At 44.6% G+C, this 57,671-nt stretch carries 45 protein-coding genes (2 of these 45 cut by a window edge); 20 read left to right on the top strand and 25 right to left on the bottom strand.

The window, feature by feature from the left end; genetic code table 11:
* The 3 genes in view from GCHA_RS16655 to GCHA_RS16645 are tightly spaced (at most 53 nt apart) and all read right to left on the bottom strand, a layout consistent with a single transcriptional unit that may run on beyond the window.
* Positions 1–1,014: the 5' portion of an adenylate/guanylate cyclase domain-containing protein gene (locus GCHA_RS16655; protein ID WP_007990319.1), read on the bottom strand. The gene continues 81 nt to the left of window position 1, outside the view; the window shows 1,014 of its 1,095 coding nt (coding positions 1–1,014); the start codon lies at positions 1,012–1,014; the stop codon falls past the left edge of the window.
* A gap of 43 nt (positions 1,015–1,057) precedes the next feature.
* Positions 1,058–2,353: a glutamate-1-semialdehyde 2,1-aminomutase gene (gene hemL / locus GCHA_RS16650; protein ID WP_039992692.1), complete on the bottom strand. Its 1,296-nt coding sequence runs from the start codon at positions 2,351–2,353 to the stop codon at positions 1,058–1,060.
* A 53-nt stretch (positions 2,354–2,406) separates the two neighbouring features.
* Entirely contained in the window at positions 2,407–3,411 is a 1,005-nt protein-coding gene (locus GCHA_RS16645; RefSeq protein WP_007990316.1) for an aspartate carbamoyltransferase, read from the bottom strand.
* A 153-nt stretch (positions 3,412–3,564) separates the two neighbouring features.
* On the opposite strand from GCHA_RS16645, the gene GCHA_RS16640 reads away from it, so the two are divergent.
* A complete protein-coding gene (locus GCHA_RS16640; protein ID WP_007990314.1) occupies positions 3,565–4,071 on the top strand; it encodes an AAA family ATPase in 507 nt (168 codons plus the stop codon).
* Positions 4,072–4,130: 59 nt separating this feature from the next.
* Here GCHA_RS16640 and GCHA_RS16635 read toward each other — a convergent pair whose 3' ends face one another.
* The 3 genes from GCHA_RS16635 to GCHA_RS16625 all read right to left on the bottom strand — a co-directional run bounded on the left by GCHA_RS16635 (position 4,131) and on the right by GCHA_RS16625 (position 6,826).
* On the bottom strand, positions 4,131–4,847 hold the full coding sequence (locus GCHA_RS16635; RefSeq protein ID WP_007990312.1) for an SGNH/GDSL hydrolase family protein: 717 nt from the start codon (positions 4,845–4,847) through the stop codon (positions 4,131–4,133).
* A 177-nt stretch (positions 4,848–5,024) separates the two neighbouring features.
* On the bottom strand, positions 5,025–6,086 hold the full coding sequence (locus tag GCHA_RS16630) for a M12 family metallopeptidase (RefSeq protein ID WP_039992671.1): 1,062 nt from the start codon (positions 6,084–6,086) through the stop codon (positions 5,025–5,027).
* A 287-nt stretch (positions 6,087–6,373) separates the two neighbouring features.
* Entirely contained in the window at positions 6,374–6,826 is a 453-nt protein-coding gene (locus tag GCHA_RS16625) for an Lrp/AsnC family transcriptional regulator (RefSeq protein ID WP_007990308.1), read from the bottom strand.
* A 118-nt stretch (positions 6,827–6,944) separates the two neighbouring features.
* Here GCHA_RS16625 and GCHA_RS16620 point away from each other — a divergent pair, with 118 nt between their 5' ends.
* Positions 6,945–7,538 (top strand): LysE family translocator, encoded by a 594-nt coding sequence (locus GCHA_RS16620; RefSeq protein WP_007990306.1) that lies wholly within the window; start codon positions 6,945–6,947, stop codon positions 7,536–7,538.
* A 112-nt stretch (positions 7,539–7,650) separates the two neighbouring features.
* Here the strand turns inward: GCHA_RS16620 and GCHA_RS16615 are convergent, their stop codons facing one another.
* The 4 genes from GCHA_RS16615 to GCHA_RS16600 all read right to left on the bottom strand — a co-directional run bounded on the left by GCHA_RS16615 (position 7,651) and on the right by GCHA_RS16600 (position 12,044).
* Positions 7,651–7,989, bottom strand: coding sequence for an FKBP-type peptidyl-prolyl cis-trans isomerase (locus GCHA_RS16615; RefSeq protein ID WP_007990304.1), 339 nt, complete (start codon positions 7,987–7,989; stop codon positions 7,651–7,653).
* 158 nt (positions 7,990–8,147) lie between these two features.
* Entirely contained in the window at positions 8,148–8,588 is a 441-nt protein-coding gene (locus GCHA_RS16610; protein WP_007990302.1) for a hypothetical protein, read from the bottom strand.
* A gap of 298 nt (positions 8,589–8,886) precedes the next feature.
* Entirely contained in the window at positions 8,887–9,378 is a 492-nt protein-coding gene (locus GCHA_RS16605; protein WP_007990301.1) for a hypothetical protein, read from the bottom strand.
* Entirely contained in the window at positions 9,378–12,044 is a 2,667-nt protein-coding gene (locus GCHA_RS16600) for a reprolysin-like metallopeptidase (protein WP_007990299.1), read from the bottom strand. The genes GCHA_RS16605 and GCHA_RS16600 overlap by 1 nt, the downstream gene beginning before the upstream one ends.
* 465 nt (positions 12,045–12,509) lie before the next feature.
* On the opposite strand from GCHA_RS16600, the gene GCHA_RS16595 reads away from it, so the two are divergent.
* A complete protein-coding gene (locus GCHA_RS16595) occupies positions 12,510–13,190 on the top strand; it encodes a DUF2982 domain-containing protein (protein WP_007990295.1) in 681 nt (226 codons plus the stop codon).
* A 39-nt stretch (positions 13,191–13,229) separates the two neighbouring features.
* On the opposite strand, the gene GCHA_RS16590 is transcribed toward GCHA_RS16595, so the two are convergent.
* Positions 13,230–16,406, bottom strand: a complete 3,177-nt coding sequence (locus tag GCHA_RS16590) for a hybrid sensor histidine kinase/response regulator (RefSeq protein WP_007990293.1) — start codon at positions 16,404–16,406, stop codon at positions 13,230–13,232.
* 117 nt (positions 16,407–16,523) lie between these two features.
* On the opposite strand from GCHA_RS16590, the gene GCHA_RS16585 reads away from it, so the two are divergent.
* The 4 genes from GCHA_RS16585 to GCHA_RS16570 all read left to right on the top strand — a co-directional run bounded on the left by GCHA_RS16585 (position 16,524) and on the right by GCHA_RS16570 (position 23,020).
* Positions 16,524–17,639 carry a PQQ-dependent sugar dehydrogenase gene (locus GCHA_RS16585; protein ID WP_007990291.1) on the top strand — a complete coding sequence of 372 codons (1,116 nt, stop codon included), beginning with the start codon at positions 16,524–16,526 and terminating at the stop codon, positions 17,637–17,639.
* An 83-nt stretch (positions 17,640–17,722) separates the two neighbouring features.
* Positions 17,723–20,035 (top strand): DNA topoisomerase IV subunit A, encoded by a 2,313-nt coding sequence (gene parC, locus GCHA_RS16580; RefSeq protein ID WP_007990289.1) that lies wholly within the window; start codon positions 17,723–17,725, stop codon positions 20,033–20,035.
* Between the two features lie 80 nt (positions 20,036–20,115).
* The gene (locus tag GCHA_RS16575) at positions 20,116–21,795 is read left to right on the top strand and encodes a carboxylesterase/lipase family protein (protein ID WP_007990287.1); all 1,680 of its coding nucleotides are present in this window, start codon (positions 20,116–20,118) and stop codon (positions 21,793–21,795) included.
* Positions 21,796–21,901: 106 nt separating this feature from the next.
* On the top strand, positions 21,902–23,020 hold the full coding sequence (locus GCHA_RS16570) for a succinylglutamate desuccinylase/aspartoacylase family protein (RefSeq protein ID WP_007990286.1): 1,119 nt from the start codon (positions 21,902–21,904) through the stop codon (positions 23,018–23,020).
* A 46-nt stretch (positions 23,021–23,066) separates the two neighbouring features.
* On the opposite strand, the gene GCHA_RS16565 is transcribed toward GCHA_RS16570, so the two are convergent.
* Together GCHA_RS16565 and GCHA_RS16560 are read right to left on the bottom strand one after the other, a co-directional pair.
* Positions 23,067–23,546, bottom strand: coding sequence for an Lrp/AsnC family transcriptional regulator (locus tag GCHA_RS16565; protein WP_007990283.1), 480 nt, complete (start codon positions 23,544–23,546; stop codon positions 23,067–23,069).
* A 123-nt stretch (positions 23,547–23,669) separates the two neighbouring features.
* A complete protein-coding gene (locus tag GCHA_RS16560; protein WP_007990282.1) occupies positions 23,670–24,968 on the bottom strand; it encodes a peptidoglycan DD-metalloendopeptidase family protein in 1,299 nt (432 codons plus the stop codon).
* Between the two features lie 210 nt (positions 24,969–25,178).
* On the opposite strand from GCHA_RS16560, the gene tyrS reads away from it, so the two are divergent.
* Positions 25,179–26,378, top strand: a complete 1,200-nt coding sequence (tyrS, locus tag GCHA_RS16555; protein WP_007990280.1) for a tyrosine--tRNA ligase — start codon at positions 25,179–25,181, stop codon at positions 26,376–26,378.
* A 48-nt stretch (positions 26,379–26,426) separates the two neighbouring features.
* On the opposite strand, the gene GCHA_RS16550 is transcribed toward tyrS, so the two are convergent.
* The 5 genes from GCHA_RS16550 to GCHA_RS16525 form a co-directional block, all read right to left on the bottom strand.
* Positions 26,427–26,843 (bottom strand): DUF2721 domain-containing protein, encoded by a 417-nt coding sequence (locus tag GCHA_RS16550; protein WP_007990278.1) that lies wholly within the window; start codon positions 26,841–26,843, stop codon positions 26,427–26,429.
* A gap of 71 nt (positions 26,844–26,914) precedes the next feature.
* A complete protein-coding gene (locus tag GCHA_RS16545) occupies positions 26,915–27,358 on the bottom strand; it encodes a hypothetical protein (RefSeq protein ID WP_007990277.1) in 444 nt (147 codons plus the stop codon).
* Between the two features lie 489 nt (positions 27,359–27,847).
* Positions 27,848–28,813: a cobalamin biosynthesis protein CobD/CbiB gene (locus tag GCHA_RS16540; protein WP_007990273.1), complete on the bottom strand. Its 966-nt coding sequence runs from the start codon at positions 28,811–28,813 to the stop codon at positions 27,848–27,850.
* A gap of 8 nt (positions 28,814–28,821) precedes the next feature.
* Complete coding sequence (locus GCHA_RS16535) at positions 28,822–29,529, bottom strand: 5'-methylthioadenosine/adenosylhomocysteine nucleosidase (RefSeq protein ID WP_007990271.1); 708 nt, start codon at positions 29,527–29,529, stop codon at positions 28,822–28,824.
* 219 nt (positions 29,530–29,748) lie between these two features.
* Positions 29,749–30,927 (bottom strand): DcaP family trimeric outer membrane transporter, encoded by a 1,179-nt coding sequence (locus tag GCHA_RS16525; protein ID WP_153810719.1) that lies wholly within the window; start codon positions 30,925–30,927, stop codon positions 29,749–29,751.
* A gap of 322 nt (positions 30,928–31,249) precedes the next feature.
* Here GCHA_RS16525 and acs point away from each other — a divergent pair, with 322 nt between their 5' ends.
* Both acs and GCHA_RS16515 read left to right on the top strand, forming a co-directional pair.
* On the top strand, positions 31,250–33,190 hold the full coding sequence (gene acs, locus GCHA_RS16520; RefSeq protein WP_007990265.1) for an acetate--CoA ligase: 1,941 nt from the start codon (positions 31,250–31,252) through the stop codon (positions 33,188–33,190).
* Positions 33,191–33,231: 41 nt separating this feature from the next.
* A complete protein-coding gene (locus GCHA_RS16515; RefSeq protein ID WP_013752836.1) occupies positions 33,232–33,891 on the top strand; it encodes a response regulator transcription factor in 660 nt (219 codons plus the stop codon).
* On the opposite strand, the gene GCHA_RS16510 is transcribed toward GCHA_RS16515, so the two are convergent.
* Positions 33,839–37,276: a PAS domain-containing hybrid sensor histidine kinase/response regulator gene (locus GCHA_RS16510; protein ID WP_007990264.1), complete on the bottom strand. Its 3,438-nt coding sequence runs from the start codon at positions 37,274–37,276 to the stop codon at positions 33,839–33,841. The two genes, GCHA_RS16515 and GCHA_RS16510, sit on opposite strands and share 53 nt — an antisense overlap.
* A 174-nt stretch (positions 37,277–37,450) precedes the next feature.
* Here GCHA_RS16510 and GCHA_RS16505 point away from each other — a divergent pair, with 174 nt between their 5' ends.
* The 7 genes from GCHA_RS16505 to GCHA_RS16475 all read left to right on the top strand — a co-directional run bounded on the left by GCHA_RS16505 (position 37,451) and on the right by GCHA_RS16475 (position 46,668).
* Positions 37,451–37,717: a DUF4212 domain-containing protein gene (locus GCHA_RS16505; protein ID WP_007990262.1), complete on the top strand. Its 267-nt coding sequence runs from the start codon at positions 37,451–37,453 to the stop codon at positions 37,715–37,717.
* A 10-nt stretch (positions 37,718–37,727) separates the two neighbouring features.
* On the top strand, positions 37,728–39,449 hold the full coding sequence (locus GCHA_RS16500) for a sodium:solute symporter family protein (RefSeq protein WP_007990261.1): 1,722 nt from the start codon (positions 37,728–37,730) through the stop codon (positions 39,447–39,449).
* A gap of 204 nt (positions 39,450–39,653) precedes the next feature.
* Positions 39,654–40,796, top strand: coding sequence for an FIST signal transduction protein (locus GCHA_RS16495; protein ID WP_007990259.1), 1,143 nt, complete (start codon positions 39,654–39,656; stop codon positions 40,794–40,796).
* A 32-nt stretch (positions 40,797–40,828) separates the two neighbouring features.
* The gene (locus GCHA_RS16490; RefSeq protein ID WP_007990257.1) at positions 40,829–42,646 is read left to right on the top strand and encodes a putative bifunctional diguanylate cyclase/phosphodiesterase; all 1,818 of its coding nucleotides are present in this window, start codon (positions 40,829–40,831) and stop codon (positions 42,644–42,646) included.
* 178 nt (positions 42,647–42,824) lie between these two features.
* Positions 42,825–44,660, top strand: coding sequence for a DUF294 nucleotidyltransferase-like domain-containing protein (locus GCHA_RS16485; RefSeq protein WP_007990256.1), 1,836 nt, complete (start codon positions 42,825–42,827; stop codon positions 44,658–44,660).
* A gap of 29 nt (positions 44,661–44,689) precedes the next feature.
* The gene (locus GCHA_RS16480; protein ID WP_007990254.1) at positions 44,690–45,364 is read left to right on the top strand and encodes a 3'-5' exonuclease; all 675 of its coding nucleotides are present in this window, start codon (positions 44,690–44,692) and stop codon (positions 45,362–45,364) included.
* A gap of 131 nt (positions 45,365–45,495) precedes the next feature.
* Positions 45,496–46,668, top strand: coding sequence for a tetratricopeptide repeat protein (locus GCHA_RS16475; protein ID WP_007990253.1), 1,173 nt, complete (start codon positions 45,496–45,498; stop codon positions 46,666–46,668).
* A 78-nt stretch (positions 46,669–46,746) separates the two neighbouring features.
* Here GCHA_RS16475 and GCHA_RS16470 read toward each other — a convergent pair whose 3' ends face one another.
* From GCHA_RS16470 to GCHA_RS16450, 5 genes are all read right to left on the bottom strand, one after another.
* Positions 46,747–47,586: a 2OG-Fe(II) oxygenase family protein gene (locus GCHA_RS16470; RefSeq protein WP_007990251.1), complete on the bottom strand. Its 840-nt coding sequence runs from the start codon at positions 47,584–47,586 to the stop codon at positions 46,747–46,749.
* 75 nt (positions 47,587–47,661) lie between these two features.
* Positions 47,662–48,870, bottom strand: a complete 1,209-nt coding sequence (locus GCHA_RS16465; RefSeq protein WP_007990249.1) for a NupC/NupG family nucleoside CNT transporter — start codon at positions 48,868–48,870, stop codon at positions 47,662–47,664.
* Positions 48,871–48,910: 40 nt separating this feature from the next.
* Positions 48,911–49,534, bottom strand: coding sequence for a uridine kinase (gene udk / locus GCHA_RS16460; RefSeq protein WP_007990247.1), 624 nt, complete (start codon positions 49,532–49,534; stop codon positions 48,911–48,913).
* Between the two features lie 321 nt (positions 49,535–49,855).
* Complete coding sequence (locus GCHA_RS16455) at positions 49,856–50,791, bottom strand: hypothetical protein (protein ID WP_007990245.1); 936 nt, start codon at positions 50,789–50,791, stop codon at positions 49,856–49,858.
* Positions 50,781–51,620 carry a PhnD/SsuA/transferrin family substrate-binding protein gene (locus tag GCHA_RS16450; protein WP_039992663.1) on the bottom strand — a complete coding sequence of 280 codons (840 nt, stop codon included), beginning with the start codon at positions 51,618–51,620 and terminating at the stop codon, positions 50,781–50,783. Before GCHA_RS16450 ends, GCHA_RS16455 begins: the two co-directional genes overlap by 11 nt.
* A 446-nt stretch (positions 51,621–52,066) precedes the next feature.
* Between GCHA_RS16450 and GCHA_RS16445 the strand changes: the two genes are divergently transcribed.
* Complete coding sequence (locus tag GCHA_RS16445; RefSeq protein ID WP_007990240.1) at positions 52,067–55,093, top strand: TonB-dependent receptor; 3,027 nt, start codon at positions 52,067–52,069, stop codon at positions 55,091–55,093.
* A gap of 69 nt (positions 55,094–55,162) precedes the next feature.
* Complete coding sequence (locus GCHA_RS16440; RefSeq protein WP_007990238.1) at positions 55,163–56,338, top strand: endonuclease/exonuclease/phosphatase family protein; 1,176 nt, start codon at positions 55,163–55,165, stop codon at positions 56,336–56,338.
* 79 nt (positions 56,339–56,417) lie between these two features.
* Here GCHA_RS16440 and argR read toward each other — a convergent pair whose 3' ends face one another.
* Entirely contained in the window at positions 56,418–56,882 is a 465-nt protein-coding gene (gene argR, locus GCHA_RS16435; protein WP_007990236.1) for a transcriptional regulator ArgR, read from the bottom strand.
* Between the two features lie 165 nt (positions 56,883–57,047).
* Here argR and mdh point away from each other — a divergent pair, with 165 nt between their 5' ends.
* A protein-coding gene (gene mdh / locus GCHA_RS16430; RefSeq protein ID WP_007990234.1) for a malate dehydrogenase crosses the window boundary here: on the top strand, positions 57,048–57,671 show its 5' portion. 312 nt of this gene lie beyond the right edge of the window; only the first 624 of its 936 coding nucleotides appear in the window; its start codon is at positions 57,048–57,050; the stop codon falls past the right edge of the window.

Below are 57,671 nucleotides of genomic sequence, written 5' to 3'. Positions count from 1 at the left end.
CAGGTGATCCTCTGGGCTTAGCTTAGCCGCTTGTTCAAAGCAATTTATTGCCTGAACCCAATTTTGCTTAAAGCGATACCCTAAACCTTGCTTAATTAGCGCACTGTTACTTTGCTTCAGTTGTTGCTGCTCTTGCGGTAAATGGGCGATTACTTCGTGAATCTCTATGGCGTTGCTGCGCCCTTTGACTTTTACCCAATCGAGCAATCTTGATGTGAACCGCTCTGGTTGTGCAGCTTGTTGCAATGCTTGAGCGCTTACAACAATGTCGCATTGGTAAATGGGGGCTAACGCTTCAAGGCGATAGGCAATATTAACACTGTCGCCAATAACGGTGGTGTCCATGCGGTCATCTGAGCCAACAGTACCTAACACCACAGGACCAAAATGAATGCCAATCCCCATATCTATCGATGCATAGCCACTGTTTTGCCTGTGCTGATTGTATATTGTTAAGGCTCGACGTAAGTCGAGCGCGGCACAAAGGGCGTCTTGGGCTTTGTCTTCGTCGCCCCCATCTGGATGGTCAAACAACGCCATAATGGCATCACCAATAAATTTATCAATGAAACCAGAATTGAGATGGATGGGGTCGTTCATCCTCAAGAAATATGAGTTCAAAAAGCGCATTAATTCTTGCGGACTCATTTTCTCTGATAGGCCGGTGAAGCCACGAATATCACAAAACAAAATGGCCACATCGTCTTCCACCGCGTGACCTAACTCTAGGACTGTGGCGCCATGCTTGGCAAAGTGGTCTACAAACTGTTTTGGTACGAATTTTTGAAACGTGTGGCGTAAACGTAGGGCTTCATCCGCTTTTTGTTCGAAGCGATCAGAGGGAACGTCAATCTGCTTTTTTTGATTAACACTGCGCAGCTTTACTGAGGTTTTGTGACTTTTAGAGGTACTGAGTTTGGACAGTTTATATAGTAAAAAAGCAATTATGATGAAGCAAATAATGCACAACGCTAGCAAAGCAAGTGGTAAGGGCTGAGAGACAGTTTCTAACATAGAACTTACATTGCTTCGCTGGCGAGTGACGGATATTGCTACATTAACCGAACTTTTTGGTTACGTCAGCCAGAACCTTCTCAGCAATTTGTAGGGTCTGCTGTATTACTTCTGGATTATGTTGCGCTGAAACAAAGCCTGCTTCATATGACGCGGGTGCTAAATACACACCATTTTCTAACATGCCATGATAGAAGTGATTGAACTGTTCGGTGTTGCAGTTGATCGCTTGTTGGTAGTTAGTCACGCGTTCAACATCAGTAAAGAATAGTCCGAACATGCTACCTGCATAGTTAACACTCATAGGAATATTAAGACTGTCGGCGATGGTTTTAATACCTTCTGCTAACGTTTTGGTCGCTTCGCTAAGCTCATCATATAAGCCTGGGCGCTTGACTTGGTTTAACGCAGCTAAGCCAGCGGCCATAGCCACAGGGTTGCCTGACAAGGTACCTGCTTGATACACAGGACCGGAGGGTGCGATGTGTTGCATGATGTCTCTTTTGCCGCCAAAGGCGCCAACTGGCATACCACCACCAATCACTTTCCCTAGGCAGGTTAAATCTGGCTCAATCTTGTATTTAGCTTGCGCGCCACCTAAGGCCACACGAAAACCCGTCATTACTTCATCAAAAATCAGTACCGCACCGTATTGGTCGCATACATCACGCAGTCCTTGCAGGAAACCATCTACAGGGGGAATACAGTTCATGTTGCCTGCAACAGGTTCAACAATGATACATGCAATATCATCTGGGTATTGTTCAAAAGCTTGAACAACCGAGTCGATATTATTGTATTCCATTGTCAGGGTGTGCTTGGCAAAATCTGCTGGTATACCTGGGGAGCTTGGAACACCAAAGGTTAAGGCGCCAGAGCCTGCTTTAACCAATAAAGCATCGGCATGGCCGTGATAACAGCCTTCGAACTTCAAAATTTTATCGCGTTTAGTATAACCCCTGGCCAGACGAATAGCGCTCATCGTCGCTTCGGTACCTGAGTTAACCATGCGTAGCATTTCCATCGAAGGGACTAACTCGCTGACGAGATCAGCAATGGTCACTTCGGCTTCAGTAGGGGCACCAAAACTCAGACCCTTATGAGCCGCATCAATCACCGCTTGGCGGATTTGTGGATTGTTGTGGCCTAGCACCATCGGTCCCCACGACTGGACGTAATCAATATATTGTTTGCCGTCAGCGTCATATAAATAAGGGCCATCGGCTTTTTCAATAAACGGTGGTGTACCACCAACGGCTTTAAATGCGCGCACGGGAGAGTTGACGCCACCTGGGATGTGCTTTTGAGCACGGCTGAATAATTGTTCTGACTTTTGCATATTGTTCATCTTCTCTTATTACGTTTAGAAATGGCTAAGTGACACAGGCGGTGTTAGTGGCCGCTGTACCAATGCACTTCTTTGTCGAATTTACTGACGATGTCTTCTACCCCTAACGTTAAGGCGAATAAGGCCATACGCACCAATACGCCATTGTCGGTTTGGCGGAAAATAGCGAGATTAGGGTTCATATTCAAATCATTGTCTAGCTCGTTAGCCTCAGTGCGTGAATCTCTGGGCAAAGGGTGCATGATCACCGTTTTTGATTGAAAATGTTTAGTGTAAATTTGCTGGTTTAAGCGGAACTTACCCCGATACAAGTTTGCTTCTTCTTGTGAGCCAAAGCGCTCTTCTTGTACACGTGTTTGATAACAGATATCCGCATCAAAGTTACCTTCAATGGTTTCACTGATGGTGTAGCGGTGACCAGCATCTTCTATTGCGCTTAGAATCGAATCTGGCATGGCCAGTTCTTTTGGAGAAATCAAAGTGAAACGAATATTCTTAAACAAGCAAAGTAACTTGCTAAGAGAATGAACCGTTCTTCCGTATTTCAAATCTCCCATCATAGCGATATGTAGACCATCAATGTTTCCTCCATGATAAAGCAGCTCTTTTTGAATGGTGTACAAATCAAGTAAGGCTTGAGTGGGGTGTTCGTTGGCTCCGTCACCGCCATTTATCACAGGTACGCGACTACCTTGAGAAAATTCAGCCACTGAGCCTGAGTCAGGGTGGCGCATGGTAATAATATCAGAATAACCGCTGAGAACGCGGGCGGTATCGTACAATGACTCACCTTTAGCTAACGCAGAATTACTCATGCCTGTGGTTTCGCGCACTTCGCCACCAAGCAAATTAAAAGCAGTGCCAAAACTGACTCGGGTACGGGTACTGGGCTCAAAAAATAAGTTACCAAGAATGGCCCCTTCTAGCACAGTGGTACGTTTCTGTCGTTTTGCATAGGGCACCATTTGATTGGCAACATCAAACACGCGCTCTATCGATTCACGATCGAATTGGTTAACAGAAAGAATGTGACTACCTTCGAATTTCATATGCCCTGCGCCTATGTTGAGAAAACCGCGGCGATTTTATCAAACTTATGACGAATAAAGCGAAATCTATTGTAATGATTCGTCAATTTGTCATTAACTCATGATAAATTCGTTTTTCAGCATAAGTAACCTTAGACGTAAACAGGGAAGGCTATGACAACACAGGATAATGAACCAACGCGTATCGTTATTTTTGGTAACTCAGGTTCAGGCAAGTCAACCTTGGCTAAGCACTTAGCCAACGGGTTGAAAATAGCGCATCTTGACTTAGACACACTTGCTTGGTTGCCCACAGATGTTCCAGAGCGGGCGCCTGTTGCTGATTCCATGCTGAGTATTAATGCATTTACCCGAACGCAAAAGAACTGGGTTATTGAAGGCTGTTACAGTGATTTGCTGAGCGAACTGGTTGAGCAAGCAACTGAGCTCATTTATATGGATTTACCCTTAGAAGCCTGTGTTAATAATGCGCGAAGTCGGCCGTGGGAATCACATAAGTACGCGTCAAAAGAAGCGCAAGATGCGAACTTGCCCATGCTTATTGATTGGATACGGCAATACGCAGAGCGTAGCGATACGTTTTCACAGGCTGCGCACAATACTTTGTTCGAGGCTTACAAGGGTAAAAAGCAGCGTATTGTTGAGAATGTGAACTATTAGGTTAGCGAAATAATTTACGCAAAATCACATATGTATTTTCGTATGTTTTCTTCGAATATTTAATTGTGTTTTGTTAGTTGCTCCTGTAACACCCTTGCCAGGTATTCCCCCCAAAGTTGATAAGCTAACGCGCCCGGATGAAAGCCATCTGTGGCGATAAAACGTTGATCTATTGGAAAAGGCGCACTGATAAAGTGGCAGTGTGGTTGAGAATGACAGACGTCTTGCGCTAAGGCATTAAAATGCTTTGCTCTTGTGCCCAACCACCAACGTAACGGCTGAGGTAAGGCCGGAAATAAGTGCATAGGTGGCAGGCTTGAAAACAGCACCCGTTTCGCGCCTAATTTCTCCTGAAGGGCAGCGGCGATTAATCCAAGATTGTGTGTCCACTTCGCAGAAGATGTCAGCCCTGTTACGTCATTCACACCGATAGAGATAACAACCGTTTCATAGTGTTGATGGGTGTCTAGCTGTTGAATCTTTTCAAGTAATTGGGTTGATGTATCTCCGGTTTTTGCCATGAGCTCCCACGCAACCTGATAGTGGGACCCCAAGGCATTTAACATACTACCGGCCAGTGCGTATTGCTGCAGTTCAACCCCAACGCCCGCAGCCGAAGAGTCACCCATTATTAACAAAGACGTGGGGGAACCATTGCCGTAAATCCCTTTTCTTAAACCCTCTGGCTCAGGTAGCTTGGGTGTCACGCGCCTGACGTATTTGCCTTGGGCAAAGAACAACACAGCCAGTAGCACGGTGGCAAGGTGGTAGAACATGTTACATCCATGTGAGAAAAAAGTGTGCCTAATCCTATAAAGCATAGTGCTGCGGGGCAAGCGCTTTAGCGAAGAATGTTAATTTTTAGCTACGGGATGTTGCATTTTAGTGAGGGGAGTGATTGAAAGTGAGAAGACTCAAATAAGGCCAGAGTTTTTACATTCTGGCCTAGATTATTACCAGAGCATGATACCACCTTCACCAGACGCCCCTGCACTATATAACCGTAAGCGTAAATAGTATCGGCGGCCGTTGATCAGTCGTAACGATATTTTAGCGTTGTAATCAGTGCCACTATCATCATCTCCAGCTAAATAGATAGGCTCTGCGTTATCATCTTCAAACAGCACTATAACAGTATCTAAACTACCAAATGTTTGTATATTGTAGGTGCGGCTGATGTCAGGCTCAATAATAAAATCTAGCTGTTCACTTGGCATAATATCCAGCTTATGCGATAGAAACGGCGTCAATTGGGGCCATTGAGAGGCACTATTATTTGGGTAGAATTTAAGTGCCTCTTGTATATCCATGTCTGACAGACCGGGAGCTGGAATGAGCGGTGCATTTTGAAATTCAGTAGGGGAGAGAATTAAACCTGCGTCAAATTGATAATGCATGATGGAATCTTTGTCCCAAGGGGAACCTGTTGCATCTTGCGGGGAGATCTTACGAATAATATTATGGTAGGTTGTCGCTTGATCCCAATAATTAGGATAGGCCGCGAAGTTTGCATAAACGGCATCTTCATCCCAAACAATTCCTGCTTTGTGGTTCTGATGTTCATGAGGGAACCCCAAAGCATGGCCAATTTCGTGTAGTGCCGTGTCACGTCCGTATGGCGTGGTGAGGTCCCAGCCAAAATTCATAGTTTGTTCTTGTGGGTTTGGGACCAAGTCAATGCAATCCCTGCCCACATAAGACCAGGAACTCCCAGGAGTAAAGCCTATTCTAAACTCAGCCTCTGAAGCTCGAGCGACTTCTATGAAATCTAATCCTATCCCTAATGCTTTCCATTCTTTGAATGCATCCCTGACTGCTTGTAATTGATTCTCTGCTCCTTTTAGCTGTGGTTGATCTTGCATAAAGTAGAAATGTAGAGAGGTGTGATTGACCCATTTTTTTTCGATGTAACGAACCAATGATTCACGGTTTCTGTCAATATTAGCTGCAAGTTTACGCGGTTCTACTAGGGGGAGAGAGCAAATGCTCGGGGTAACGTGCTCACATGTTTTCATGTTCAAATCCTTCTGGGGGAGACAACCTAAATAGCGAACAAGCAAGATCACGCTGGGCAAAGCGTAATTTCGACTGTAAAAGGTACTGTCTCTTCGTAAATTGAGGCGGGTATATCGAAACTTCGCAAGCGCCGATGAGTACATGCTTGTCTTGCAAGTGTGTACAATAATACCCTAGAACATCGATGGTAATCCTTCCAACACTGTGTGCTATTTTGAGACGACTTTAATGTTTATGGCGTTGTTTGGCAGGTCATCGGCTTGGGATTTAGCCTGCTTTTATGCCGCTACGCTCGTTGATCTTTTGGCGAGTCCATCACGACGTGTGTAGTGATAGTGCTGACTTGCGGAAGTGTTCCGAGTATGTCGGTGTGAAAGGTTTTGTAGGTTTTTAAATTACGCGTTTCAACTCGTAAAATATATTCAAACGACCCCGTCACGTTATGGCACTCTTTGACTTCGTTAGCATCGGCGATAGCTTGTTCGAACGCGTCTTGCGAGGCCTTAGTGTGTTGACCTAGGCCAACAGTGACGTAAGCAATAAAACCGTTGCCAAGTAATTCACTGTCAAGTATTGCCCGGTAACCTTTAATAACCCCGCTATTCTCCAGCTCTTGTACTCTGCGTAAACATGCTGAGGCTGATAAGCCAATTTTTTCCGCGAGTTCGGTATTCGAGATCCGCCCGTGAATACTAAGCTCATGCAATATTCGTTCGGTAACTAGGTCTTTTTTATTCATTTGTTGTGCACTTCGTTTATTTTGCGCTGATTATAGCGCAGTAATTTCACTAATAGCTCTTTATAATTGCATGTATGATTTTTTAGTCAAACCTTGGCTTAAAGGAACTTAAAACCTTATGACATTTGAAATACTCACCGCCCTGATGCTTTTTGCGCTCGTTTCGTCGATTACCCCAGGGCCGAATAACCTTATGTTGATGGCATCAGGGGCAAACTTCGGTATCAAGCGCTCCTTGCCGCACATGTTTGGCGTGTCTCTTGGGTTTACGTTAATGGTGGTGTTAGTCGGGCTTGGTATTATGCAGCTATTTGATGCTTTTCCCATTTCCTACCAAATTTTAAAAGTGCTCAGCGTCGCCTATCTACTTTATTTGGCGTACAAAATAGCGACGTCTGCGAAAGCCACAAAGGGCGTGAAGGGCGATGCTAAGCCAATGACCTTTATTCAAGCCGTGATGTTTCAATGGGTCAACCCGAAAGCATGGACAATGGCGCTAACAGCAATCAGTGTATATGCACCGACCAAGAGCGTGATAGCTGTGGTAATGGTGGCATGTGTGTTTGGTGCGGTGAACTTTCCCTGTATCAGTGGTTGGACAATTTTAGGGCAAAAAATACAGGTCTTTTTAACTCAAGAAAAGCGACTTAAAATCTTTAATTTCACTATGGCCGGGCTTTTGGTGTTGTCTTTATATCCTGTATTTTTATGATATTGGCCGGTCCTTTGTTAACGGCGCACTTTGTGAACGGCCTAGTTTTTAACCCCAAACCTTGCTAACTCAGTGTTTTGTTTACAATAACTGGCCAAACTAAATAACGGGGTTAGTCGCGGGTGAGCACTTCGAGTAGTTCGATCTCGAAAGTTAAATCAGAGTGTGGCGGGATCATGTTACCAATTTGGCGTTCTCCGTAGGCAAGTGATGCTGGTACCCACAATTTACGCTTTCCACCTTCCTTCATGCCTGCTAGTCCTAGTATCCAACCTTGGATCACTCGTTTGTTGCTAAGCACTACCTGAAAAGGTGCATTATTCTTATGGGATGAATCGAATTCAGTCCCATCTTCTAAATAACCGCGATAATGCACGGTTATAAGTGCGCCGCGTTCAATTGCTTTACCACTACCTTCTACTAAATCTTCAATTTTTACGTCTTGTTGCACGCCAATTACTCGCTCTATTTGAATGGTGATTAAATATTAACAGAGTTTATCTCCAAGGGAGCTGGCAATAATAGAAGGAACACCAAGGGAAAAAAGAGATGGCTAGAGAACGTGTAGTGTTTCTCTAGCCAAGAACAGTGGTGCATTTAATCGACGAGTTATTTCAAGTTCAACTCATGATACTGGCTAGAACTAAGGGTTTTGCGCATACTTTCTCTGTCACCAAATTCTTTATCTGCTTGGCGTTCGTTAGTGGATAACATTTCGTCAATTTTCTTTTGAAATGCTTCGTACTCAGCAGTTTTAATATAGTCTTTGTACTCAACCACTAAAATCAAGTCGGGCTCGCCTTCACGGGCATGATTGGTTGCCAATACGTGATAATCCACCACATGACCTTCTTTTTTGGCGAACTCATACACATCCTTCCAACTACCTGCTAAGTGGTCCATGTAGTTTTCAAATTGACCGGGTAGTACCCGAATACCATGTGCTTCCCAAACTGTTCCATAGGTGTAACTAGACTCTTGGGCAAGCGCAATTGTAGATATTGATAATGCTAAGGTGCCAATTAATAATGCCTTTTTTATACTTTTCATGTCGTTTACTCTCCTTGTTATCACCTCACCCTGAGGTGACTTAGTTTTAAGCCTTAACCCTATATTTAGAGGAAAAAGCGAAAATAGATGAACGCAATGGCTGTTAGCTTGATAAAAGTAAAAACGAAAAAATGAAGCCTGAAAAGGATGTGCCTTGAAGCGTGTTGTCGATAAGGCATGCGTTTAAGAAAAGACTACGCCAGTTTTTATTTTCTGGGTTACAAATAAGTCAATTTTGAGGTTTTTTTGAGTTTATTTTGAGGTTACGCAGCGCCGATAGCTCCTACCTGAAGCGATGTTACAGGCAGGAAGCGAGTATCGTTTGGTTGTACACTACGGCGTAATCGTGGGCTAGAGAGCGCAGGCTTGTTTGCTCTCCCACGCGTAAAGTATCGCCAGTACCTTTTAAAGTGCGGTATCCGCAATGTTGCTCTAAGTACTCAATAGGGTGTTCAGCCAAGTTAACCCCAGGAACAGAAATAACCCGCCCAGCGAAGGCCAAAAAACGTAAATCATTGGCCTTGATGGCTTGCTGTGCATCGCTATGCGGGTCTGCGTTCTGAACCCAACTTAATGGATGTTGATGGTTAGCCACTTTGGTCTTTTGTGGCGTTTTTATCGACTTGGATAACTCACCCTGATGATGAGCGGTATTACTTTCTGCCGATTTTTGCGGGGCTACATTGCCTTGTTCGCCTGTCCCAGAAAAAGAGGAACAGGCCGGCAAGTTTAAAAGCCCGATTAACAAAATAGGCGCGAATATGCTGCTAGGTGTAGTCTGCATTACCATTAAGACAGCGGCAAACTACGGCGGCGCGTAAGCGCGGTTAAACTCAGCAACCCTAGCCAAAAATAACCAAGCGAACCACCGCCACCTGAGCTATTGCCACTCGTCGGCGTGTTGTTGGTAGGCGTTGCGGTAACGGTTATGGTTAAGGTCCCGGTATCGGTTGTGCTACCGTCACTCACGGTATACGACAGGCTATCGTTACCAGAAAATCCCGCGGCAGGTTGATAACTAATTTGCTCACCACTGATACTCACAGTCCCTGAGCCTGAATAACTAATATCGCTGATGCTTAACGTATCTCCGTCAATATCCGTGTCATTACTTAACACATTTATGAGTGTAGCCGTACTATCTTGCGCAACCGTTTGGGTGTCATTTGTCGCTTGCGGGGCATCATTCACCGGATTAACGGTCACCACTAAAGGAAAAGCGTTTGAGTCATCAATACCATCATTAACCGTTACAGTGACCGACAGCTCGCCATTGAAGTTGGCGTCTGGTACCACTGTGCTGGTGTTTTCGAGAGTATAATTGTTGCCTGCTTGTAATGCCAAAGTGAAGTTATCAGGATAGGTAGAATCTGGGTCCGTTACTTGTAAGTCGTCTAGGGTGATGGCAATACTGCCTTCTTCGTTAACGCTTAGTACGGCTTGGCTATCGATCACTGGAGCCACATTTGAACTGCCTTGGGTGATTCTAAAGCTGGCCGGGTTGACCGCATAAAACACATTATCCGCACAGCTCACCATGACTCTAGCATCTGTTGTAATCGTATTAGGTGAAAAGACGGTTTGCTCTCCATCATTCGGCGTCTCGCTAATGAGCACGCTGTCAAAGGTGTTATCGCCGTCTAAATCGGCCTTAATATCCACCGATTGGCAATTAATAGGCGCGTTTTGAGTACTGGCGGTATTCCAAGAGATGGTTTGTGCAGTATTGCCTTGCCACACAGTCGTACCTGTCGGTTGAGTGACGGCGAACGCTGAACCAGTGTTTGTGACGTCTAAGGTTACATCTGCCGTGTCAACACCACCTCGGCTGTCTTTTGCTGCTATGCGAAAGGTTAGTTCTCGATCGGTGGTAGGGTAGGCTTCACCAAAACTTACTGTATCGTTTAGCACATCCTCTAATGCGGGGAAGTAACGGTAGCTTTCAGCCACTGCAGCATAGGAGCGAAATAAAGGATTAGCGCCATTGTCACTGCGCATTTCACTGGCGTCCGCGGTGCCACCTGTTACGCCACCGGCATCTATTTGTTCCCAAGTGTAGCTTAAAGTCTCATCATCGCTTGCTTGTGCATCAAGTAAGAAAGGCGTATTGGCTGGAATATTGTAACTAGTCGCGCTTACGCTTACCTCTGGTGCGGCATTGCTCAAGTTAGTTGTAGTGCCGCATAGGCGGCCGCGTCCTGTGTCTACAAAGTCGCGAATTTGTTCTACTGAGCCTGCATGAAAGTAAGGGTCGCTATTAAATTGCAAATTCTGCGACCCACATATCCCTGCGTAAGACATAATGGTAGAGCCACTGCCTGGTTCAAACGCGCTTGAACTGCTGCGCTGCTCTTCATTACAATCATCAAAATCTTGTGCATTAAAAGAGTGGGTAGCATCGAGTTGGTGCCCCAGCTCGTGGATCACTAAATCAATATAAAAGCGTTCGCCTTGAGGGCTGGTATTACCGGTATACCCCCTAGCTTTGTGGGTATTAAGGCATACCACTCCGACAAAGGCGAGGCCACCAGGGTTGGTGGCTAATAAGTGTCCTATATCATAATTTTCAGAGCCGATAGCATCATCGACAACTTGCTGATTCGTATCTATGTCTTCGTTTGCGTCGCTATTGGTATATGGGTCGGTCGCGGCGTCAGTATAAATAATGTCTTCGTTATCGATTAGCTCAAACTGTATGGCAGTACCCACCAGTAAAATCTGATTTACACGGTTCACTAGCGTAATCATTTCGGCCACCGCATCAGCTTTTGACCCTCCCACAGCTTGGGTATATTCGCCCGTTGCACTCAGGGCTAAGCGATATGTGGTCAGCGTATCACCTGTGGTTTTCTGGGCCGTGGCTAGGCTATCGGTACCGTCCTCTTCATGGAGTGAAAGCGTATCGATTGAATCGTCCATGCCTTGGGGGATTAAACTTTCCCCGTCAGAGTCATGGTAGTAATAACTAACATATTGTTCGTCATTTCCTTCATAAAGAGGGCTCAGTAGCGCCCATTGGCCTTGGTGGCGGAAAATCCCCGAGAGACCTTTATGGGTCAGGCTGAAGCGACCAATACTTTGTGGGTTGTTAACTTGCACCGCATCGTATGACATAAACTCGGGGTAACGCGCTGCTAACTCGCTAGACATTATCGAAGAAGGGGTCAACCTAAAGTCGGCTAAGGTGCCATCTGGTAGAGGAATGGCCACGGTGAGTTCGATATTTTTATCGCTAAACTGCTGCTGTAATGATGCGCCGTCCAAAGACTGAAAGTTGCCTTTTGATACTGCTACTTTAGCGTTGGTTTCAGTCGTGTTCGCTTTAGCTTGCGCTGAAGGGACCCACAAAGAGCTGGCAGATACGCTACTAACAAAGAGTGCACTGATTGCAGAGACGGATATGAATAAAATACGTTGGGAAAATTTACTAACAATATGTCTATTTACAGCTTGCATATAACAACCTTGAACTAATGACTGCCTACGGGGGTCGTCCCGATTAAGCTAAGCGGTCAGCTTAAAAAAAAGAACAGTCTAATCCTTGCTTGTTCTACTTCATTTGATACCGACGCGACAAAAATGCCAAGCCTGAACAATTGCATGAGCTTTATTCTAGTGATAAATCGTGAAATTTGTATAACAAATATTGTGCTTTATTTGCTGAACGGAATATGAATTGGTAAATCGCGTATTTTACCTAAGCTGTAATCAGGTAGAATATTGGGATTCAAGCCCTGTCAATATTGTGAGCAATTGAAGGTATGCCAGCAAAAAAACGCGAAAAATCAGCTGATAAACTTACCTTGCTCAGCTTGTTGAAAACGGATTGCCCTCGGTGTTTGCGCATGCGCTATATTATTCTTTGGGGCATATTAATGGGCTTGATGTACTTTTGTTTTTGGGTTTAGTCATAGGAATAACATGCAAGATATAATACAAATTCGCGCCTCGGCTAAACGCAATGTGCTAACAACTAGCCTATTTGGTATCGCAGCACTGCTGGTGGCTGCGGGAATTTTTGCTTGGTTGCCGGACGCGTTCTTTTTGGCCGGTGTATTTGTCACAAGTGCGGGAATTGTGGCGTTACTTATTGCTTGGTTTAAATTTCGTGAACCTATTTTTAGTCTTGAGTTATCCCATGAGTCTATATGCTATCAGCATCGTAAAGGGCAGTGGCATGTTAACTGGAGTAACATTCAACGTATCGATGTTCCGCGAGCCCATCGCGACTTAGCGTTAGAAGATTTAAGCTTAGTGGGGATAAAACTAAAAGATTATCGTCCTTTTTTAACCACCACACCTATTAAATTAATGATCCATCTTTTAATGGAACAGCGTTCTTTGCTACTACTCGGAGACAAAGCCGACAGCGCCTCGGGGCTAAGCTTTAGTGCTAATTTAGTCGAAGATGATAAACACAAACTGCCCGATGGCACTGTGCTTATGGGGGCCCAAGCCATGTTGGCGAACCGGATGACAAAATTGCGCGAGCGTCTAGGTTACGATTTGTACATTAATGTGTCTGAGCTTGACCGCAGTGAACAAGAATTTGTGCAATTATTGCGGGAATGTCAGGAATTTGTCCTAAGCCAACAAAAATAAAACACACTTGGTATTTTTTGTTTATTGGCTACTAACTGGTTAGTCGAGCATGGTGAGTTTAATCTCATTTGCTTGGTGACGTAAGGCTTGTATGTCCTTGATGAGTTTATCTAACAAGGTGGGAACGTGGTTATATTGCTGACGCTTTAACTGGCCTTCTAACTCAGAGCAACTGGCATGCAACGCAACTGCACCTGTATAGCAGCATATACCGTGTAACGCATGCACTAAAGGTTGCAATTCGTCGTGGTTTGGCTGTTGTTGCAGGTGAGACAATTTGCTTTCGAACTCCGGTAGTTGCTCGATGAACTGGGCAAATAAATCACGAGCAGCATCAGCGTTTTGATTTGCGCGTTTTAAGGCTAATGGCCAATTAAATATCTCTGCTTGTGGTTCATCATCCTCACCTTGGTGACACCATCGATTGATTAGGTCTACCAGATCGGATAAATCCAATGGTTTGGGAAGATAGTCATCCATACCGCTATTGAGCAAACGCTGCTGTTCTTCTTTAAATGCATGCGCTGTCACTGCAATGATAGGGGTGCCGAAGTTGAGTTTGGTTTTACGGATTAGCTGAGTCGCTTGCAGGCCATCCATGTTTGGCATTTGCACATCCATTAAAATCAAATCGTATTCATTTTCGTGGCATAGCGCCACAGCGTCTTGGCCGCTAAACGCCAGCTTAAGCGTAAGGCGGGAAGATTTAAGCCATGTGCTTAATAAGCGCAGGTTCATTTCCATATCGTCTACTGCAAGCACAGTCACTGGGGGCAGGCTTTCCAGTCTTTGTTGCAGCTCATTAACCGGCGCTTGCGCTGGCTTGTGCATTACTTCTTTCAGCTTTCCAGGTGTTAGTGGTAAGCGTAGCTGGGGAGAAAACTGCTCAGTAAATTTGGAAAAACGACAGCAAGAATCTTCTCCAGAGCACAGTAAGAGCTTGCGCTTCGCTTCGATGTGTTCAGCACAGGCAAAGGCTTTCTCATTGGCAACGGGATGTTGTGGGTGGATACAATAAATCAAATAGTCAAAAGGTTGCGTACATGTCTGCAAAAACGCAATTGAATCAGCACTGGTTACCTTTGCTCCTAAAGAACGCAAAAGCTTACTGGCAGTGAAGCGCGCGTTGGGATAGGGCTCGTAAAGCAGAACGCTTTGATCCTGCCACTCACTGTTGCCTGAGATGCTGGGCTTGGTGTTAAGAATATTCATGCGTACGGTCACGTTAAATACACTGCCTTGGCCAGGTGAGCTTTGCAGAGAGAGTTGACCATGCATCAATTTCACCAACTCTTTGCAGATGACCAAGCCTAAGCCAGTACCTTGATATGAGCGATTAAGCGCGTCGTCTACCTGTGAAAAGGCGGTAAACAGCTTACGCTTGTCTTCACGACTGATACCAATACCCGTGTCTTCTATCTTAATGTTTAGCTCGAAAATACCGTGCTCTAATAATTTCCCTGATGCGGATAAACCAATATGACCTGTGTCGGTAAACTTGAGTGCGTTACCCAACAAGTTATTCAAAATCTGCCGTATTCGGTAACTGTCACCAATTAACTTAAGTGGCAGTGGCTCAATGTCGTACACAAATTCAAGGCCTTTTAAATGGGCAGATTTAGCCATGACACCGATCATTTCTTCAAGTAACTCATTAATCGAAAACGGGTGGCTGTTAATTTGTAATTTGCCAGCTTCAATTTTAGACACATCGAGTACATCGTTGACTATGGTCATTAAGTTGTCAGCGGCAGCATTGATAATATTAATCTGGTCGCGTTTATCGGCGGAAAAATCAGCTTGTTGTAGCTCTTTACTGAACCCTAAAATAGCGTTTAATGGTGTTCTAATCTCATGACTCATGTTGGCTAAAAACTGTGATTTAACATTACTTGCCGCCACCGCTTCTTTCCGAGCGATGTCTAGGCGCACATTTTGTTCTTCAACCAATTCAATGTTATTACGCAAATCATTCGTGGCCTGTTGTACTTCGAGCTGCAATTGATGGCGGCTCTTATCCATTAAGGCGAGCGAAAATAACGCCGACTCTAAGAACACGCCAAACTGGAAGCAATAGGTCGTAATAAAGTTTGAAGGCAACATATCCACCAAGCTAAACATGCCGATTAGCGCGCAGGTGGCTAAAATGCTCCAAGCGAATATAAAGTAGCGGGCCGCGTAAAACTGATTCGAATAACTCTCAAAGCCAGCGTAGGCGTAGCAACTAATGGCCAGCATACTGACCACATACACAGCAGCATTTTGCCAAATGGGTGGGAATAAATTAATCATAGAGCACAGCCCCATGACCGCTAAAAGGCCAATACTGACTTTTATAAAAGGTAAGGTTTTTGGTGCCGTATGCTTGGCTTCTAAAAATACAAGTGTGAAGACCCCAGAACCGATGCCAATCAACACGAATATAATGTCAGTATGCATATCAAACCAATGAGATAGCCCCTGGGGAAGGATCATATTAGCGTGACCACCCCAAACAAATTGCCAAACGAGTACAGTGCAAATATACCCTACATAGGCTAATAAACTGACCTCACGTAGTGCGAAATACACCACTAAATTGTAGATAGCCAGTATGATCAACCCTCCATAAAACAACCCCCACAAAAGACTGTCGTAGAAGTTCTGCATTTCATGTGAGCTGCTTGACATGATACTAATGGGCGCCACTAAACTGCTGTGCTGACTTTGCAGACGAACAAACAATTCAACCGTCTGCGCGTAGGGTAACTCTGCTTTCATAACGGGTAAGCGATAGTGGGATTGCATTCCCAGTTTGCCTTGAAAGCTTGATGCGATAATTTGCCCGTCTTGCAGCAAATACATATCAACATTATCGAGTTGAGAAAATGCGACACTGACTACCCATTTATCTGTGGTAGTGACGTTGCTAAGGGTGGTGTAAAGCCATACCCCGTGCTCTGAAAACCCATAATTAGGGTTGCCGCCAGAATGCCAGACAAACTGAGACAATTGATCTCGCACCTGAGTAACACTTAGTTCCACACCGGACTCATGCATAATACTGATAGAGGAAGACAGACTGACTTCCTGATTTTTCGATATCAGCTGTACTAGACTTTCGGTTTGTTGGGCACTTGCTGAAAAGGGCATGACCAAGGCCATCAAGCAAATCAGCAAGGACTGCCAAATTCGAAACGGGAGTTTTGCAAGGTAGTGCCTCAAGGTGTTTTCCACAGCGCTAGATCTTCCTATTATAAAAACGGTAACTATTTTTCTTATTGGCGACAATCTTTGTAGTTAAGGCAGAACTCTTTATAATCGTTATGATCTTACCCTATCAGGAAATAATCTATGATACTTCGCCGATTGATTCTACTTTCTTTTGTCAGCTTTACTGGGTTAGCTGAGTCTTTACCGTTAGAAAAACTCACTTTACCTAAGGGATACAACATTGAAGTGTACGCCTCGGATGTAAAAAACGCCCGACAAATGGCATTGAGTGAAAACGGCATATTGTTTGTTGGCAGTCGTGGCGGTGGTGTCTTAACCGCTGTTGTGGACCAAGACCAAGACGGCAAGGTGGATGAGGTATTGCAAATTGCTAAAGATTTGACCATGCCATCAGGCATCACCATAAAAGACGGCGACTTATATGTAGCGGAGGTTAGCCGTATCTTAAAGTACGCTGATATTGAGAAGAACTTCCGTGAATTACCTGCTCCTGAAGTGGTTATCGACGGCCTACCAGATAAAAAACACCACGGCTGGAAATACATCGACTTTGGCCCAGATGATTGGTTGTACCTTCCTGTAGGCGCGCCCTGTAACATCTGTGAAACCAACAACGGCGAAAGCTTTGATAACCCAGAGTTTGCCTCGATTTTAAAATATAACCTTCAGACCAAAGAGCGTCAGTGGGTAGCAAAGGGCGTGCGCAATAGCGTCGGGTTTGATTGGCATCCGCAAACGCAACAAATGTGGTTCAGTGATAACGGCCGCGATATGATGGGTGACGATATTCCACCTTGTGAAATAAACAGAGTAGACGAAGTAGGTGCTCACTATGGTTATCCGTATTATCACGGAGGAACGATTGCTGATCCTGAGTTTGGCGCGAATAAAAAAGCCGAAGACTATGTGGCGCCCGCGTTGAATCTTGGAGCGCATGTTGCCCCACTGGGTATTCATTTTTATCACGGTGATATGTTTCCAGCAGACGCACAAAACGACCTTTTCGTTGCTGAGCATGGTTCGTGGAATCGTACTAAAAAATCCGGTTATAAAGTGATGCGAGCAGTGTTAAAAGACAATGAGATTGTCGAATACAAACCTTTCATTGAGGGCTGGTTACAAGCAGACGAAACGTCTTGGGGGCGACCCGTCGCCATGCTAACCATGCCCGATGGTAGCTTGTTAGTATCTGATGATTTCGCGAATGTTATTTATAGGGTAACCTACCAGAAGTAATCTACTTTATACGTTTAAAGCGGGGTGAATAATGCGTATTTCACCCCCAACAACAATAATAACAGCGGCCGATATAGCACACTATGAGTCAAGAAATTATTATCAATAAAGATGGCATCGAACAGCTACCGATGCGTCAGTTCACCGAAGAGTCTTACCTTAATTATTCCATGTACGTCATCATGGACCGGGCATTGCCCCATATCGGCGACGGCTTAAAGCCTGTTCAGCGGCGAATTGTCTACGCCATGTCAGAACTGGGTTTGAGTAACAACGCAAAGTATAAAAAGTCTGCGCGTACTGTGGGTGACGTACTGGGTAAGTTTCACCCTCATGGTGATTCTGCCTGTTATGAAGCTATGGTGCTTATGGCTCAGCCGTTTTCTTATCGCTATCCGCTGGTGGATGGTCAAGGAAACTGGGGGGCACCAGATGATCCTAAATCATTTGCTGCTATGCGATACACCGAATCTCGTTTGTCAAAATTCAGTGAAGTGCTATTGACTGAACTTGGTCAGGGAACGGTAGATTGGCAGCCTAATTTTGATGGCACACTTGATGAGCCCAAAATATTACCGGCACGTTTACCGCATATCTTGCTCAATGGTATTACCGGTATCGCCGTTGGTATGGCAACAGATATTCCGCCGCATAACGTGCGAGAAGTGGCCAATGCCTGTGCCCACTTACTGGACAACAGCAAGGCCGAGTTGCATGAGTTATTAGCGTTTGTACAAGGCCCTGATTACCCTACAGATGCAGAAATTATTACGCCGAAAAGCGACATTCGTAAAATGTACGAAACCGGTCGTGGCTCAATAAAAATGCGTGCTGTGTATTATGAAGAAGCAGGCGACATTATTATAACCGCGCTGCCACATCAGGCATCGGGCGGTAAAATATTAGAACAAATCGCTGCGCAAATGCAGGCCAAAAAGCTCCCTATGGTCAGCGATTTACGGGATGAATCAGATCACGAAAATCCCACGCGTTTATTAATTACGCCGCGCTCAAACCGTGTCGACGTTGAACAATTAATGCAGCATTTGTTTGCTACCACAGATCTAGAAAAGAACTATCGCGTTAACATCAACATGATTGGTTTAGATGGTCGCCCGCAAGTTAAAGACCTGCGCATGATCTTGTCTGAATGGTTAGTGTTTAGAAAAGACACAGTCGTTAGGCGCTTACAGTTCCGCTTAGATAAAGTATTGGCGCGCTTACATATTTTAGAAGGCTTAATGATTGCCTTTTTGAATATTGACGAAGTGATTCGGATTATTCGCTACGAAGAGAAGCCCAAACAAGTTTTGATGGATACCTTTTCGCTGTCTGATATTCAAGCCGAAGCTATTCTCGAGTTAAAACTACGCCACTTAGCCAAACTCGAAGAAATGAAAATCAAAGGCGAGCAAGATGCACTCGCCAAAGAGCGTGATGAACTACAATTGATATTAGGCTCTGATCGTCGCCTTAAGACTTTGATCAAGAAAGAAATTTTAGCAGCCGCTGAGCTATACGGTGATGACAGACGCTCACCCATCATTGAACGCTCCGAGTCAAAAGCCTTAACTGAAAAAGAATTGATCCCCTCTGAACCGGTAACGGTTGTGTTGTCTGAAAAGGGCTGGGCACGCTGTGCAAAAGGCCATGATGTTGATGTGGTTGGCTTAAGTTATAAAGCAGGGGATAAATACCTTGCGAGCAGCAAAGGGCGCAGTAATCAGCAAGCGGTGTTTATGGATACATCTGGGCGAGCGTTCTCTTGTGATGCTCACGTTTTACCCTCAGCGCGAAGCCAAGGTGAGCCCATCACCGGGCGCTTCAGTATCGTCAGTGGCGAAACCGTTGAGCACGTTGTAATGGGGCAAGATGAACAACAATACCTAATCGCTTCTGATGCTGGCTACGGTTTTGTTGGCAAGTTTGCCGACATGATCAGCAAGAACCGAGCGGGTAAGGCATATTTGTCTTTGCCTAAGTCGGCTAAAGTCATTTCACCACAGCCGGTGCACGATTTATCTTCAGACTGGTGTTTAGCCATTTCAAATGAAGGGCGAATGCTGATGTTTCCTTTACGTGACTTACCTAGTTTAGGTAAAGGTAAGGGCAATAAAATTATCAGTATTCCGTCTGCCAAATCGCAGGCTCGCGAAGAGTTCGTCAAGGTGTTAGCGGTTGTTCCTCAAGGTGCAAATGTAAAGGTACTGGCAGGAAAACGCGGCATGACGCTCACTGCAGATGACCTGACTCACTATCAAGGTGAAAGAGGACGACGTGGTAATAAACTACCGCGAGGTCTGCAACGAGTTGATGGAATCGAAGTGGAAGCAGGCGCTATGGCCACTGAAGCTGGCAGTGACGGTGAAGACCTACCAAACGAGCCATTGCTCTAATGTTTCCCTACCGGCGATAAGACTGTGCTATCGCCGGCACTTTATTAGCTACCGGCATTTTATTAGCAAAAGGAATTCTCATGAAATTGGCTTTATTTTCTTTGTTGTTCGTCATCTGCTCCCCCGTCGCACTCGCGACACAGGTTAACACCGCCTATGGTGTGCTATCCGGCGAGAAAAATGAGCACACTAACATTGTCACATTTAAGGACGTTCCTTTTGCCGCGCCACCTGTAGGTGAGCTTCGTTGGCAACCTCCTCAGCCGGTAAAGGCATGGCAAGGTGTGCGTGAAGCGACAGCGTTTGCGCCAAGAGCAATGCAAAATCCCATATACAGTGATATGCAATTTCGCTCAAACGACACTAGCGAAGACAGCTTATATCTAAATATATGGACGCCAAACACAGCGGAAAAGGCGAAATTGCCCGTATTATTATACTTTCACGGCGGTGGTTTTATTGCAGGCAGCGCAGATGAAAAGCGTTACGACGGTACTTCAATGGCCCAAAACGATATTGTGGTGGTCACTGCCAATTATCGCCTTGGTGTATTTGGCTTTTTTGCACATAAGGGATTATCTACACAAACAGACTATCAAGGTTCGGGTAATTACGGCTTGATGGACCAACAAGCCGCTTTGAAATGGGTTGCTGAGAATATTCAGCAGTTTGGTGGTGATCCTAAGCGTATTACGATTGCTGGGGAGTCAGCGGGCTCTATTTCGGTTTCAGCCTTGATGGTAGCGCCTTCGGCTAAGTCTTATATTGCTGGTGCCATTGGTGAGAGCGGTTCAGTCATCGGCCCTCCGCTTGACCCTTTAAGCCTTGAAGATGCCGAACGATACGGTGATAAAGTCACCGCGGCTGCACTGAAAAACACCCCAGGGCAAAGCCTGTCTCTTCCTGAAGAACGTATGACGGCGCTTCGAGAGATGCCTGCGCAAACTCTGCTTGATAAAGTAACCAAGGGCGGCTTCATTTATTTTAAGCCTAATGTAGATGGTAGGTTCTTTCCCGAGTCACCCGCTACTTTGTATGCTAAAGGTCAACAGGCAAAGGTGCCCTTACTACTTGGTGATAATTCCCAAGAGGGTAACTATCAACAGATCATGATGGATGGTGAACCCACGGTTGAGCATTATGTGGATAAGATAAAGCGTCTTTACCCTGATTACACTAAAGAGGTACTTTCGCTGTATCCCGGACAAAACAGCGAGCAAGTAAAAGCCTCGGCCCAGGCTTTGGCCAGTGATCGCTTTATGGGGATTGCGACCTATAACTGGGCTTATCAACACGACAAAACGAGCTCAGCACCAAGCTACTATTATTTTTACGACCATGTGCGTCCTGCCATGGTGGGGGCGAAAAAAGTTCCGCCAGCCAATAAAGCTCGAGGCGCTGTGCATTCCGCTGAAATCGAATATGCGTTAGGGAATTTAGACGTTAACCCCTTGTATCATTGGCAGGAAGCAGATTATCAGGTGTCCAATATGATGCAGCAATATTTTGTCCAGTTTATTAAAACAGGTTCACCTAATAGCTCCCCTGAAAACACGCGTGATTTACCTATTTGGCCACAGTTTTCGCAGCACAAACGTATGGTTTTAAAGGCGGAACCTGAAGTTGAAGACATCCGATATCTGCAAGAGCGACATGCATTTCACCGTCGTTATTATCAAACTTGCGATAACATTGATAAAGCGCAAAGTGAAAAAGACGGTCTTGATAACATCATTGAAAAGAAAAGTGCTGAGCATTAACCAAGCTGATGAGCTTGATTTCCTTAATCCATGATGCGCTTTGTGATGATTCTGCTGTTGGGTACAAACAGCCATTACAAAGTAGCGCACAACCACGAGTTTAAATGTGAGCAACCAATTTAAAAAAGAATACATAGTGGTGGCACAAAACGCATCAGGGCGAAATATGAATGTTCCCCTGTACCGGTTTATTGGCGAGAAACCTGGCCCGAAAGTCTATATTCAAAGTTCTATACACGGCGCTGAAGTTCAAGGCAACGTGGTTATTTACCACCTTATTCAACGACTGAAACAAATGCCTATTTGCGGTGAAGTCATATTGGTACCGAATTGTAATCCTGTCGGCACCAATATTAAGGCGGGAGAATACACGCTGGGGCGCTTCGATCCGGTTAACGGCACTAACTGGAATCGAGGTTACTTTTATGACGAAAGCTTGATTCAAGCGTTTGCTCAAAGCGTGCAAGACGATGAATCTATCCCGCAAATCAAGCAGCGCTTTCGCCAGCAAATTAAGGATATTTTGGCTGAGAAATTAGAAGAGTCTTGGGGGATAGGGCTTGCCCAACGTCTAAACTTGAAGCTACAACAACTCGCCTTTGACGCAGATTTTGTGCTTGATTTACACAATGGGCCAGTGTCGACACGGCACATTTATGTGCCCGAATATGCGCAAAGCTCGGCAAGCCTATTTAATATTCCTCATGTTATTTTGATCCCTAACAAATTCGCAGGGGCTTTAGATGAAGCCACGTTTTGCCCGTGGTGGACATTGCAAACTCTGCTCAGTGATAAGCGCCACAAACCGATCGAGTTCGGCGTTGAGGCGTTCACACTGGAGATGGGCAGCCAGGAAGTTATTAGTTTTACTGACGGGGAATACGATGCCAATAGTATTTTGTCTTACCTCAATGCAAAAGGCTGTCTAGTAAAAAGTGATGTTTACCCGCAAACCATGCGCAGAGTTGCTACATACTTGAAAAACTATAAGGTGTTGTATACCCAACAGGGCGGCATGGTCGAGTATTTAGCTAAGCCAGGTGAATTGATAAAGCAAGGCCAGCCTTTAGCGAAATTACTTAATGTGGATGAACTCGATACCCCTAATGCAACGGAATTGATCTTGGCACAGTGCGACCTTATTCCTATCTTGCATTTCCCGTCGGCTTCTATTTTAAGTGGTACCCAGCTATACAAATGTTTTACCCACTACTTTGAATTATAGCGAGCGCTGTAGCGGGTATTTCAGGTTAAAACTCGGGTATTTCAGGTTAGAACTTAGGTAGCTTTTGAGAGCTTCTATGTTCATACACAAGTGCGCTTTCAACGTGATTTACTTCAGGTCTAGCGGTTAGTTGATTGAACACGAAGTCGCGTAAATGGCTGGAATCAGATACCGTGACATGCAATAAAAAGTCAATGCTGCCGCCCATATGAAACACACTTAGCACCTCAGGTTGCGGCAGCAAATCAGCAACAAAATCATCCACTGCCAAACGGTTGTGATCAGATAATCGAATAGAAATCATCGCTTGAATATGACCGCCTAACGCATTCAAATCGACTTGTAGCGAGGCGCCCTGGATGATGTTGTCGGCTTGTAAGCGTTTGATGCGCTCCAAACATGATGAAGGCGCTAACCCAACCCGTTTGGCTATTTCTTTATTGGTAGTGCGGGCATCTTCGAATAAAGAGGCAATGATATCTAAATCAATACTGTCCAAAGCACGGCTGTTTTTTTTAGGCGTCATAATGTGACTCACTCACCATTGAAAGGGGCAATAGGCCAGGAAAGGGTACGGTTGCCAGCGAGAACCTACTAATTTTTTTGTCTCCCAGCTGACTACACAGACAGCTGGGCAACGGGCGTACAATTAGTTCATTGCCAACATGATGCGCTTGCTGTTGCTGAGTAATTCAAGCTGTTCTTTGGCAACTAACTCGAATGCGCTGCGCTCTTTTTTGTCGATAGGCAAAGCTTTTGGCAAGGATACGGTTCTTGGGTTGCGGTGCACGCCATCAACTAAAAATTCATAGTGTAGATGCGGGCCAGAGGCTAACCCTGTAGAGCCAACGGTACCAATTATATCGCCTTGCTTGACCGTTTGACCGACTTTTACTTTGCGCTTAGTAAAGTGTAAATATTTGGTCACGTACTTTTCGCCATGCTGAATAAACACGTGGTTACCGTTGTATTTGTCATAAGATGAACGAATAACTTTACCGTCACCTGCCGCCATAACCGGAGTGCCGCGATTCGCTGCGTAATCAACGCCGCGGTGTGCTTTCCAACGTTTTTGTACTGGGTGAAAGCGACGTTTTGTAAAACTAGAACTGATGTATTTGAAACTCACTGGTGCGCGTAAAAAACTCTTGCGCATGCTTCGCCCTTCGGGGGTATAGTAATTCCCGTCAGAGTAACGGATCGCGGTGAAGGTGTTCCCACCGTTGGTGAATTCTGCTGAAACGATGTCGCCATATTCAACAAATTCGCCATCAATATATTTTTCTTCGAAAACCACGTTAAAATTATCACCTTGGCGTATTTCTAACGCAAAATCGATATCCCAACCAAAAATTGCAGCTAAGCTCATAATTTGGCTTTCTGATAAATGGGCTTTTACACCTGCATTCCAAAAACTACTGTTAATCTCGCCTTGGGCGTAATTTAAACGGGTATCAACGGTTTTTTTATCTACGCTGGATACAAGTTTTCCCGCTTCGTTTGGCTTGATAAGCAAAGTTTCAGTATTTGAATATGCGTATTCAAGCCCTGCAAATTCGCCATGCTCATCTAACTGCAATGACACTAGCTGGCCGGGGCGTATTTTAAGGAGCTTTTTGGCCAAATCACCAGCGCTACTGACATTGTAAGTATCACGGGCTGATAAGCCGGCACGGGCGAATATTTTAGCTAAAGTGTCACCTCGTTTAACTTGAAAAGTCTTCCATTCAAGTTCGTCGCTTAGTTCACTTTGATTATCCGTAGACAAATGTTCTGTGCTGATAGGCAGCTCGTAACGTTTGCCTATCTCGAGGAGCGCGGCTTCGGTATTGCGCGATGCGCTGGCGCGATCCGATGGGAACAAGGCTAGAATAAGTACAATAGACGCGAGGGAAATAACCGCCCATTTATGTGCTTTAGGTAATTGTGAAAAGGCTTTTTGTACCACAGGAAAATTCAACTCATACAACTTTGAAGGGTGCAGAATATAATGATTAAGGTGTATTTTCTAGGGGGAGGTCGTTTTTTATACATTTTTAGTATTGTAAGAATGTAAGAATCCTTTGATTAATCCTTATACGGCCTTTCAATACCAAGCGCTGCAACGTAAAATGTCGGATTAAAATTTCTAGAGTTAACACATTAGTAAGGGTTTAAAATGGCAGATTGGCAAAGCGCATTTGCTGAGCTTCAGCGCGGTGCTGAAGAAATATTGTTAGAAGAAGAGCTGATTGCCAAGTTAAAAGAAGGCAAACCGTTAAAAATAAAAGCTGGCTTTGATCCTACCGCTCCAGACTTGCATCTTGGGCATACCGTACTTATCAATAAACTTCGGGCTTTTCAAAAGCTTGGACATGAAGTTATTTTCCTGATCGGTGACTTCACCGGCATGATTGGCGATCCCACTGGTAAAAATGTTACTCGTAAGCCATTGACCCGTGAAGATGTATTGGCCAACGCCGAAACGTATAAAGAGCAAGTATTTAAAATACTAGACCCTAGTAAGACGACCATACGTTTTAACTCAGAGTGGATGGAAGAGTTAGGCGCATCAGGCATGATCAAGCTAGCATCCAGCCAAACCGTTGCCCGTATGCTTGAGCGTGATGACTTTAAAAAACGTTACGCAAATGGCCAGCCCATTGCCATTCACGAATTTTTGTATCCGCTGGTACAAGGTTGGGATTCTGTCGCCCTTAAATCAGATGTTGAATTAGGGGGGACCGACCAACGTTTCAATTTATTGATGGGACGTGAATTGCAAAAAGGCCAGGGACAACGCCCGCAAACGGTATTGATGACACCTCTGCTTGAAGGGTTAGACGGTGTGCAAAAAATGTCTAAATCACTGGGTAATTATATTGGTATCACAGATTCACCCAGCGACATGTTTGGTAAAATCATGTCAATTTCTGATGATTTGATGTGGCGTTATTACGACTTGCTTAGCTTTAAAGCGATTGAAGAGATTGCTCAGTACAAAGAGCAAGTCGCGGCGGGAACGAACCCCAGAGACATCAAAATTGCGCTAGCGAAGGAAATTATTGCCCGTTTTCATGATGAGGCCGCTGCTGATGCTGCGCATCACGAATTTGTTCAGCGTTTCCAGAAAAATGCCATTCCAGATGAAATGCCAGAATTCACGTTTGAAGCAGGTGAAGAAGGCATGGCTGTGGCGAACTTGCTAAAAGAAGCGGGGTTAGTTGCATCAACCTCTGAAGCAATGCGCATGGTTAAACAAGGTGCTGTGAAAATGGACGGTGAAAAGGTTGCGGATCAAAAAACGACTTTTCGTTCCTTAGAGCAGGCTGTCTTCCAAGTGGGTAAGCGTAAGTTTGCTAGAGTAACACTAGGCTAAATACTGCAAAAGTGTGGCTTGTTCTGACTCAGAATAAGCCGCATTGTGTTAGGTTTTTTCCCGGGATGACTTGCGTTTCTTCCGATCTAAATTGAAGTGACTTAAGTGTAAGTCCAGCGCTTCTACCGAAATATTAATCTCTCTAACTGATAATCCCAGTGAATACAGCAACAAGACTAAACTGCCCGCAAAAATAGTGCTGCCCACCGTTTGATACTCTGCGTAAATCGCTAACATAGATAAGACACACAAGAAAAAGCTGAAGGCGCCAAACTCTTGCATGCGTTTTATCAATTGAATACGTGTGCGTAAGTTATTAATTTGGGCGTGTGTGTTCTCTTGATCCTGCGTAGGGTCAAGGTTTCGAATGGTACTGGCTAAGGTTAAGAAACGGTTGGTGTAGGCCAATAATAATAAAGAGATTGCTGGAAAGAGCATTGCTGGGGTAGTTAGGGTAATCGTCATATTGAAACAGTATTCTTGCCATATGAATAATCTGGCATTATGCCACAAGTTAGCATTTCGGCTAACAGAGGTTATCCTACTAATCTGACGTTTTTCTTGCTGCGCTTAGCAAGCTCTTTGCTAAGTTGCTCCATGGCTAAGGGCACACTCGAAAATATACGTTCGCTTAGTGGCAACGTGATACCTGCTTTATGGCGAATGGACTTGAGCTGTGAAATACCCACCGCCGACATCAAACAATAAGCATCAGCGACACAATTGTTTTGCAGGCTCCTACTGTATGCTTGAAATAAATGGGCCTCAGCTTGAGGAGTGGCGGCTTCGTGCAATAGCGCATTGCCAAGGTAAGCCCATGGTTCGCCTTGAAAACTATGAATTATGTTAGTCAGAGTGGCAACATATCGCTGGGCAATTAAATCACAACATGCACCATTTAACGTGCAAATGACTATGTTGCCAGAAACGTCAAAGGAATAACTGCCAGAAGCGGTAGAGAATGAAAATTTGGGGGCCATATACAACTCAGATTATGTCAGCTCAAGATGCTTATTCAAGAGACTTATTTAAGATACTTATTAGTCAGTGCGGTTTGCTGTAAACACGCTGTACGCGCTGAATGTACCAATTATGTAGAGCAAATAATATACCACGTTGGAGTACATAGTTATACGTAGATGTGAAGATTTATACTCTTTTGACGTGTAATACCAATCCGCATTAATAAGTGCCCGCCTCAGAATGCGTCCAGCGGTTTTTGATTAAGGCGTCGCTATGTAGTAATGGTTGTTCCCTTTCAAATAGTGAGAACGCAGAGCAAAAGCCGCTGGGGCATTCCTTGTAGGCGAGTTTTAAAAGGGCTTACACTGCGTTGCATGACTTCGAAAGAGAACAACTATTCATTCAGTCATGCGCCTTGTTTAAGCCCTTTTAAACTCTCGCTGAGTCATCACTTATTAACGTGGAATGGTATAACGAAACACTTTTCTAACTAGTCGAAGCGGCCTTTAGAGACTAAGACGATAGATAGCAACCCCAACGCACAAGCTGACAACCCAAAATGCAAATTTAGCGATGGAAATATTGTTCAGTGTTCGTTTGATATCCAGCAAGCCCACTTGGCGTTTTCCCCCGCACTTGATCGAACGTTTTTTCTCCCCCTCGTAGATTGCAGGCCCACTTAGTTCGATACCCATTGCACCGCCGTGTAGCGCGAGCAAGGTTTGATGTGTAGAGCTTGAGCGAGGTAATTCGCCCTGTGCTTTGAGGGCGCTTGGGACGCTGCCCAACAGAATATACAAATATGACGTTAAACGCAGAGGTAGCCACTGCACTATCATCAAAAGCATGGCACAAGGTTGCCCAAAGTAGCTGAAACGGTCACGTTTAGTATTCCAACAATGCGAAAACTCATAGACTAAGCGAAAACATAAGGCGGCAACTGGGCCGAACAACAGGAAGGTTAGGGCGGTGCAAAGGTATTGCTGATGAAAGCGCAGCAAGGTGCTTTCGATCGTTGCTTTTACGATCCCAACCTCAGAGAGTAAGTCTGTTTCCCTTAGCACTATGGGGTTTAGCATTTGCCGGGCTAAGGTTTTTTTGCCCAGTGCCAATGCCGAATTCACTTTGTTCGCCCGCGCCAATACCCCTTGATACTGCAACGAGATGAGGAGTAATAAACCGTCGAAAAAGACAGGAAACTCGGCCATGGTGATAAAAATAGCCAGTATGATTGCCACTGGGCTAATGAGCACCAGAGGCGCTAACGTACCCGATATCCGCTGTTGAAGAACGGCTCTGTCTGCTGAAGGATGCACCTTATCAGCCATTCTTGTCGCCACCAGTTTGGCGAAACTAAGCGGGTGATAGTGCTCGGGCCAATTCATTAGCATTTCAACTAGCATGACCACGCCCAGCAGCCAAATAGGCTGAAGTGCTGGTGAGTACAATAACGCGTCGATATAGCTCGCCAAGGTGACCGTTACTTAGATGCCTGTTGCAAGACAGTGATCATATTCATAACGAGCAGGGCAGAGTGTTTTGCTGCTTGCTCCAAGTAGGTTTGAAACGACACGGTTGAAGCTTTGCCTGCAATATCCGATAACGAACGAATGACCAGGAAAGGAACATTCAATAAGTGACAGGTTTGTCCTATGGCTACACCTTCCATTTCTGCTGCAGCAATGGCTGGAAAATCAGCGAGCAGTTTAGCCGCAGCTTCGTCACTTCCAATAAAGGCATCACCAGTACAAATAAGACCACGCTTGGTTTTAACTTCACCTAAGGTTGATGCGGCTTTTTCAGCTGCCTCGATAAGCGTAGCATCGCACACGTAAGTCTCTGGCATTCCAGCGCATTGACCTAGTGCGTAGCCAAAGTGAGTTAAATCAGCATCGTGATGCACAACTTCGTTGGCTATTACTACGTCGCCAATGCTCAATGCCTGATCAAAGCCACCGGCTGAACCGGTATTAACCACATAATCAGGGGAAAATTTGTCGACTATTATGGTGGTGGCAACTGCAGCAGCCACTTTGCCTATGCCACATTTTACCAGTACTACATCCATGCCATTCAATTGACCGCTGTAGAGCGTTAAATGAGCATGTTGATGCTCAGCAAGCCCAGTAATTGATTGTTTAAGAAGGGTAATCTCTTCATCCATGGCACCTAAAATGGCAATTTTCATATGTATTTGGATCTCATTTGAATTATGCGTGCAGTTTATTACGGATAACACAAAGATGAAACTGCGTGTCGCCAGATCATCGACAAGTCTAGGGTGTTATAAAGCCTTGCTAGGTGCCAGAAAAAGAATTAAAAAAGCGCCATCAGTAGATGATGGCGCAAAACGAGACGACGCGTTGGGAGTTGTCGCTCGTATATGATTGCGCAGCAAACACATTCATTAAAAAGCGTACTTAGCGGAAAATTGCAGTCGGCTCAAGTCGCCATCAATGTCAGACTCTAACGTTTTCTGAGCATAGGCATATTCAGCGCCGAAGGTGAGTTCAGGGGCGGGGGAATAAAGAAGGTTGGCTCGCGCGCTGTAGGTTTGTTTGATAACACCTAAACCGGTTAAATCCGTGTCGTTGTCAGCGCTAAGCATGGCGTAGCTGAAGGTACTGCGCCACTGGGGGGCCCAGAAATGGCGATAGGCAAGCGTAAAACCGCGCACGTCTATGCTTTCTAGCTCGTTATTGGCATTGAGCACTGCACTGTTGACGGCATTTAAACCAATATAGCGTCCTAGGCCTCTACCGATATTGGCCATGACACGTAAATCGTCTTCGCCAAAGTTAATTTTACTGGTGATGCTCAGCCCATAACTGATTTCGTCGCTATCAATGTTATTGCCATCTTGTTTATCTACATACGCTAATTGACGCACAAGACCCGCGATAGCAACATGCCCCCATGGTTGATTTAGGGTGTAGCGGGCGGCTAAATCTGGCACTGAGTTGTCATCAGCCACAATTCGACCGCTTCCCCCAAAGGGGGTTACTGTGGTTTCGGGGTTTTCCAGTGCAACTTCGAACGCACCTGAGGTGTATCTGATCATCGTTTGGCGAGCGAATATCGTACCGTCGGTCACACCAATAAAATCCACTGATTCGGGTAAGGTTTTAACATCTTGAAACGTTGACCAAGTTTGCCCAATCAGCCAATTGTTATATTTTAAAAATGCATGTCTTATTCTTGGCTCGTAGGAATTACTGATACGTTCATTGCCATCGGGCGTGGTATGAAAATCGAATTCAAGCACGCCTGTTATTGTTTGTTCGTTACTGAGCAATGTATTGGTCGTAAAGCGAAAACGCGATTGTTTGATATGTGCATCAAATTGAGCACTTTCTTTTTCTCCTCCCGTAGGCGTCAAGCTTGGTATATAAAAGTCTCGCCCAATACTGCCTGAGGCTAATGTTCCGTCGCTATACTGACTCACCATGGCATCCGCCTTAACATAACCACTAAAACTGAACGTTGTCTTGTCCAATGGGTTTGCTTGGAGATTGAAGTGGGTGGCCAATGCTACGCTTGCTAGCCCAGTGAGTGCGTATCGAATGAATGTCTGAGTATGTGCCATGATGATTTCCATTGTGATGGTTCAAAACGGCAATTACTGTGGCGTAGGACTTGAAAGCTCGCCATAAGCTCATGGTCTATAAGACCTGAGTCTTACGCGCATAAAACACATTTTTTTGCGCGTAAGTAACGAGACTCTATGTTTAGCAAAGTCTTGGTTTATCTAGGCGGCAAACAGGGAGATTGTTAAATAGTTTCGAGGCTTGTAGTATTTTGTTTGGCTATTTGTAAGTAGGGGATAAGACCAAGGTCTCATTCCGGTTTACGTTCTTACGAGTACAGTGCTCAATATTCTCATTTGTGTTTTCAGTTTTGGAGTCATTATGTCGCAACAAATTTATCCTGTTCCAGCACGCGCTAAAGAGCAAAGCCACCTTACACCACAAGACTATGCACGCATGTATGCACAGTCAGTGGAAGATCCCGAAACGTTTTGGGCAGAGCAAGCGAAGTCCCTAGATTGGGTAACTGCACCGACTAAAATTAAAAACACCTCATTTGACGCCCATAATGTCAGCATTAAGTGGTTCGAAGATGGTGAGTTAAACGTGACGTACAATTGCATTGACCGTCACCTAGCAACACGCGGACATGTAACGGCGTTCATCTGGGAAGGCGATGACCCGCATTCTCATGACATTATCACTTACCACCGCTTGCACGATGAAGTCGCTAAAATAGCCAACGGCTTACGCAAACTAGGTGTTGGCAAAGGTGATCGTGTAGCGATTTATATGCCGATGATCCCTCAAGCTGTTTACGCCATGTTAGCCTGCGCCAGAATTGGCGCAGTGCACACAGTGATATTTGGTGGCTTTTCACCTAATGCAATTGCCGATCGGGTGAACAATTGCCAGGCAAAAGTGTTGATGACCGCTGATGAAGGATTAAGAGCAGGCAAGCAAATCCCCTTAAAAGCGAATGTTGATAGTGCATTGGCTGAACACGATTGCCCGAGTATGGAGCATGTCGTGGTGTATAAACATACTGGCAATGATGTCGACTGGGGTAAAAACGATGTTTGCTGGGATGAGCTCACAGCACAGTGCAGCACTGATTGCCCGCCAGAGGTAATGAACGCTGAAGACCCGCTCTTTATTTTGTATACCTCTGGCTCAACAGGTCAACCGAAAGGGGTTGTGCATACTACAGGTGGCTACCTGCTATGGGCGTCAATCACCCACAAATACGTATTTGATTACAAGCCGGGGGATATTTACTGGTGTGCAGCGGATGTTGGTTGGGTCACAGGACATAGTTATATCGTTTATGGGCCCCTTGCCAATGGCGCAACGAGCGTTATGTTTGAAGGCGTGCCAACTTACCCAGACGTGCGCCGCATTGGGCAAATAGTTGATAAGCATAAGGTCAATATTTTGTATACCGCGCCTACCGCTATTCGAGCATTAATGGCCCACGGAGATTTCCCAGTCGAAGGAATAAGCGGCGAATCTTTGCGTTTGCTAGGATCTGTTGGGGAGCCGATTAATCCTGAAGCGTGGCATTGGTATTACACCACAGTTGGTCAGTCTCGTTGTCCGGTTGTGGATACATGGTGGCAAACGGAAACTGGTGGCGCGATGATAACGCCATTGCCTAGTGTTACGGCAATGAAGCCAGGCGCAGCTAGTCATCCGTTTTTTGGTGTACAACCCGCCCTTGTTGACGGACAAGGCAATGAATTACACGGTGCCACTGACGGAAACTTGATTATTACTGACAGCTGGCCGGGACAAGCGCGCACCGTTTATGGTGATCATGAGCGCTTTGTACAAACCTACTTTACCACCTACCCAGGCACCTACTGCACCGGTGATGGCGCGCGCCGTGATGAAGATGATTATTTCTGGATCACAGGCCGTGTAGATGACGTACTGAATGTTTCTGGTCATCGCTTAGGCACAGCTGAAATTGAAAGCGCGTTAGTGTCTCATCACGCTGTTGCAGAGGCAGCGGTGGTGGGTTATCCCCATGACCTTAAAGGCCAGGGTATTTATGTTTATATCATGCCCAATGAAGGTGTTGAGGTAAACGAAGAGCTGACTAAAGAGGTGTCTAATTGGGTACGTAAAGAACTTAGTCCAATTGCTACGCCTGATTTGATACAATGGTCGTCTGGTTTACCTAAGACTCGCTCAGGTAAGATTATGCGTCGTATCTTACGTAAGATCGCCGCAAATGAATATGAGCAACTCGGTGATACATCAACGCTAGCTGATCCCGGTGTAGTAGACACATTGATTGAGCAGCGCTTGAATCGCTAAATGGAGACACACTTGGAAATAAGTGTGAAAATGGCTTCAATATGATAACGCTACTGGTTGCTGATGATCACCCTTTGTACCGCGATGCTTTACGCGGTGCTTTAACTCTGTCTTTTAGTGATTTGTCACTATTAGAAGCGGCTGATTTAATGCAAACCGTAGCCTTATTAGAAGAACATAAAGACATTGACTTGCTGCTGCTCGACTTGCATATGCCGGGCAGCGGTGACTTATTTGGCTTAATCCATATCCGTAAACTTTTCCCAGAGTTACCCGTGGCAGTGGTATCCGGTTTGGAAGAACCAACCATTATCACCAAAGTGATTAATTTAGGGGCCTTGGGTTTTGTCCCCAAAACCACAGGCGCAGCGCAGATAGCCCAAGCCGTGACCAGCATGCTTGAAGGCGATATTTGGTTGCCACAAGGATATGCCAGTGACGAAGTGGAGTTAGACAACGAATTTGCTGAGCTCGCTGACAAAGTCGCTAGCTTAACGCCTGCTCAATATAAGGTATTGTGCTACATGCGTGATGGCTTATTGAATAAGCAAATCGCCTACAACCTTGATATCGCTACCGCCACAGTAAAAGCACATGTGACGGCTATCTTTAAGAAGCTACAAATCAATAACCGCACCCAAGCAGTCCTTATTGCCTCACAGCTTCAGCTTGAGCCGCCTGCAGCGACGCCCGCAACTTAGCCGGTTTTACAGGTTTAGCTAAATATCCACAGCCCTGTTTTTTACAATTTTCTATCAGTTCAGGCTCAATGTTGGCGGTGATCAATATAGCAGGTACATTATTTGGCGTAATATGTGAAATACGCTCGCGCAACTGGTCAATTAATTCAAGCCCATCTATATCGCTGCTTAGCTGAAAATCCATCAGGATCACATCAGGAATAAAATGCCCTAAGGACGCTATAGCGCCTTTTGGGGTTTGTTCACAATGTACAGTGACTTTCCATTTAACCAACAAAGATTGCAGTGCATCTAGGTTTTGACGTTGATCGTCAACACACAAGACTTTTAAGTCATGAAAGCCCACTTTATTGAGCTTGAATGATGGTTTGCTGACAACTGGATCACACGCTGGCAGCAGGATACTGAATCGGCTACCGCGATTTAGTCGAGAACTCACTTGTAGGTTGGCATCTAATATGGCCGCCAAACGTTTTACCACCCCTAAGCCTAGACCTACTCCCTGTTGCTCATTGCCAGAGATACGATAAAAGTCACCGAATATCTTATTCACTTGATCAGGCTCGATGCCAGAGCCCGTGTCAAACACTTCGAATAGTACACCTTGTTCTTTTTGGCGCACAGCAACCAAAACACCCCCCTGCTGGGTGTACTTCAGTGCATTGGAAAGGAAATTCTGCATGATGCGGTAAAGATAAGTACGATCAGTTTTTACCCATACATCAGCAATGTGTGAGCGAAGCTGTAAGCCTTTGTGCTCTGCGGTGAGTTCAAACTCGGTGATAAGAGGTTGCAGCACCTCGGGTACATGGGTTGCGCTATATTCTGCTTTAAGTTCGCCTTGGTCTATTCGCGCAATGTCTAACAGGGTGGCGATCAAGGCTTCGCTGGCGTGAATGCTATTAGATAGCTTACCTAAGGTGTGTCGAGTATCGTCGTTTAAAACCGTTTCTTCTAAAGCACCCAAATAGAGCTTGGCTGCGTTTAGGGGCTGCAAAATGTCGTGACTGGCCAATGCTAAGAAACGAGTTTTACTGGCATTTGCTTGTTCAGCTGCTTTTCTTGCACTGACCAATTGGGTTTCTGCTTGCGCACGGCGTTGTATTTCTAAGCGCAATTCAGCATTAATGGTTTGCACTTCTTGCGCTCGTTTTTGTATCCGGTTTTCTAAGTCGATATTGGCTTCTTTTAGGGCATGCTGGGTTTCAATGTGTTCAGTGACGTCATTAAAGCTGGTAACAAAGCCGCCACCAGGTAAAGGTGTACCGACCATTTCTAAGGTTCTACCATCACTGCGTTGGCGCAAGAAACGATGGCTGGTACCTTTGCGCATATGTTCCAGACGCTTTTGCACTAAATTTTCAACCTCGCCAGCACCGCACTCACCGCGCTGGGCATTGTATCTAACCAAATCTTCTACTGGGCGTCCGACACGAACCATATTTGCCGGATAGCTGAAAAGCGCAAGATAGCTTTTGTTCCATGCAACGAGGTTTAGGTCTCGATCAATAACGCTTATTCCTTGTTCTAGACTTTCTAAGGAGGCAACCAGCGCACTCATATTGAATTGAATCGCTTGGGTAGTGTCATCAAAGAAATTAACGACTTCTTCAAAATTTAACTTTTTGCCGTTAATGGCGCTATCGACTAGGGCTTTTGCAGATGAAGCGCCAATGACTCCCCCTAAAGCTCGTTCACTAAAAAGTACAAATTCTTCAGTGGCAGATTCCCCAGGGTTAAGAATTTGGCCATTACGTTGTTGGTAGTCACTGAGTAGTTGCTTGCAGCGCTTCTCTCCTAGAAAAGTGCTTAGCAAGGTTTGTAAATCGCCAACGCTTGTTTGCGCGAGCAGAATATTATGCTGCTTGCTTTTTTCGTCAGTCGTGGTGACAAATGCTTCCGCTTGAATACGATCGATTAAGCGTACTTCTGCTACATATGAGAACAAGACATAAGCCAATGCGTTAGCCAGCAAACTGTATATAGCGACTGTGTTGATGGTGTCATTTAGGAGTAAATTCTGCCCAGCGTCATTGAACAAGGGCAACATCAGCCATAAAATCCATGAGCCAATACCCACCATTAGCCCTGCATATACGCCTTGCGCATGGCCGCGTTTCCAATATAAACCGCCGACGATAGCGGGCAATAACTGAATGACTAATGAAAACGCAATTAAGCCAATGGAAGCGAGTGTGCGACTGTCGGTCATTTGTTGGTAATAGATATACGCCAGAAACAGAATCGCTGAGATCACTAAGCGTCGGATAAGGAGAATGCGTTTGGTGAAGTTAGGGGGCACACCAGCACCGCGATGTTCAGCTAATAAATTGGGCAGTATAACGTCATTGGTTAGCATGGTGCTTAGCGTTAACGTCGCGACGATGATCATCGCTGTGGCGGCGGACAGCCCCCCGACAAAAACCAGCACTTGGAGCAACATGCTGCCGCTGCCCATGGCCATTCCCAATACGTAGGTATCCGGCTCTTGGTTTGTATAACGAAACATGTCATCACCAGCGGCAGAAATGATCGGGATCAGTATGGCAATGCACAGTAGGTACAAGGGAAATAGCCAGCGAGCGGTTTTTAGGTGGCTCAGCTTAAGGTTGTCTACAATGGCAACATGAAATTGGCGGGGTAAGCAAACCACAGCGCCAGCGGCCATTAACGTTTGCGCGATAAACGAAAATGACCAGATATTGCCAAGGGCATCAGCACTGGCAAACTTATGTAACAATGGCGTGTTGGTGTGTTGTGAATAGGCAAAGTAACCAAAGCTTGCGACGGCGATTAATGCACACAATTTAATGACTGATTCAAAGGATATGGCCAGCATTAATCCGCGACGATATTCAGTTACGTCGGCATGTTGGGTGCCAAAATAAATGGAAAACAGCGCAATAAAGGTCGTTGCCCCAAGCACAATCAATTCTGCGTGAGTCTGCCCTGTGACCATTAGAAATGCCGAGCCAATTGCTTTTAGTTGCAGTGCCACATAGGGAACTATGGCAAGTAACGCAATCAGCGTAACCAGCAGTGCGATAGTTTGGCGTTTGCCATAGCGAGAGGAAATAAAATCCGCGATGGTAGTAATATGTTGTCGTTTACTTACTGCGATGAGTTTACGTAAGAACCGATAACCAAATAAATACAGCAGCATTGGCCCGAGGAATATGGGGAGGTAATCCCAGTTATCGCGGGAAGCCTCGCCTACCGAACCAAAAAACGTCCAGGCGGTACAGTAAATCGCCAGTGCTAGAGAGTAAATTGCTGGATGTGAACTAAAGCGTTTGGCTAGGGCATTGTTGCCATCACCCCATTTCGCTAACCAAAATAATCCCATCAAATAGACAATGGCTAATAATAACCAACCTAACGCCATAACGATTCCTGTTGCACGATGCTGTCTTTATTATGCCTCTTAAGGCACTGATTTACATGGACTGTAGCACAATCACCCTAGTTTATTGCAGCCGTAAGACCATGGTCTCATTCCGTCTTGTTAAACATAAGCTTAAAGTGATTTACATCTTATTAACCTTGGGTGGAAAACAAGATGGCATTTAAGAATGAAGAAGACAAAAAAGCATACTGGCGGGAAAACCTCGCTCTGATGACAAAGCTACTACTGATTTGGTTTGTGGTGTCTTTTGGGTTCGGTATTTTATTGGTCGACTTACTCAATCAAATACAACTATTCGGCTTTAAATTGGGCTTTTGGTTTGCGCAACAAGGCGCAATTTACGTTTTTGTCGCGTTGATATTTATCTACATGTACAAAATGAATCAACTCGATAAACGCTACGGCGTTGACGAAGAATAGGAGCACTAAAATGGATGTTCAATTACTTACGTTTTTAATTGTGGGTGCTTCTTTCGCCTTGTATATCGCCATCGCTGTTTGGGCTCGAGCCGGTTCAACACAGGAATTTTATGTTGCTGGTGGTGGTGTTCACCCCATTGCAAATGGCATGGCAACCGCCGCAGATTGGATGTCAGCTGCGTCGTTTATTTCCATGGCGGGGCTTATTTCCTTTATGGGTTATGACGGCGCGGTTTATTTGCTGGGTTGGACAGGGGGTTACGTGTTACTCGCACTTTGCCTTGCGCCCTACCTACGTAAATTTGGTAAATTCACTGTGCCTGATTTTATCGGTGATCGTTATTACTCTCAGACAGCGCGCACGGTCGCCGTGATTTGCGCCATCTTTGTTTGCTTTACCTATGTGGCGGGGCAAATGCGCGGAGTGGGGGTGGTGTTTAGCCGCTTTCTTGAAGTAGACATAGTCACTGGCGTTGTAATTGGTATGGCGATTGTCTTTTTCTATACCGTATTGGGCGGCATGAAGGGCATCACCTATACCCAGGTTGCTCAGTATTGCGTGTTAATCTTTGCCTACTTGGTGCCTGCGGTGTTTATTTCGATCATGGTGACAGGGCATGTGTTACCGCAAACTGGTTTCGGTGCGAGCTTAGCTGATGGGTCGGGTGTGTATTTGCTCGAAAAGCTCGACGGGTTATCTACACAACTCGGGTTTAACGAGTATACATCCGGCACGAAAGGCACGTTCGACGTATTTTGTATCACAGCAGCGCTAATGGTGGGTACAGCAGGACTGCCTCACGTGATTGTGCGTTTCTTTACGGTGCCGAAAGTACGTGACGCCCGTAAGAGTGCCGGTTGGGCGTTGTTGTTTATCGCTATTTTGTACACCACAGCGCCTTCTATTGCAGCATTTGCTCGAGTGAACATGATAGAAACTATCAATGGGCCGACAGTGAGCGAACAAGCTCCTACAGGCACACCATACAGCGAAGCGCCGAGTTGGATAACCAACTGGGAAAAAACCGGTTTAATCAGTTGGGATGACAAAAACCAAGACGGCAAAATGTTTTATTCGGGTGATGAGCGAAATGAGATGCACGTTGACCGAGACATCATGGTCATGGCGAACCCAGAAATTGCTAACTTACCCGCTTGGGTTATCGCGCTGGTCGCTGCGGGTGGAATTGCTGCCGCTCTGTCTACCTCTGCTGGTTTACTGCTAGTGATTTCTACCTCTGTCTCGCATGACTTACTGAAGCGCAATCTGATGCCCGACATATCTGATAGAAAAGAGCTGTTCTATGCACGCTTAGCAGCGGGGATTGCCATCGTTATCGCAGGCTATTTTGGGGTTAATCCGCCGGGGTTTGTTGCACAGGTGGTGGCGTTTGCGTTCGGCCTAGCGGCCTCGTCATTCTTCCCTGCCATTATTATGGGAATATTCATGAAGCGAATGAACGACAAAGGCGCTATATCAGGCATGCTGGCAGGGATTGGGTTTACTGCTGCCTATATTATTTATTTCAAATTCATTAACCCTGCTGCAAATGTATCACAGAACTGGTGGTTTGGCGTTTCACCTGAGGGGATCGGTGCCATAGGTATGTTGGTTAATTTTGCCGTAGCTTTAGTGGTGTTTAAGATGAGTAAAGAAGCACCGGCAGAGATACAGCAACTGGTGGAAGACATTCGCTATCCAAAAGGAGCGGGAGAGGCTTCTGCACATTAACCGTCCGACACAGTCCTATTGGTTAAACTAACGGAATTGAAATAACCATATAATACTAAAGCGTCCATCGGTTGGGCGCTTTTTTATTTTTTGTCAGTTAACGCATAAAATGGACGGGCACAGTGCTGGTAATTTAAACGTTTTTAGCTAATATTGTCTGCATATCAAACATTTAACGTCTTCGTTAAATTGGCAGGAAAATGGATGGCAGTTTTTAGCGATGTGCAATTTACACCGGAAGTTTCAGTAGATGCATTAACGGACAGCATTGCTAAATTGATGCTCTCAAAGCCAAAAGGGATCATGATCTTGTGCAGTGCACAAGCTGCATCCTGGGGACGCGATTTTAAGCAATGTATCAACGGCCTAGACGTCCCTATATTTGGGGGCGTCTTCCCAGGCCTGATTATTGATTCACGTTTTGAGCCAAGCGGGATCTTAGTCGCGGGTTTCGTGAGTAATATTCAAGTTTCCGTTGTAGAGAATGTATCAACATCCTCGCCTTTTTCGTCAAATCTTATCCCTATGCCAAGCTCGGTCAACTCTGTCATGATATTGACCGATGCCCTCTCAAGACAAATAGATGCCTATCTTCAGCACGTTTTGCGTTTTGTACCAGAAAGTTGCTCTGTATTTGGAGGAGGTGCCGGAACACTAGAGTTTACCCCTCAGCCCTGTCTTTTCTCTGCTGCTGGCGTGCATCAAGATGCCATGATTTTAGTGGAAATGTCGACACGATGGGATTTGGCTGTAGGTCATGGTTGGGAGGTCATGGCAGGTCCGTACTTGGCTAATAGCACAGATGACAACTGTATATTGGAGTTAAATTTTGAACCCGCGGCGCAGCTATACAAGCGGGTAGTTCAAGAGCATAGTGAATTGCATTTCGATGAGCATGACTTCTTTGACATAGCCAAAACGTTTCCTTTTGGTTTAGCAAGGTTGGACGATTCGGTGCTGATTCGTGACCCCCTCAAAGTAGAAGGGACAGGGCTTATTTGTGCAGGCGATGTGCCTGAGAACACCATGCTATACATAATGTGCGGTGACGCTGATAAGTTGATACTCGCTGCAACAGGCGCAGTACGAAAAGCGGTTTCAGCATTCTGTGACACACACCAAGTGAGTGATTGCTTTTTATTTGATTGTGTAAGCAGGCAATTGTTTCTACAGGATGAATTTGCCAAAGAGCTAGATTTAATCGATCGCGAAATAGCCCAACCGTATCGTACCGTAGGGGCGTTGGTGTTAGGGGAAATAGAATTGGATCAAAGCGGTATATTGAGTTTGCACAATAAAACGGCTGTTGCTGCATTAGCGCAAGCCCAGAGTCAGGATGCAACATGAATGACAGTTTATCTCAATGTTTGGAGCCGTGAATGAGTGAGATGAGCCGCACGTTACAGATTATCTCTATTCAGCATGAGCTCGCCATGAGTATTGGGCTTGATCTTAACCTTGATAACATGCTTCAGCTATTCCTCGAGCGCGCTAAAAAACGCTTGAGCTTGCGCAGTGCCGTCGTATTTAAAGAAGCGCCTCGTTCAAAGAATGATTCAGATTTGCTGTGTTACCCTTATGACCACCGTTTAGATGATACAAATGATTGGTTAAGTGAGCAGGTTTACGATTTTATTCAGCGAGAGCTAACAAATATTTGCCGTCAGCGCGGCGATAATTTTTATTATTTTTTTAAGATCCCTAAATTTGGGGCGATTAGCTTTGAGCGCAAGTTTACGCCCATTGATGACATAGTTATTAATGCGTTATTACCTTTGTTTAGACGCTTAGCTGTGAGTTGCCAAGCATGTTTAGAGCATCAGAATTTGGTTGACGAAATTAGCAATCGAAAGGCTGTTGAAGAGCAGCTTAGGATGCAAACCTACCAAGATGTATTGACTGGCTTACCGAATCGAAAAATGCTCAATATCAACCTTCAGAGTCTATTGACCAACGCTGAAGATCACGGTCAATATGGGGCGGTATTTTTTATCGACTTGGATAGATTTAAATTAATAAACGATACGTTAGGCCATTCTGTTGGTGATGAACTGCTTATCAATATCACAAGTAAGTTGAAAGGCTGTGTTCGCCGCGATGATACGCTAGCGCGAGTAGGCGGCGACGAGTTTATTTTACTGCTTAGCGATATAGGCCCGACAGAACAAAGTGCGGTGGCTAAGGCCACAAAAGTGGCGGAAAAAATGCTTGGGATCACCCGAGACAGTATTGAGCTAGCGCACTGTGCAGTGTTTACTAGTTTTAGCATTGGTATCGCTTTGTTCCCCTCTCCAGAATTGAACGTTAAGAAAACGATAGCCGAGCAAGCTAAGCAACTCGTGAAACACGCAGATGTTGCTATGTACAAAATTAAGCATACTAGTCGAAATGGCTATCTGTTTTACCGTCAAGAATTACAAATTATGTCGGCTTTTCGCTCAGAGGTTGAGCAACGTCTTCATGTGGCACTGCGTGAAGACGCCTTTGAGTTGTATTTCCAGCCTATGGTAAATGTGGCGGGAGAGGTGGTCGCCGCTGAGGCTTTGCTGCGCTGGCACGATGCTAAGTTAGGCTGGGTTGGGCCGCAGGATTTTATTCCCGTTGCAGAAGAGTGTGGTTTGATTGTGGACATCGGCCAATGGGTCTTGCGCCAAACGTGTGAATTAATTACTCAACATCTCGATTGGTTCGAGCAAGGGACATTGCGCTATATCAGTATTAATATTAGCCCACGTCAGTTTAGCCAACCTCATTTTGTTGAACAACTGCTGGAAATAATAGAAGAATTTAGCTTCCCTCATTCCTATTTGCGTTTGGAAATAACCGAAGGCGTCGCGATGGAGAATATCACCAGTGCCATCAGTATTATGAAAGCGCTAATTGCCCATGAGTTATTTTTTATGCTGGATGACTTTGGCAGCGGGTATTCCTCACTTTCTTATTTACACCGTTTACCGCTTAAGTCTGTAAAAATAGATCGGAGTTTCGTGTCAAAAATAGACCAAAGTACTGACAACCAAGTTATTGTCGAAGCGATAATTTATATCTCTCAACATTTTTCGTTAGAGTGTGTTGTAGAGGGGTTAGAAACGCCCGAAGAATACGCGTATTTTCATAAAAAGGATGTTGCCGCCATTCAAGGGTTCCACTTTTATAAACCTCTATCAAGGATTGGTTTGGTTAATACGCTTGGGTAGTCAGGCTAACGCCTCGCGGCTAAATGATTTGTAATAGCCCATAAGAATTTTCTTGTTAAACACAATGCGCTTTGTTCAAATTCACCGTCGCGCACTATTTGTCTTTAATGCATTTCATTAGAATACGACTATTCAGGTGAGAAGTGCTCACTGTCGGCCTTTTATTTTTGGAGTTGAAATGAATCATATCCCTCAGCATATCTTAGAGTTTTTGCGTGATTCTGCTCCCTTTGACGTACTTGACGAGCACGAATTAAATGCGTTAGCTGAGACGATTACGGTAGCGTATTTTAGCCAAGAAGATGTCGCAAACATCTTAAAGCAGCAACAAGGCGGCTTGTTTCTTATCTACAATGGGCAATATTCTGTCAAAGACTCAGCTGAGGCAGAGCGCCATGTGAGTGATGGGGATTATTTTGGCTGCGATAACCTTTGGCAAAAGCAACCGAACGCCATCACTATTACGGTCGACAGCCCAGGCTTAGTATATTGCATTCCTAAAAAGAGTTTTACTCACAGTGCCAAGAGCCACCCTAGCATTGAAGTCTTTTTTCGCAACTACACGTCAGAACAGATTTACAGCGAACAGGTCGATGATTCAAAATCGATGTGGCTGTACAAACCCATTCGAGAAGTGATTTCTGACGGGGTAGTCAGCGAAGATATTAAGAGCAGTATTTTGCAAGGTGTGCAAAAAATGTCGCACAGCAGCGTTTCGTCACTTGTGATCACTGATAATCAAGCGTTGGTTGGGATCTTAACTGACAGGGATATTCGTAATCGAGTGGTCGCCCAGCAGACGGATGTAAATCTGGCTGTAAGCGAAATCATGACTCAGGACCCGGTGAAGATTCACGATCAACGTACGCTATTTGATGCCTTATGCGTGATGACTGAGCACAATGTACATCATTTACCGGTTGTCGATAAAAATACCGGCGTACCCTTGGGAATGCTTACCGCCAGTGACATGATCCGTCACCAAAGAGGGAATGTATTATTCGTTATTAATGAGCTGACTAAAGCTCCTTCCTTGTATGAATTAACGCGGCTTTCTTGGCAGCTTCCCCATTACTTTTCGAAACATGCCAAACGACTGGGCGACTTTGACATTGCCGGCAAGGTGCTGTCTCAAGCGACAGACATTATGACCCGCAAATTAATTGGTTTTTACCAGCAGCAAAATGGGGAAGCACCCATGGAGTTTTGCTGGTTAGTGTACGGTTCGCAGGCACGAGAAGACCAAACGATGGGCTCAGATCAAGACAACGGGTTGTTATATGCAACTGAGCCTACTGAGCAACAGTCTGAGTATTTTGCCGGCATGGCTGAGTATGTGTGCAGGGGGTTAGATAAATGCGGTATTAAACTGTGCACGGGTAACATTATGGCCAGTAACCCGGCATTGCGTATGTCGGTCGCCCAAGCGGTACAACAAGCCCAAAGCTGGGTAAGAGAGCCAAGTCCTGAGGCTATATTAAACTGCAATATATTTCTTGATGTGCGTGCAGTGGCAGGAAATCGCTTTTTGCTTTCTCAGTTGCATTTAGAGCGTAAGGAGCTTCTCAGACAATCTCGTTTTATCGCAGCGTTAACGCGCCATGCTAGTGACGGGCATGTACCTTTATCCATGTTTCAAAAGTTTGTCTATAAGAAAGGCTTAGCCAAAAAAGACTGTATTGATTTAAAGAACAGCGGCGTGGCAATTATTAATAATTTAGTGCGTATTTATTCTTTGGCAAACGGCTTAACGATGCCATCGATTCCACAGCGTCTCGATGGCTTGCTATCGCATTCAGGATTATCCAGTAAAGACGTCAAAAACTTGCGAGATATTTGGTTGTTATTGAACCGTTTGCGTTGGCGCCATCAAATTCAGAATAAAGTGACAGATAATTATGTTTCAATTAGTGATTTGTCGTCTATCGAGAAGTATCAGCTAAAAGAAGCGATGCGCGTTATTCGCCGCACGCAACAGGCCGCCATATTCAAGTTTGCTGGTGGGTTAGGGTAAATGCACGTGTTTCGAGATAAAGAATAGCCATGCTGGAAAAACTTAAAAAGTGGTGGGCGCCCAAGGCCAATATACCCGAAAAATGGCTCAACATGCCCTTAGCAGAGATCCCTTTTCTGTGTATCGATTTAGAGCTTACTTCTTTAGATTTGAGCGCGACCAGAATATTGTCGATTGGCTGGGTGGAAGGAAAGGGAAAACAAATCGAACTGCAAAGCTGCTTCTATCAAGTGGTATCGACTACCGCTTCTTTAAATCAAAGCCCGGTAATTCATGGCTTAACGGCTGAAGATATTGCTCAAGGCCAACCGGTGCGCGTTGCGCTCGAAGCGTTAGTAAAGTATGCCAGTAGCCACGTATGGGTATTTCATTGTACCGGTTTAGACATGACTGTTTTGAATGGCGTATTCAAGAAGTTAAACATTCCCCTACCCACAGTGGTGACCTTAGATACATTGCGCTTTGGCTTGTATCAACTGACCAAAAATCTACGTCCGCCTCCGCCAAACGCCGTCGTTTTACCCGTCTGTAGGGCGCGTTATAACTTGCCAGCAGTGCCTGCCCACAACGCGTTGGATGATGCGATGGCGACATTGGAATTGTTGTTTGCGCAAATTCAAAAGTTTGCCCCTAAAAATAGCGACACATTGAAAAGTCTGGTGGTTACAGATGCCATCGAAGTCTTTGCAGCAAATACAGAATAACGGGCTGCCACCAAGGGAAAAGCAGTTTGTTATCTTGTTGTTAATTATTTGTTACTTTATTTCTCACTTTGTTATAGCGAAAAACCTACTTTTTAACTAAATTTGTAGGTGAAGCAAAGAGGAGAAGTATCGTGAATAATATGACAAAGCAGCATACATTCTGGTTAACTCTACTGTTTTTATTTAGCTTAACAGCTTGTCAATCAGCCCCGACCGTTAAACATGTTTCTGGCCCTATTTTACAAGACAATTTATTTCCAGGCGCTAAAGGCATCGCGGTCGAATCGGAAAAAGAGATTTTCCGTTTAGATAAAAACGCTCGCAGATACGTTCAGCAAACTGTGGGACACATAAAAGATCCTATCGAGCGAACGGAGACCCTAGCGCGCAGTATTTTTAAACGCCTAAACTTCGATTTACTTTATCGAGGTGATGCAAACACAACTGCCAATGAAACCTTTCACAATCGCGCAGCGAATTGTTTGTCGCTATCAATTATGACCTACGCCTTAGCCAATGAAGCTGATTTAGGGGTTAAGTTTCAAGATATACAGATTCCAGAATATTGGACACGTCGTGAAGGAGTGAGTCTGCTAAATGGGCATATTAATTTAGAAATAGTGCCAAAACAGCGTAGTGCGAATTCATTTTATTTTTATAAACGGGGTTATCAAATAGATTTTGATCCACAAACGTTAAGGCAGCACTTCCCTAAAAAGACCTTATCGAAGCAACAGGTTATTGCGATGTTTTATAACAATAAAGGCGCTGATGCTTTGATAAATAATGATAGGGATACGGCGTATGCATATTTCTCGGCGGCGCTACAAGTTCAGCCTGACTTTGACTCGGCGTTAGTGAACCTCGGATTTTTATATCGGGTATCAAAGCAATATGATTTGTCAGAGCGGGTGTATTTACGCGCGCTGGCCTCTTCTCCTGATAACTTGACCGCATGGGAGAATTTAGCGTATCTATATACCTACTCAAATCGACTTGATCAGGCGAATGAAATTCTCGCGCGGGTAGAAAGCAAACGTTTAAGAAACCCTTTTTACCATTTAGACTTAGGCAGAAGGGAATTTGACCAAGGGGATCTTCAATCTGCGTTGACACACTTTACCCGTGCACTGGCCATTGACAAGGGCCGCCATGAAATCTTTTATGCATTGGCTAAAACCTATCATGCCCTCGGAGAGGTATCTCAAACAGAGCGCTACTTGAAAAAGGCAAAACGTACGACTAAGAACCTGCAAGAAAAAGAGTTGTATCAAGGAAAGTTGGACTTGTTGTCGCGGATCTGATTATAAGCTGCACATGGCGAGTAAACGGAAAACCCACCTAGGCAGGTGGGTTTTTTATTGACGATATGCCGATTAAGGCTATGCTACGCCTAGTTCACGTAGGCGTTCAGCTAGGTATGTTTTCGCCGTATGGCGCTCTGACAATACAACTTCAGGGCGAGGGTGTAAAAACAACGGCAACGAGATACGCGACTTACTTTGGTCCGCGCCTTTAGGATTGATTACGCGATGAGAGGTCGACGGGAAGTAACCACCAGACGCCTCTTGCAGCATATCACCGATATTCACGATCAGAGTGCCGAAGTCACAAGGGACATCGATCCATTCATCCCCAGTCCCTTTTACTTGCAAGCCTGGTTCGTTTGCTGAGGGCAGAATCGTGAGTAGGTTAATATCTTCATGGGCTGCCGCACGGATGGCATCGGGCTCTTCGCTGCCAGTAATAGGCGGGTAGTGTAAAACGCGCAAAAGTGTTTGGTCGCTATCTACAGCCATGCCAGAAAGTGGTTCACTGTAATTTGCGGCTATCTCAGCAGGAGAATATTTTTCAACCCAGCCGAGTAGTTCAGATGCTAAATCATTCGCTGCTTGGTAATAATCCTGTAGCTCTTGCTTTAAATCAGGAGGGCATTTTCCCCATGGATAGTAATGAAAGTATTCTTTAATATCTTTCTTTTTAAATCCCTTTGCCGTTTCAGATACTTTGGTTGAAAAAAATCCGTCATGGCTTTGGTTATCAAAAGCGTAGTGAAGTTTATCGTCAGTATTGAAAAAGGCCTGCCAGTTCTCATAGATACTGGTCACCGATGATTGTTCAATCGGATGATTTTTAAGAACACCGAATCCAGTTTGACGTAATGATTCAACGAACTTTTTGTCCGCGTCTGGCGCTTTATAGTCGACGGCGAGCAATTGCATAATATTCTTTCCTGTCAGTCGTGTCGTGTGAATGGATTGCCCACCTTGGCATTCATTCCTTTTATTCTTGTTGGTTTACAAGCTTAAATATAAGCCTGCTAATGCGGCACTCATTAGGTTCGCTAACGTCGCCGCTAAAACCGCTTTTAACCCTAATTGTGCTATTTCTTTGCGTCTGCCAGGAGCAAGTGCACCAATGCCACCCATAAGTATCGCGATGGATGAAAAATTAGCAAAGCCACATAATGAGAAAATAACAATCGCTTGGGTTCCCGGAGATAAATCCGCTTGATACTTTAAAAAATCTACGTAGGCAACAAACTCGTTAACTACCATTTTTTGTCCGATAAAACTGCCGGCTAGATTAGCTTCGTCCCACGGCACCCCTAAAGCCCAAGCAAGAGGTTGAAATACATAACCTAGAATAACTTCGAAGCTTAAGTTCTCGAATCCAGCTAACGCACCAACCCACCCAATTAAGCCATTGAGCAAGGCAATAAGCGCAATAAAGGCGAGTAACATAGCACCAACATTTAATGCGAGCTGCATTCCTGACGCGGCCCCACTGGCCGCTGCGTCAAAGATGTTAGCGTATTTATCTTCTTCGTTATTGATCTCGGTTAGTTCGTTTTTAACTTCTTGGGTCTCAGGCATGATGATTTTAGCCATTAGCAAACCACCGGGCGCTGCCATAAAACTGGCCGCTAACAAATATTTAATTTCAACGCCCATACCTGCATACCCCGCCATGACTGAACCAGCAATAGAAGCCAAGCCGCCTACCATGATGGCGAATAGTTCTGAACGGGTCATGTGCGGTATGAAAGGTTTAACGACAAGAGGTGCTTCGGTTTGACCCACAAATATATTCGCAGCAGCCGACATCGACTCGGGGCGACTTGTTTTTAACGCAAACTGTAAGAAGCCGCCAATTAAGCGAATAATCCAAGACATGATACCGATGTGATATAACACCGAGATTAATGAAGAGAAAAATACAATGACTGGCAGTACGTTAAACGCAAAGATAAAGCCGAGGGACTTATTCCCCAATTGGCCGAATATGAAGTCTATGCCTTGCTGGCTGTATTCAATGATATTCTTCACATAGACGGTGAGGCCTAACAGAAAATCCTTCCCTGGCGGGAAATAAAGAACGAGCGCGCCAATTAGCGCTTGAATGGCAAATGCACCACCCACGGTGCGCCAGTTTATCGATTTGCGATGCGCAGAGAGCAGTATCGCAAGAATGAACAGAACTGCAATGCCGATCAAGCTGACCATTCTAATTCCTCAATTATTTTTTAAGTCGTTGTTATTATTATTAAAGCAATGTTTGCTGGATATGAGACTTAATGACATCCAATGCAATGCGGTTTTTTCCACCTTGGGTGACAATCACATCTGCTGTGAAACGACTCGGCGCAATGAACTGGTGATACATCGGCTTAACGGTGGTTTCATATTGTTTGGCAACAGATTCAATTGTGCGCCCACGCTCCGCGATATCGCGTTTCATACGGCGTAACAAGCAAATATCCAACGGAGTATCAACGAAAATCTTGATGTCGAATAATGGCTGTAACTCTTGATTAGCCAACAACATAATGCCTTCGATAATGATAACCGGTGCTGACATGAGCCTTTCGGTTTGGGCTAAGCGAGTGTGCGTTTTATAGCAGTAGTGAGGATAATCAACTGACTGCCAATTTTTAAGCGCGTGCAAGTGCTCAACCAATAATTCATGTTCAAATGCTTTAGGGTGATCGTAATTATTCTTTTCACGCTCTTCCATTGGTAGATGATCCTGAGCGCGATAATAGTGATCTTCACGAAGTATTTGTACATGTTTACCGTCTTCAGAAAACTCTTTTAGTAAATTTTCAGTAAACAGTGATTTACCCGAGCCAGAAGCACCGGAGATAGCGATAACGAGAGGGGCAGACATACTACTCCGAAATGATAGATATGAGATTGTCTGAAAGATACCAGCGAACGGTGAAAAAGTCAGTTTTCACAGCGCATTTATATAGCAATTTTTATGACAACTCGTAAACCACTACAATGTTAGCCCCTCTGATTAACATCAACGTAACAAGATTACGATTTGTTGACCATATGGTCAAGTTTTATATTGTAAAGCGTTACTCGGTTAACTGTTTGACTGTCTAACCGTTAGTGGGGCCACATTGGTTACGATAACGCTTGTTATTCTAGGGCTCGTTTCAGGTCGTTATTATTGCTTTCAGGGGAACTGCGTTTTCGTCTGCTATTTGCCAATGAAAACAATTTTAGTTGGATCGATGCTCACAAGGGCATAATTATGCAGTTTAGAACGCGAGCCTTCCCCTTGCGCTTTAGGTGGATAAAATAGCTCTTTCTCTTCTTGATGCTCGGCGAATATTTCGTCTAACGCTGAGCGTATCTCACTCAGTGTTTTATCCAGATTGGCTCCAAAGTCAGGACGTTTACGTTTAGTGTGGCCCAGTTCGATTAAGCGATAGAAATATTTGTTCGCTAATTGAATAAGCTCTTCTGGTACGTCACTACTGTTGCTTAGATTCGCGGTACTGTCTTGTATGCAAAAGTCGATTAGTGCTGCGTAAAAGCAAAATGGTTTGTTGGATAGAGCGATGCACTCTGGGCTATCGCTATAACATAAGCTTTTACTTTTTAAATCAATTGTTAACTGGTGGCTTGCTGGCTGCTCAGCCTCCTCAATTAACCCTTTTTCATTTTCTTTCGCTGCTAGAAGCTTTCTTATACACAAAAAGCTCATAACAAGTGCAAGTAACACAGGTATAGCGCTTATAAAATCCAACAGTTGAAGCGGCTTGATTTGATAACCAATGGCAATCTTTTGGTCGCTAGTTTGCAAAAAGGTCAACAAGTTCGATTCTGACTCTGGCACTGGTTGTATGCTTATTCCTTGAATACTGGTAACCGAAACGGGTGAACTGTTGTTTTCTAAGGCTGAGTTTAAGGTATTTATATAGCTGACCACTGAGCGAGCATCAGCAACGGTTTTAAACTTTGGATTGGCTAAGCGCAGTTTAGGTAAGTCAATGGCAATCCGGTTTTCTATTTTGGCCAAAAATAAACGATTGTTTGCTGATGCCTGATATGTCACACCAACAATATATGCGCATTGAAACAATAGCCAGATTGAAGCAAAGACAAGGGCGTAAATAAGTTTATTTTTCATCGGTCTGGGCGTCATGGCTAAAGCTAGAAAGGTTGCAATCGTTCGCATTGAGCTGCAATTGGCTATAATAATCAGACTGAGTTTGCATCGCTAACGTTTGTAGAATGGTCTGTATCTCACAAATTAAATCGGTATTGTGGGTTTCCATTTTTAAATACCATTTACTCCCACTGACTTTTGTTTTGATCGGTGTTCTATAATTTGCTGAAAAGCGTTGCTCGTCTTTGTCTTTCCAGAATGAAGAGATGATATCCACTTTTCCAGCGGCTAAAAGATCGCGCAGGGCTTCATGAGAATTGACGTAAATAATCTCCATACTCGACTCTGAAATGCCTAAATCATTCAACATTCCTTTGGGCACAATATGGCCCGAACGGCTACTCGGGTAATCTAACAAGCCGAGTCGTTTACCCCACAAATATTGCTTGGTCAGTTCAGGCTTTTCTTTTAGCGAGATTAAATAAGTAGAGTAATCTTTATATTGGGCAACGGTCTGGTAGCGGTAAGTTGTTTCTGCGGCAAAAGCTAACATAACGTTTTCCTTGACTAAGGCTAAGTCAGCTATCCCTTTTCCAACATATTGAATGATTTCTTGCTCATTATGGCTCCACTGAACGGTTACCTCACCGTACTGCCGATTGATCGTTTCACTACCGCATAATGACGAAAGTAACTTGCTTGCCATTCCTTGGTCGGTTATAAAAGCAACAAACATGTCACTATTTTTTACCGATTTTGTTTGGCATGTGAGCGATTGTGAAATTAAATTAGATAAATTTTCGCTTTTTATTACGCTTGAATACACACCCGCATACCAACTGGCTAGCATAAAAATTCCGGATAGGATGGGTAATGTGAATGCGCTGATAGACAAAATTTTAATCTGTACTCAAGTTAAGAGTTTTTACTTATTGAACTGATTTGACCAGTTAGTCTTACTTAAAGCAATAGGTAAGTTTATTTAAAAGATCTAACGTATTGATATTTAAGGGTTAATAATAAGAAGTTATGAATGTTGTTAAGGGGTTTTTACTTAGCAAAGATTAGTCACACTGACTACGTCAAAGTTTGTCACAAATCGTGTCACCTAATGACGTATAAAAATAAAAGTGGCCGTTAACAATAAGCGTTAGAAAGCGGGCAGGGAATTTTTGACCAATTAGTCAGATTGTTTGGTTATTGGTCAGTGCAGTAATATAAATGCAATATAAAAATCAAATAATAGCGGCATAAAATTAACACGATTTACTACTCACAAACCTTAGGAAACACACAATGCTAAGAAAAACTAAACTCACGAGCATCGCGCTAGCGGTAGCCATGTCACTCGGCATGTCTTCTGTTGCTGTTGCGCAAACCACCTCTTCTGGTATGACTGGGCAAATTGTTGGTCCAAACGGAAATCCAGCAGAAGGTACGGTTGTTAAAGTTACTCACGTTCCTACTGGCGCTGTTAAGACGGCGACCGTTAACTCTGCAGGTACTTTCAACCTTAACGGTTTGCGTGTTGGTGGCCCTTACACGATTGAACTTGATTCAAATACGTTCGCTGATCAGACGATTGAAGAGGTATACCTAAGCCTAGGTGAAACAGCCCCGATTAATCGTATGTTAGCCAATGAAGAAAATATTGAGCGTATCGCTGTATCAGCTTCTCAAGTTAGCAGTTTGTCTTTTGGTAAAATCGGCCCAGGCGCTAACTTTGATTTAGAGACTTTGCAAAACGCTCCTGCTATTAACCGTGACCTTACAGATATTGTAAGAATCGACCCACGCATCTACGTTGATGAAGGCGGAAGCGGCGGCATTCAGTGTGTAGGTAAAAGCCCTCGTTTCAACAGCTTAACTGTTGATGGCGTGCGCATGAATGACTTGTTTGGTCTTAACTCAAATGGTTACCCAACTGAAAGAATGCCATTTTCTTTCGATGCGATTGAAGGTGTTGCCGTAGAAATTGCTCCGTTTGACGTTATCTATGGTGGTTTCTCAGCTTGTAATATCAGTGCAGTAAGTAAAACGGGTACTAACGAAGTACACGGAACTGCTTTCTATGATTACGGTAGCAATGACCTACGTGGTGACTCTTTAGAAGGTGATGATGTTAATATTGGCGACTACACTGAAAAACGTTATGGTTTCAGTGTTGGTGCTCCGCTAATTAAAGACAAACTATTCATCTTTGCGGCATACGAAAAACTAGAAGGTGCGAACCTGTTCGACCGTGGTGTTGCTGGTTCTGGTGCAATCAACGAAGTTGCTCTTACGCAAACGCAATTAGACGACATTATTCGAATCTCTAATGATTTATATCAGTTTGACCCAGGCACTGTTCCTTCAAGCCTTGCTAACGAAGATGAAAAACTACTAGTCAAATTGGACTGGAACATAAACGAGCAACACCGTGCATCTTTCACTTATAACTGGAATGATGGCAACAACTTTGCTGAATCTGATGGTGATTCTGATGAGTTTGAATTATCTAGCCACTTGTACGAACGTGGTGCAGAGCTGACATCTTACTCAGGTGTATTGTATTCTGACTGGAGTGATAAATTCTCTACCGAAATGCGCGTTTCTTACACTGACTTGGATAACCGTCAAAACTCATTGACTGGTGATGGTTCAGTTGGCGGAAATGATTTTGGTGAGGTGAAGCTCGATGTAGATGATATAACAGTTTTCTTAGGTTCGGATGATAGCCGCCAAGTGAATGACCTGAACTGGGAAGCGCTTAGCATGATGTTCCGTGGTAACTATTACCTTGATAATGGTCACACAATTACATTTGGCTACGAAAGTGATGACTTAGAAATATATAACATATTTGTGCAGCACGCTGAAACATCGCTTTCTTTTGACAGCATTGAAGACTTTGAAAATGGTATTGCTAGTGACGTTGAGTATGGCCATGCCTATTCAGGTGACATTAATGACCGCGCTGCAGAGTGGGGTTACACTTCACACAGCACCTATATTCAAGATGACTTCTACTTAACAGATGACCTGAAGATAATCGCAGGTTTACGTTATGACTGGATTACTACATCTGACAAGCCTGTAGAGAATGCAGACTTCGTAGCTGGTAATGGTTACAGCAACACGGCAAACCTAGACGGTATTAGTTTGCTTCAACCGCGTATTGGTTTGAACTATACCCTAAGTGACAGTACTGAAATTCGTGGTGGCGTAGGCTTATTCTCTGGTGGTAACCCGAATGTATGGATGACCAATAATTACCAAAACACCAACGTAACAGGCGGTGAGGTAGACGGCGGTGATTTCGGTTATGACGATAGGTCTCGCAGTTTATTCGACGATGATGTTGTTTGGGTAAACGTTGAAGATGGCGCTCCAGTTGGCCCTGGTTACGGTGTACCTTCAGAACTTGATGCTTTGTTGGATAATGGTGAAGCTGCCAACTTTGAATCAAATAACTTAGACCCTGACTTTGAAATGCCAAGTGAGTGGAAAGTTTCTGCGGGTATAACGCACGTTACAGACTCTGATTACATTTTAAATGCAGATTTATTAGTGTCGTTTACGCAAGACCAAGCGATGATTAAATATGTTGGTATTGAAGAAGTTGGACTGACTGACGAAGGTTATATTGATTACGGCAGAAACGGTTATGGTTCACTTGAATTAACTAATTCTGACGAAGTTTCTACTTCTTACTCATTGACGGGTACTTTAGAGAAGACTTGGGATAACGGCTTGCGTTTAGTAACGGGTTATTCTTATAACCACGCTGAAGATGTGCAACCTATGACCAGCTCGGTAGCGTTCTCGAACTACCAATATCGCGCGTTTACTAACCCGAATGAAGACGTATCTTCACTATCGGATTGGAACATTGAGCATCGCTTTACAGCTGACTTCAGTTATTCAGTTGAATTGTTTGCAGGATTAGAAACTCGCTTTAACATGTATGCTTTGGCTCAATCGGGACGTCCTTATAGTTTCACTCTTTCTCAAGATGACGGCAACGGCATCTTTGGCTTTACACCTTACTTAGACAGTAACAGTGTGCTTCCTATCGGAGCTGAGAGAAACGATCAAGAAAGTGATTGGTGGGCTAAAATTGATGTTGCTGTTAGACAAGAGATCCCAGCTTTTGCTGATGGTCACTCAGCGACTGTTAGCTTAACTATCGATAACTTTACCAACATGATTAACGATGATTGGGGTATATTGGAAGAGGTTTCATTCAATACAGCTACAATCGGCAATACTTCGCCTCAAAGTCGTCAAGGTGATGCATCTTTGTGGGAAATGCGTATTGGTGTTAACTACAGATTCTAATCATTAAATGATTATGGTGGAAAGCCGGCTCTTGTAGCCGGCTTTTTTATTGGTGTAAAGGATGTAGAAATGTACAAAGTTGTTGGATTATTGATATTACTTGCAGGGGGGGCTTTAGTGGCGCAAGCAAAAACAGTGCGTATAGCGACATACAATGTGAGTATGGAAGCAAGTAACTACTTACCTCGCGGGGTTTCTCCTGTAGGGAATGAGTTATTTGAAAATTTGAAAACGGGTGATAATCAGCAGATACGTAATATTGCTGAGATTATTCAGCGTGTGCGCCCTGATATCATTTTACTCAATGAATTTGATTACACCTCAGATGATGACAAGGGTGTAAAAGCATTTATCAATAACTATTTGCTCGTATCTCAGCATGGTAACAAGCGCATTGATTACCCATATTTTTATACTGCGCCTGTGAATACGGGGGTGGCTTCTGGAGTTGATCTTAACCATAACGGAATGTCTACTGACAATGGTGGAGATACGTTTGGTTTTGGTTTGTATCCAGGGCAGTACGGCATGCTCTTGTTAAGCAGGTATCCTATTCAGCGAGACACCATTCGCACCTTCCAGCACTTCTTGTGGCAGGACATGCCAAATGGGTTGCTCAGCAGCGTGAAAGCCGAAGACGGCTCTGATTGGTATTCGCCTGAGGCACAAGCGGTGTTTAGGCTATCTTCTAAGTCTCACTGGGATGTGCCTATTACTTTACATAACCAAACGGTTCATATACTTGCCAGTCACCCAACTCCCCCTGTGTTTGATGGGCCAGAAAACCGCAATGGAAAGCGTAATCATGATGAAATCCGTTTTTGGACGGATTATATTTCCGCTGGCAAGGTTGCCGATTATGTTTACGATGATAAAGGCCGAAAGGGAGGCATTAACAGCAATCAGTTCGTCATACTGGGAGACCTAAACGCATCTGCAAAAGAAGGAGACGGAAATAAGGAAGGCATTGGCGGACTGCTCAATAACGCTAAGGTGAATAACCAGAGTATACCGCACAGTGAAGGTGGGGCTTTGCACAGCCCTAATAACGAACTGGGGCCATCGCATACGGCTTTCTGGCGAATGCGTGCTGATTATGTGATCCCAAGTAAAGCGTTAGGCGAGGTGACTGACAGTGGTGTATTTTGGCCCACGCCTCAAGATCCTTTACATCGATTAATTAGGGACCGTCAGGCATCGTCTGATCACCGTTTGGTGTGGGTAGATGTCGATATTGCCCCGTAGTCACGTTTGATACAATTTAATAAGCGATTGATGCTCCTGTACAGGCAATAACCCTGTACGGCGAGTAAATACTGCGACGTTAAACGTTTTCGAATAACGCCTCAACTCGCATGCGAATTTCTTCTATTTTGTTTATATCGGACGGAGCGATAAAAATAGTATCGTCACCGGCAATCGTGCCTAATACACCGTCTTTTTGGCTCAATGAATCTAACAATCTAGCGATGAGTTGAGCGGCGCCTGGGCTCGTGCGGATGATGATCATGACATTGTTATGCACTATGTCTAATACCAATTGACGAAGTGGACTGCGAGCGGTTGGCATGCCAAGTTCTGGCGGCAAGCAATACACCATATCGCCCCGTGCGTTGCGGGTTCGCACTGCGCCAAATTTACTCAGCATGCGAGAGACCTTAGATTGGCTTATGTTGTCAAAGTTTTGCGTTTTCAATGCATCAACGATATCGCCTTGAGAGCCAAAATTTTCGGCCTTTAAAATGTCCTTAAACGCCTTGATGAGTTCTTCTTGCTTATTTGTAGCCATATATTCCTCTGTTTATAGTGGCTATTTTGCCTTAGTACTTGAAGTTAAGCAATTTGCCCACACATTCATTTTCGAACAATTTCAGCTAAGCAATTATTTGTTTTTTCGCGGGTCTTGCATTAGTGTTTCGTTCGCGAATTGATTAGCATTCCACAGGAGAGAATTATGAAAGTAGCGGTATTAGGTGCAGCTGGCGGTATAGGCCAAGCATTATCATTGTTGTTAAAAACTCAATTGCCAGCTGGTACAGAGCTAGCCCTTTACGACGTAGCCCCTGTCGTACCTGGCGTTGCGGTTGATTTAAGTCATATCCCTACTGACGTAAAAGTTGAAGGTTTCGGTAAAGACGACCTTGCCAAAGCGTTATCAGGTAGTGACATTGTTCTTATTCCTGCCGGTGTTCCACGTAAACCTGGTATGGATCGCTCTGATTTGTTCAATATTAATGCTGGGATCGTTAGAAACCTAGTAGACGGTGTTGCTGATAATTGCCCAGAAGCATGCGTATGTATCATCACTAACCCAGTTAACACGACCGTAGCGATCGCTGCTGAAGCGTTGAAGGCTAAGGGTGTATACAACAAGAACAAATTGTTCGGTGTTACAACGCTTGACGTTATTCGCGCAGAAACCTTCGTTGGTAACCTACGTGACTTGAACCCTGCGAACGTACATGTGCCGGTTATCGGTGGACACTCAGGTACAACTATTCTTCCTTTGTTATCGCAAGTAGAAGGTGTTGAGTTTACTGATGAAGAAGTAGCAAGTTTAACAACTCGCATTCAAAAC

The organism is Paraglaciecola chathamensis S18K6, assembly GCA_000314955.1.
GTDB classification, from domain to species: domain Bacteria; phylum Pseudomonadota; class Gammaproteobacteria; order Enterobacterales; family Alteromonadaceae; genus Paraglaciecola; species Paraglaciecola chathamensis.
Note: the sequence above shows the minus strand (reverse complement) of the source record. Positions and strands in the feature narration are given on the sequence as shown.

What these genes read in the sequence shown, in the direction of transcription:
- hemL (WP_039992692.1), bottom strand. Translation starts at nt 2,353, where the DNA reads ATGCAAAAGTCAGAACAATTATTCAGCCGTGCTCAAAAGCACATCCCA.
- GCHA_RS16645 (WP_007990316.1), bottom strand. Translation starts at nt 3,411, where the DNA reads ATGAAATTCGAAGGTAGTCACATTCTTTCTGTTAACCAATTCGATCGT.
- GCHA_RS16640 (WP_007990314.1), top strand. Translation starts at nt 3,565, where the DNA reads ATGACAACACAGGATAATGAACCAACGCGTATCGTTATTTTTGGTAAC.
- GCHA_RS16635 (WP_007990312.1), bottom strand. Translation starts at nt 4,847, where the DNA reads ATGTTCTACCACCTTGCCACCGTGCTACTGGCTGTGTTGTTCTTTGCC.
- GCHA_RS16630 (WP_039992671.1), bottom strand. Translation starts at nt 6,086, where the DNA reads ATGAAAACATGTGAGCACGTTACCCCGAGCATTTGCTCTCTCCCCCTA.
- GCHA_RS16625 (WP_007990308.1), bottom strand. Translation starts at nt 6,826, where the DNA reads ATGAATAAAAAAGACCTAGTTACCGAACGAATATTGCATGAGCTTAGT.
- GCHA_RS16620 (WP_007990306.1), top strand. Translation starts at nt 6,945, where the DNA reads ATGACATTTGAAATACTCACCGCCCTGATGCTTTTTGCGCTCGTTTCG.
- GCHA_RS16610 (WP_007990302.1), bottom strand. Translation starts at nt 8,588, where the DNA reads ATGAAAAGTATAAAAAAGGCATTATTAATTGGCACCTTAGCATTATCA.
- GCHA_RS16605 (WP_007990301.1), bottom strand. Translation starts at nt 9,378, where the DNA reads ATGGTAATGCAGACTACACCTAGCAGCATATTCGCGCCTATTTTGTTA.
- GCHA_RS16600 (WP_007990299.1), bottom strand. Translation starts at nt 12,044, where the DNA reads ATGCAAGCTGTAAATAGACATATTGTTAGTAAATTTTCCCAACGTATT.
- GCHA_RS16595 (WP_007990295.1), top strand. Translation starts at nt 12,510, where the DNA reads ATGCAAGATATAATACAAATTCGCGCCTCGGCTAAACGCAATGTGCTA.
- GCHA_RS16585 (WP_007990291.1), top strand. Translation starts at nt 16,524, where the DNA reads ATGATACTTCGCCGATTGATTCTACTTTCTTTTGTCAGCTTTACTGGG.
- parC (WP_007990289.1), top strand. Translation starts at nt 17,723, where the DNA reads ATGAGTCAAGAAATTATTATCAATAAAGATGGCATCGAACAGCTACCG.
- GCHA_RS16575 (WP_007990287.1), top strand. Translation starts at nt 20,116, where the DNA reads ATGAAATTGGCTTTATTTTCTTTGTTGTTCGTCATCTGCTCCCCCGTC.
- GCHA_RS16565 (WP_007990283.1), bottom strand. Translation starts at nt 23,546, where the DNA reads ATGACGCCTAAAAAAAACAGCCGTGCTTTGGACAGTATTGATTTAGAT.
- tyrS (WP_007990280.1), top strand. Translation starts at nt 25,179, where the DNA reads ATGGCAGATTGGCAAAGCGCATTTGCTGAGCTTCAGCGCGGTGCTGAA.
- GCHA_RS16550 (WP_007990278.1), bottom strand. Translation starts at nt 26,843, where the DNA reads ATGACGATTACCCTAACTACCCCAGCAATGCTCTTTCCAGCAATCTCT.
- GCHA_RS16545 (WP_007990277.1), bottom strand. Translation starts at nt 27,358, where the DNA reads ATGGCCCCCAAATTTTCATTCTCTACCGCTTCTGGCAGTTATTCCTTT.
- GCHA_RS16535 (WP_007990271.1), bottom strand. Translation starts at nt 29,529, where the DNA reads ATGAAAATTGCCATTTTAGGTGCCATGGATGAAGAGATTACCCTTCTT.
- GCHA_RS16525 (WP_153810719.1), bottom strand. Translation starts at nt 30,927, where the DNA reads ATGGCACATACTCAGACATTCATTCGATACGCACTCACTGGGCTAGCA.
- acs (WP_007990265.1), top strand. Translation starts at nt 31,250, where the DNA reads ATGTCGCAACAAATTTATCCTGTTCCAGCACGCGCTAAAGAGCAAAGC.
- GCHA_RS16515 (WP_013752836.1), top strand. Translation starts at nt 33,232, where the DNA reads ATGATAACGCTACTGGTTGCTGATGATCACCCTTTGTACCGCGATGCT.
- GCHA_RS16510 (WP_007990264.1), bottom strand. Translation starts at nt 37,276, where the DNA reads ATGGCGTTAGGTTGGTTATTATTAGCCATTGTCTATTTGATGGGATTA.
- GCHA_RS16505 (WP_007990262.1), top strand. Translation starts at nt 37,451, where the DNA reads ATGGCATTTAAGAATGAAGAAGACAAAAAAGCATACTGGCGGGAAAAC.
- GCHA_RS16500 (WP_007990261.1), top strand. Translation starts at nt 37,728, where the DNA reads ATGGATGTTCAATTACTTACGTTTTTAATTGTGGGTGCTTCTTTCGCC.
- GCHA_RS16495 (WP_007990259.1), top strand. Translation starts at nt 39,654, where the DNA reads ATGGCAGTTTTTAGCGATGTGCAATTTACACCGGAAGTTTCAGTAGAT.
- GCHA_RS16490 (WP_007990257.1), top strand. Translation starts at nt 40,829, where the DNA reads ATGAGTGAGATGAGCCGCACGTTACAGATTATCTCTATTCAGCATGAG.
- GCHA_RS16485 (WP_007990256.1), top strand. Translation starts at nt 42,825, where the DNA reads ATGAATCATATCCCTCAGCATATCTTAGAGTTTTTGCGTGATTCTGCT.
- GCHA_RS16480 (WP_007990254.1), top strand. Translation starts at nt 44,690, where the DNA reads ATGCTGGAAAAACTTAAAAAGTGGTGGGCGCCCAAGGCCAATATACCC.
- GCHA_RS16470 (WP_007990251.1), bottom strand. Translation starts at nt 47,586, where the DNA reads ATGCAATTGCTCGCCGTCGACTATAAAGCGCCAGACGCGGACAAAAAG.
- GCHA_RS16465 (WP_007990249.1), bottom strand. Translation starts at nt 48,870, where the DNA reads ATGGTCAGCTTGATCGGCATTGCAGTTCTGTTCATTCTTGCGATACTG.
- udk (WP_007990247.1), bottom strand. Translation starts at nt 49,534, where the DNA reads ATGTCTGCCCCTCTCGTTATCGCTATCTCCGGTGCTTCTGGCTCGGGT.
- GCHA_RS16455 (WP_007990245.1), bottom strand. Translation starts at nt 50,791, where the DNA reads ATGAAAAATAAACTTATTTACGCCCTTGTCTTTGCTTCAATCTGGCTA.
- GCHA_RS16450 (WP_039992663.1), bottom strand. Translation starts at nt 51,620, where the DNA reads ATGCTAGCCAGTTGGTATGCGGGTGTGTATTCAAGCGTAATAAAAAGC.
- GCHA_RS16445 (WP_007990240.1), top strand. Translation starts at nt 52,067, where the DNA reads ATGCTAAGAAAAACTAAACTCACGAGCATCGCGCTAGCGGTAGCCATG.
- GCHA_RS16440 (WP_007990238.1), top strand. Translation starts at nt 55,163, where the DNA reads ATGTACAAAGTTGTTGGATTATTGATATTACTTGCAGGGGGGGCTTTA.
- argR (WP_007990236.1), bottom strand. Translation starts at nt 56,882, where the DNA reads ATGGCTACAAATAAGCAAGAAGAACTCATCAAGGCGTTTAAGGACATT.